Origin of the sequence: Mesorhizobium sp. M0074 (assembly GCF_040322975.1) — a bacterium.
Taxonomy (GTDB): Bacteria; Pseudomonadota; Alphaproteobacteria; order Rhizobiales; family Rhizobiaceae; genus Mesorhizobium.
The window spans coordinates 226,924-282,688 of record NZ_JAMYUM010000004.1 but is presented as its reverse complement, the minus strand read 5'-3'; the positions used below and the strand labels follow the sequence as shown (position 1 = coordinate 282,688).

Annotated in this window: 55 protein-coding genes and 1 riboswitch (2 of these 56 running past the window's edge); of the genes, 25 read left to right on the top strand and 30 right to left on the bottom strand. The window is 63.3% G+C overall.

The features are described from left to right. On the top strand, positions 1-558 hold the end of the coding sequence (gene mgtE, locus NKJ73_RS08240; RefSeq protein WP_502894205.1) for a magnesium transporter. Its footprint begins 840 nt before the window's first position; only the last 558 of its 1,398 coding nucleotides appear in the window; the start codon falls outside the window, past its left edge; its stop codon occupies positions 556-558. A 136-nt stretch (positions 559-694) separates the two neighbouring features. Further along, positions 695-1,081: a MerR family transcriptional regulator gene (locus tag NKJ73_RS08235; protein ID WP_023676566.1), complete on the top strand. Its 387-nt coding sequence runs from the start codon at positions 695-697 to the stop codon at positions 1,079-1,081. Between the two features lie 18 nt (positions 1,082-1,099). Here the strand turns inward: NKJ73_RS08235 and NKJ73_RS08230 are convergent, their stop codons facing one another. The 3 genes from NKJ73_RS08230 to NKJ73_RS08220 form a co-directional block, all read right to left on the bottom strand. Then, a complete protein-coding gene (locus tag NKJ73_RS08230; protein WP_352568978.1) occupies positions 1,100-1,606 on the bottom strand; it encodes a methyltransferase family protein in 507 nt (168 codons plus the stop codon). Positions 1,607-1,622: 16 nt separating this feature from the next. Then, a complete protein-coding gene (locus NKJ73_RS08225) occupies positions 1,623-2,621 on the bottom strand; it encodes a heparan-alpha-glucosaminide N-acetyltransferase (protein ID WP_352568977.1) in 999 nt (332 codons plus the stop codon). Between the two features lie 217 nt (positions 2,622-2,838). Then, a complete protein-coding gene (locus NKJ73_RS08220) occupies positions 2,839-3,006 on the bottom strand; it encodes an SRPBCC family protein (RefSeq protein ID WP_352569001.1) in 168 nt (55 codons plus the stop codon). Between the two features lie 350 nt (positions 3,007-3,356). Next, a riboswitch (cobalamin riboswitch) is annotated at positions 3,357-3,553 on the top strand. A 36-nt stretch (positions 3,554-3,589) separates the two neighbouring features. Between NKJ73_RS08220 and NKJ73_RS08215 the strand changes: the two genes are divergently transcribed. The 4 genes from NKJ73_RS08215 to cobO are packed head-to-tail and all read left to right on the top strand — an operon-like array spanning position 3,590 to position 5,700. Continuing rightward, on the top strand, positions 3,590-3,769 hold the full coding sequence (locus tag NKJ73_RS08215; RefSeq protein ID WP_023676561.1) for a CbtB domain-containing protein: 180 nt from the start codon (positions 3,590-3,592) through the stop codon (positions 3,767-3,769). Between the two features lie 15 nt (positions 3,770-3,784). Further along, positions 3,785-4,567 (top strand): CbtA family protein, encoded by a 783-nt coding sequence (locus tag NKJ73_RS08210; RefSeq protein ID WP_352568976.1) that lies wholly within the window; start codon positions 3,785-3,787, stop codon positions 4,565-4,567. Continuing rightward, a complete protein-coding gene (gene cobU, locus NKJ73_RS08205; protein ID WP_352568975.1) occupies positions 4,560-5,081 on the top strand; it encodes a bifunctional adenosylcobinamide kinase/adenosylcobinamide-phosphate guanylyltransferase in 522 nt (173 codons plus the stop codon). The genes NKJ73_RS08210 and cobU overlap by 8 nt, the downstream gene beginning before the upstream one ends. A gap of 1 nt (position 5,082) precedes the next feature. Then, positions 5,083-5,700: a cob(I)yrinic acid a,c-diamide adenosyltransferase gene (cobO, locus tag NKJ73_RS08200; protein ID WP_352568974.1), complete on the top strand. Its 618-nt coding sequence runs from the start codon at positions 5,083-5,085 to the stop codon at positions 5,698-5,700. Between the two features lie 367 nt (positions 5,701-6,067). Here cobO and cbiB read toward each other — a convergent pair whose 3' ends face one another. Further along, entirely contained in the window at positions 6,068-7,039 is a 972-nt protein-coding gene (gene cbiB / locus NKJ73_RS08195) for an adenosylcobinamide-phosphate synthase CbiB (RefSeq protein WP_352568972.1), read from the bottom strand. On the opposite strand from cbiB, the gene cobD reads away from it, so the two are divergent. From cobD to NKJ73_RS08180, 3 genes are all read left to right on the top strand, one after another. Next, positions 7,038-8,093: a threonine-phosphate decarboxylase CobD gene (gene cobD / locus NKJ73_RS08190; RefSeq protein WP_352568971.1), complete on the top strand. Its 1,056-nt coding sequence runs from the start codon at positions 7,038-7,040 to the stop codon at positions 8,091-8,093. The genes cbiB and cobD overlap by 2 nt on opposite strands. Further along, positions 8,090-8,593: a tyrosine phosphatase family protein gene (locus tag NKJ73_RS08185; RefSeq protein ID WP_352568970.1), complete on the top strand. Its 504-nt coding sequence runs from the start codon at positions 8,090-8,092 to the stop codon at positions 8,591-8,593. The genes cobD and NKJ73_RS08185 overlap by 4 nt, the downstream gene beginning before the upstream one ends. Before the next feature lie 119 nt (positions 8,594-8,712). Further along, positions 8,713-9,867 carry a serine hydrolase domain-containing protein gene (locus tag NKJ73_RS08180; RefSeq protein ID WP_352568969.1) on the top strand — a complete coding sequence of 385 codons (1,155 nt, stop codon included), beginning with the start codon at positions 8,713-8,715 and terminating at the stop codon, positions 9,865-9,867. A gap of 64 nt (positions 9,868-9,931) precedes the next feature. Here NKJ73_RS08180 and NKJ73_RS08175 read toward each other — a convergent pair whose 3' ends face one another. Both NKJ73_RS08175 and NKJ73_RS08170 read right to left on the bottom strand, forming a co-directional pair. Beyond that, complete coding sequence (locus NKJ73_RS08175) at positions 9,932-10,735, bottom strand: creatininase family protein (protein ID WP_352454642.1); 804 nt, start codon at positions 10,733-10,735, stop codon at positions 9,932-9,934. A 57-nt stretch (positions 10,736-10,792) separates the two neighbouring features. Then, complete coding sequence (locus tag NKJ73_RS08170) at positions 10,793-11,176, bottom strand: RidA family protein (RefSeq protein WP_352568968.1); 384 nt, start codon at positions 11,174-11,176, stop codon at positions 10,793-10,795. 276 nt (positions 11,177-11,452) lie between these two features. Between NKJ73_RS08170 and NKJ73_RS08165 the strand changes: the two genes are divergently transcribed. The 6 genes from NKJ73_RS08165 (at position 11,453) to NKJ73_RS08140 (ending at position 17,837) form a co-directional block, all read left to right on the top strand. Beyond that, positions 11,453-12,457 carry an ABC transporter substrate-binding protein gene (locus NKJ73_RS08165; protein ID WP_352568967.1) on the top strand — a complete coding sequence of 335 codons (1,005 nt, stop codon included), beginning with the start codon at positions 11,453-11,455 and terminating at the stop codon, positions 12,455-12,457. Positions 12,458-12,460: 3 nt separating this feature from the next. Next, positions 12,461-13,303, top strand: a complete 843-nt coding sequence (locus NKJ73_RS08160) for an ABC transporter ATP-binding protein (RefSeq protein ID WP_352568966.1) — start codon at positions 12,461-12,463, stop codon at positions 13,301-13,303. Beyond that, positions 13,290-14,141: an ABC transporter permease gene (locus NKJ73_RS08155; protein WP_352454637.1), complete on the top strand. Its 852-nt coding sequence runs from the start codon at positions 13,290-13,292 to the stop codon at positions 14,139-14,141. Before NKJ73_RS08160 ends, NKJ73_RS08155 begins: the two co-directional genes overlap by 14 nt. Before the next feature lie 193 nt (positions 14,142-14,334). Next, positions 14,335-15,633, top strand: coding sequence for a cytosine deaminase (locus tag NKJ73_RS08150; protein WP_352568965.1), 1,299 nt, complete (start codon positions 14,335-14,337; stop codon positions 15,631-15,633). Beyond that, positions 15,630-17,030: an FAD-binding oxidoreductase gene (locus tag NKJ73_RS08145; protein ID WP_502905367.1), complete on the top strand. Its 1,401-nt coding sequence runs from the start codon at positions 15,630-15,632 to the stop codon at positions 17,028-17,030. The genes NKJ73_RS08150 and NKJ73_RS08145 overlap by 4 nt, the downstream gene beginning before the upstream one ends. Positions 17,031-17,255: 225 nt before the next feature. Next, positions 17,256-17,837 (top strand): NAD(P)H-dependent oxidoreductase, encoded by a 582-nt coding sequence (locus NKJ73_RS08140; protein ID WP_352568964.1) that lies wholly within the window; start codon positions 17,256-17,258, stop codon positions 17,835-17,837. 214 nt (positions 17,838-18,051) lie between these two features. On the opposite strand, the gene NKJ73_RS08135 is transcribed toward NKJ73_RS08140, so the two are convergent. The 5 genes from NKJ73_RS08135 to NKJ73_RS08115 all read right to left on the bottom strand — a co-directional run bounded on the left by NKJ73_RS08135 (position 18,052) and on the right by NKJ73_RS08115 (position 25,724). Further along, positions 18,052-20,526: a GcvT family protein gene (locus tag NKJ73_RS08135; protein WP_352568963.1), complete on the bottom strand. Its 2,475-nt coding sequence runs from the start codon at positions 20,524-20,526 to the stop codon at positions 18,052-18,054. Further along, positions 20,523-21,704, bottom strand: a complete 1,182-nt coding sequence (locus tag NKJ73_RS08130; protein WP_352568962.1) for a pyridoxal phosphate-dependent aminotransferase — start codon at positions 21,702-21,704, stop codon at positions 20,523-20,525. Before NKJ73_RS08130 ends, NKJ73_RS08135 begins: the two co-directional genes overlap by 4 nt. After that, positions 21,704-22,603: a homocysteine S-methyltransferase family protein gene (locus NKJ73_RS08125; protein WP_352568961.1), complete on the bottom strand. Its 900-nt coding sequence runs from the start codon at positions 22,601-22,603 to the stop codon at positions 21,704-21,706. Before NKJ73_RS08125 ends, NKJ73_RS08130 begins: the two co-directional genes overlap by 1 nt. Continuing rightward, on the bottom strand, positions 22,600-25,053 hold the full coding sequence (locus NKJ73_RS08120; protein ID WP_352568960.1) for a GcvT family protein: 2,454 nt from the start codon (positions 25,051-25,053) through the stop codon (positions 22,600-22,602). Before NKJ73_RS08120 ends, NKJ73_RS08125 begins: the two co-directional genes overlap by 4 nt. A gap of 77 nt (positions 25,054-25,130) precedes the next feature. After that, entirely contained in the window at positions 25,131-25,724 is a 594-nt protein-coding gene (locus tag NKJ73_RS08115) for a helix-turn-helix domain-containing protein (protein ID WP_031211731.1), read from the bottom strand. A 269-nt stretch (positions 25,725-25,993) separates the two neighbouring features. On the opposite strand from NKJ73_RS08115, the gene NKJ73_RS08110 reads away from it, so the two are divergent. Then, on the top strand, positions 25,994-26,692 hold the full coding sequence (locus NKJ73_RS08110) for a nitroreductase (RefSeq protein WP_352568959.1): 699 nt from the start codon (positions 25,994-25,996) through the stop codon (positions 26,690-26,692). A gap of 19 nt (positions 26,693-26,711) precedes the next feature. Here NKJ73_RS08110 and NKJ73_RS08105 read toward each other — a convergent pair whose 3' ends face one another. Genes NKJ73_RS08105 through NKJ73_RS08090 form a run of 4 tightly spaced genes read right to left on the bottom strand, consistent with a single transcriptional unit; the run spans position 26,712 to position 31,852 of the window. Beyond that, positions 26,712-27,299: a sarcosine oxidase subunit gamma gene (locus NKJ73_RS08105; protein WP_023676538.1), complete on the bottom strand. Its 588-nt coding sequence runs from the start codon at positions 27,297-27,299 to the stop codon at positions 26,712-26,714. Continuing rightward, the gene (locus tag NKJ73_RS08100; RefSeq protein WP_352568958.1) at positions 27,292-30,288 is read right to left on the bottom strand and encodes a sarcosine oxidase subunit alpha; all 2,997 of its coding nucleotides are present in this window, start codon (positions 30,286-30,288) and stop codon (positions 27,292-27,294) included. Before NKJ73_RS08100 ends, NKJ73_RS08105 begins: the two co-directional genes overlap by 8 nt. Then, entirely contained in the window at positions 30,285-30,581 is a 297-nt protein-coding gene (locus NKJ73_RS08095; RefSeq protein WP_023676536.1) for a sarcosine oxidase subunit delta, read from the bottom strand. Before NKJ73_RS08095 ends, NKJ73_RS08100 begins: the two co-directional genes overlap by 4 nt. Positions 30,582-30,592: 11 nt before the next feature. Then, a complete protein-coding gene (locus NKJ73_RS08090; protein WP_352568999.1) occupies positions 30,593-31,852 on the bottom strand; it encodes a sarcosine oxidase subunit beta in 1,260 nt (419 codons plus the stop codon). 250 nt (positions 31,853-32,102) lie between these two features. Between NKJ73_RS08090 and NKJ73_RS08085 the strand changes: the two genes are divergently transcribed. The 8 genes from NKJ73_RS08085 (at position 32,103) to NKJ73_RS08050 (ending at position 42,453) form a co-directional block, all read left to right on the top strand. Continuing rightward, positions 32,103-34,592: a mechanosensitive ion channel family protein gene (locus tag NKJ73_RS08085; RefSeq protein WP_352568957.1), complete on the top strand. Its 2,490-nt coding sequence runs from the start codon at positions 32,103-32,105 to the stop codon at positions 34,590-34,592. Positions 34,593-34,748: 156 nt separating this feature from the next. Then, positions 34,749-35,012 carry a hypothetical protein gene (locus tag NKJ73_RS08080; protein ID WP_023676533.1) on the top strand — a complete coding sequence of 88 codons (264 nt, stop codon included), beginning with the start codon at positions 34,749-34,751 and terminating at the stop codon, positions 35,010-35,012. Positions 35,013-35,280: 268 nt separating this feature from the next. Next, entirely contained in the window at positions 35,281-37,842 is a 2,562-nt protein-coding gene (locus NKJ73_RS08075) for a GcvT family protein (RefSeq protein WP_352568956.1), read from the top strand. A gap of 7 nt (positions 37,843-37,849) precedes the next feature. After that, on the top strand, positions 37,850-38,812 hold the full coding sequence (locus NKJ73_RS08070; protein WP_352568955.1) for a site-2 protease family protein: 963 nt from the start codon (positions 37,850-37,852) through the stop codon (positions 38,810-38,812). A gap of 100 nt (positions 38,813-38,912) precedes the next feature. Next, complete coding sequence (locus tag NKJ73_RS08065) at positions 38,913-39,761, top strand: DUF1194 domain-containing protein (RefSeq protein WP_352568954.1); 849 nt, start codon at positions 38,913-38,915, stop codon at positions 39,759-39,761. A gap of 114 nt (positions 39,762-39,875) precedes the next feature. Further along, the gene (locus tag NKJ73_RS08060; RefSeq protein WP_352452114.1) at positions 39,876-40,826 is read left to right on the top strand and encodes an ABC transporter substrate-binding protein; all 951 of its coding nucleotides are present in this window, start codon (positions 39,876-39,878) and stop codon (positions 40,824-40,826) included. A 71-nt stretch (positions 40,827-40,897) separates the two neighbouring features. Continuing rightward, a complete protein-coding gene (locus NKJ73_RS08055; RefSeq protein ID WP_023676527.1) occupies positions 40,898-41,674 on the top strand; it encodes an ABC transporter permease in 777 nt (258 codons plus the stop codon). Beyond that, positions 41,671-42,453, top strand: a complete 783-nt coding sequence (locus NKJ73_RS08050; protein ID WP_352452112.1) for an ABC transporter ATP-binding protein — start codon at positions 41,671-41,673, stop codon at positions 42,451-42,453. The genes NKJ73_RS08055 and NKJ73_RS08050 overlap by 4 nt, the downstream gene beginning before the upstream one ends. A 26-nt stretch (positions 42,454-42,479) precedes the next feature. Here the strand turns inward: NKJ73_RS08050 and NKJ73_RS08045 are convergent, their stop codons facing one another. From NKJ73_RS08045 to NKJ73_RS08025, 5 genes are all read right to left on the bottom strand, one after another. Next, positions 42,480-42,971, bottom strand: a complete 492-nt coding sequence (locus tag NKJ73_RS08045; protein ID WP_352568952.1) for a GNAT family N-acetyltransferase — start codon at positions 42,969-42,971, stop codon at positions 42,480-42,482. Continuing rightward, positions 42,968-43,258 carry a type II toxin-antitoxin system TacA family antitoxin gene (locus NKJ73_RS08040; RefSeq protein ID WP_352477597.1) on the bottom strand — a complete coding sequence of 97 codons (291 nt, stop codon included), beginning with the start codon at positions 43,256-43,258 and terminating at the stop codon, positions 42,968-42,970. Before NKJ73_RS08040 ends, NKJ73_RS08045 begins: the two co-directional genes overlap by 4 nt. 81 nt (positions 43,259-43,339) lie before the next feature. Next, the gene (locus NKJ73_RS08035; protein ID WP_348625928.1) at positions 43,340-44,278 is read right to left on the bottom strand and encodes a GlxA family transcriptional regulator; all 939 of its coding nucleotides are present in this window, start codon (positions 44,276-44,278) and stop codon (positions 43,340-43,342) included. A gap of 350 nt (positions 44,279-44,628) precedes the next feature. Then, positions 44,629-44,763 (bottom strand): hypothetical protein, encoded by a 135-nt coding sequence (locus NKJ73_RS08030; RefSeq protein ID WP_013894968.1) that lies wholly within the window; start codon positions 44,761-44,763, stop codon positions 44,629-44,631. 335 nt (positions 44,764-45,098) lie between these two features. Then, complete coding sequence (locus NKJ73_RS08025; protein ID WP_352452109.1) at positions 45,099-45,284, bottom strand: hypothetical protein; 186 nt, start codon at positions 45,282-45,284, stop codon at positions 45,099-45,101. Positions 45,285-45,513: 229 nt separating this feature from the next. Between NKJ73_RS08025 and NKJ73_RS08020 the strand changes: the two genes are divergently transcribed. Then, a complete protein-coding gene (locus tag NKJ73_RS08020; protein ID WP_023676521.1) occupies positions 45,514-46,413 on the top strand; it encodes a LysR substrate-binding domain-containing protein in 900 nt (299 codons plus the stop codon). Positions 46,414-46,419: 6 nt separating this feature from the next. Here NKJ73_RS08020 and NKJ73_RS08015 read toward each other — a convergent pair whose 3' ends face one another. The 10 genes from NKJ73_RS08015 to NKJ73_RS07970 all read right to left on the bottom strand — a co-directional run. Then, positions 46,420-47,403 (bottom strand): alpha/beta hydrolase, encoded by a 984-nt coding sequence (locus tag NKJ73_RS08015; RefSeq protein WP_352454619.1) that lies wholly within the window; start codon positions 47,401-47,403, stop codon positions 46,420-46,422. 268 nt (positions 47,404-47,671) lie between these two features. Beyond that, a complete protein-coding gene (locus tag NKJ73_RS08010) occupies positions 47,672-47,854 on the bottom strand; it encodes a hypothetical protein (protein WP_352454618.1) in 183 nt (60 codons plus the stop codon). Positions 47,855-48,040: 186 nt separating this feature from the next. Then, positions 48,041-50,110, bottom strand: a complete 2,070-nt coding sequence (locus NKJ73_RS08005) for an ASKHA domain-containing protein (protein ID WP_352452107.1) — start codon at positions 50,108-50,110, stop codon at positions 48,041-48,043. A 113-nt stretch (positions 50,111-50,223) separates the two neighbouring features. Next, entirely contained in the window at positions 50,224-51,198 is a 975-nt protein-coding gene (locus NKJ73_RS08000) for a methyltetrahydrofolate cobalamin methyltransferase (protein ID WP_352568951.1), read from the bottom strand. An 80-nt stretch (positions 51,199-51,278) separates the two neighbouring features. Continuing rightward, a complete protein-coding gene (locus NKJ73_RS07995; protein ID WP_023676515.1) occupies positions 51,279-52,370 on the bottom strand; it encodes a methylenetetrahydrofolate reductase in 1,092 nt (363 codons plus the stop codon). Further along, positions 52,367-52,990: a methylenetetrahydrofolate reductase C-terminal domain-containing protein gene (locus tag NKJ73_RS07990; RefSeq protein WP_352568950.1), complete on the bottom strand. Its 624-nt coding sequence runs from the start codon at positions 52,988-52,990 to the stop codon at positions 52,367-52,369. The genes NKJ73_RS07995 and NKJ73_RS07990 overlap by 4 nt, the downstream gene beginning before the upstream one ends. Continuing rightward, the gene (locus NKJ73_RS07985) at positions 52,983-53,285 is read right to left on the bottom strand and encodes a virulence factor (RefSeq protein WP_352452105.1); all 303 of its coding nucleotides are present in this window, start codon (positions 53,283-53,285) and stop codon (positions 52,983-52,985) included. Before NKJ73_RS07985 ends, NKJ73_RS07990 begins: the two co-directional genes overlap by 8 nt. A 235-nt stretch (positions 53,286-53,520) precedes the next feature. Then, a complete protein-coding gene (locus tag NKJ73_RS07980) occupies positions 53,521-54,432 on the bottom strand; it encodes a fatty acid desaturase family protein (protein WP_352568949.1) in 912 nt (303 codons plus the stop codon). Between the two features lie 43 nt (positions 54,433-54,475). Beyond that, positions 54,476-55,258, bottom strand: coding sequence for a formyl transferase (locus tag NKJ73_RS07975; RefSeq protein ID WP_352568948.1), 783 nt, complete (start codon positions 55,256-55,258; stop codon positions 54,476-54,478). Positions 55,259-55,337: 79 nt separating this feature from the next. Continuing rightward, positions 55,338-55,765: the 3' portion of a DUF4893 domain-containing protein gene (locus NKJ73_RS07970; protein ID WP_352568947.1), read on the bottom strand. It continues 148 nt past the right edge of the window; the window shows 428 of its 576 coding nt (coding positions 149-576); its start codon lies beyond the right edge, outside the window; it ends in the stop codon at positions 55,338-55,340.

The following is a 55,765-nucleotide window of genomic DNA, read 5'->3' as shown; positions in this document are numbered from 1 at the left end:
GGCGGCGTCGGCGACGAAGAACTCTCGGACAGCATCTTTTCGACCTCGCGCTCGCGCGTGCCCTGGCTGCTGGTCAATCTTTTGACGGCTTTCCTGGCGGCCTCGGTGATCGGCCTGTTCGACCGCACCATCGAGCATATCGTGGCGCTGGCGGTGCTGATGCCGATCGTCGCCGGCATGGGCGGCAATGCCGGCTCGCAGACCATGACGGTCACGGTGCGGGCGCTGGCGACCAGGGACCTCGACATCTACAATGCCGGCCGCATCATCCGCCGCGAAATCGGGGTGGGCTTCATCAACGGCATCATCTTTGCCATCCTGATCGGCCTCGTCGCTGCTGCCTGGTTCCACGATCGCAATCTCGGCGGCATCATTGCGGCTGCGATGATCATCAATATGTTCGTGGCGGCTCTGGCGGGCATCCTTATCCCGCTGCTGCTCGACCGCTTCAAGATCGATCCGGCTGTGGCTTCGGCGGTTTTCGTCACCACGGTCACCGATGTCGTCGGTTTCTTTGCTTTTCTCGGGCTCGCCACATGGTGGTTCGGCGTGCGCTGAACGTCACCTCAATTGACTTTTACGTAAATGCCATGCGAGGCTTTGAAAGGTGCCTTGTCCGCCGATTCTGGTACGCGCCTGGGCGCCGGCGGCGGCCAGTTGGAACTCGCGGCGTGGCCGGGGCATTGGAGTGACGATGCGGGAATATTATTCGATCACGGAGCTGACCCGCGAATTCGACGTGTCGACGCGGACGTTGCGCTTCTATGAGGACGAAGGGCTGGTGCAGCCAGTAAGACGCGGCCGCACTCGGCTGTTCCGTCCGTCGGACCGGCATCTCATCCGCCAGATCATGCGCGGCAAGAGGCTCGGCTTCTCGATCAACGAGATCCGCGAAATCATCCAGATGTACAGGGAGCCGCCCGGCGAGGTCGGCCAGCTCAAGCTGATGATCAAGCGCATCGAGGAAAAGCGCGAGGATTTGCGCCAGAAACGCCGCGACCTCGAAGAGACCTTGGCCGAGCTCGACCAGGCCGAGGAATCCTGCGTCGAGCGGCTGGTGGAGCTCGGCGTCACCACGTAAGCCGGTGTCAGCCTCGCCTCAAATCCAGCGCCGCACCCTTTTGGCGTAGTCCCGGTATTTCTTGCCGAATTTGGCCGTCAGCACCTGCTCCTCGCTCTCGATCGTCAGCTTCTGCGTCAGGAACGCCGCGATGACCGCCAGCGGCAGGAACCAGGCGATCCCAGTGACAAAGGCGAGGCTGACCAGCAGCAGCGTGTTGGCGAGGTAGATCGGGTTGCGGCTGACGGCGAAGGGTCCGGTAGTCACCAGATGGTCAGGCACGCCGTTCGGGTTGAGCGTCGTCTTGGCGCGGATCATGGTGCGGATTGCCGTGAACCAGAGCGCGGCAACCGCCACCAACCCCACAAGGCCGGCGGCGAACAGGATGTCGCCGAGAAGATCGCCGATCCACGGCAGCGGATAGAACAGCCCTAGCGCGACGCTGACGATGATGGCGGCGATATAGATCAGCGGCGGCCATGGGATGTGCCCCAGCTTCGGCTGCCCAGGATTTTGCTGCACGGGTTTCGGGTGACTGTCGCTCATTATTGTCCTCCCTCGATTAGCGCGTTCCCGGTTCCGCCGCCTCGGTTTGGGCGGTGCAGGTGCCGGCGAGCTCGCCAATATGCGCCTTCCACTCCGGGGACTGATCGTTGCTGTAGAGCCGGTCAAGCGAGGCTTCGCCCTGGAGAGTGTCCAGCATGCAGGCACAATAGCTGGAGCAGAACTCGGTGTCGCGTGCCTGCTCGCAGGATATCTGGCAGGATTTCAGAAAACGCACCTCCCTGGTTTCGGCCTGCGCCGGCATGAATTGCGAAAACAGCCAGACCGAGCCGATCAGCACCGGCTGATGGATCAGATAGAAGGCAAGGCTGTGCCGGCCGATGAAGACCAGCGGATTTGCCCAGCGGCCGGGCGCCAAGGCCGACTGCCGCGTCAGCGCGCCGGAGGTGGCGGCGAGCTTGGTAACCGCGATGCCGGCAAGTACGGCGCCGAACCAGGGCAGCAGTGGAACGTAGTCGTTGGAGCGCGGGTTGGTCGCCGACAGGCCGACCCACCACAAAGCCGGATGATCGAAAGTTTCGGATCGCAGGTAGAAAGGCGCAGCGACGACGAATACGGCGACAAGCAGCGTCAGCAGCGCCGGGAGGCGCAGGAACGCCAGGCCGAGCAGGCTGGCGAGCGCGATCTCGTGCAATATGCCGAAGAAGATGAAGCCGTCGGGCGTGGCGATGCGGGTGACCAGCGATATTGCGAGCGCTGCCCCGGCAACCATGGCGAAGCGCTTCCAGAAGCCGGTCCAGCGGATTTTCTTGCCATGGGCGAGATAGAGGCTGATGCCGACCAGGAACAGGAAGCTCGAGGCGATGCAGCGCGCGTAGATTTTCCACCAGCCGAAGGCGGTGAGGCCGGGATCGGTGTAGCCGAAGAATTCGAGGTCCCAGGTGAAATGATAGCTCGCCATGGCAAGCAAAGCGATGCCGCGTGCAATGTCGATAACGGCGATGCGCTTCGACTTCGGTTGATCCTGAACGGCTGCGCTCGGCGTGTCGATGCTCATGGTCTCGCTGTCTTGGTTCAGCCCGGCAAGACGACTATCACGGTTGCCACCGTCAAAAGAAGCAGGGCCTTGCGTCGCGTTGGTACCGGTCGGCATCAGAACTGCTTTAGGCCAGAGCCGGAAAGCCTTTGGCCGGCGTGCTGGCGTTTTTCGGACTGGGCGCGGTTTTCGCGACACTCGGGCTGCTGGCGGCGGCCTGCGGCTTCGTCGCCTGGCGCTATCTGCCCAAATCGCTTTGATGTGCGAGCGCCGCATGGCGCTCGCGCACCCAGTTGTGGAAGCGGTGCAAGTCGTATTCCTCGGGCATCAGTACGCCGGCCTTGTGGCGCATCGAGCGCAGGCCCATCTGGTTGACCTCGCAGATATCAGCATCCTCCTCCAGCACCTTGGTACCGAAGGCGACGATGTTGTCGATATCCGCGGCCGGATCGGCGAGCGCTTCGCCTCGCGGCAGACGAGCAGCCAGTTGCGATACCAGATGGCCTCGAGATCGCGCTGATAGGCCGCGATGTCCCAATAGGCTGATGACGGCAGCGTCGGCTCGGCCCGCGTCAGGCCGTTGTAGGGACCGCGCTCATTCGGGCTGGGTTGCATGCCGGCTTCCTCCCCATCCGCCAGCCGACACCCGGCTGCGAAAATTGTCAATCGCGGCGCCGGCCGACCGGGCTTGGCGAGGCGGCGCATTCGCCACACGATCCGGCGGAATTTGGTTTGCCGGGCGCGGCGATTCTGCCTATAGTCGCTGATGTCGTCGGTTCCGTTTGGAACCAAGAGGGAATGCGGTGAGGGCAAGTTGTTTGCCCAATGCCGTGGCTGCCCCCGCAACTGTGTGCGGTAGTCCTCTCCATATGCCACTGAAGGTTCGCCTTCGGGAAGGTGGGGAAGGGCGCTGATCCGCGAGCCAGGAGACCTGCCGGCGACAGGAAACTGACTTCTATGCCCTCGGGTGGAGGGCGAAAGGACAAGACATGAATACCGCTTCCGTTTCGCTCGGCGCTTCCGCCTCCTCGCAGTCGCGTCTCATGCAGCTGGCGCTTGCTGCATTCCTCGGCATTTTCGTCATGGGCTTTGTCGGCTTCTCGCATATCGATGCGGTCCACAATGCCGCGCACGACTATCGCCATTCGATGGGCTTTCCCTGCCACTAACAAGGGGCTGACATCATGACACTGTTTCGCAACGTCGTGTTCATCGCGGCGATCGCAGGGCTTGTGGCCGGCGTGGCTCTCGCCTGCATGCAAGCCTATGCCACGGTGCCGCTCATCCTGAAGGCGGAAGTCTACGAACAGGCCGGCGGCGGCCATGACCATGCCGCGGCACCTGCGACACCGGCTGAAAACGCTGCGGGCACGACGGCTATGAGCAGCGCCGCGCCGGCACCGGCTGAAGCAATGGCTCCGGCTGAGGACGAAGGCTGGGCGCCGGCGGACGGTTTCGAGCGCTTCGGCTTCAGCGTCGTTGCCAATATCGTCACCGGCATCGGCTTTGCGCTGGTCCTGGTTGCGGTTTCGGAATTCGCCGGCGGCATCGGCAATTGGCGCCAGGGCCTGTTCTGGGGGCTGGCCGGCTTTGCCGCGTTCACGCTGGCGCCGGGCCTCGGCCTGCCGCCGGAACTGCCGGCGATGCCGGCGGCCGACCTTGTCCAACGCCAGATATGGTGGTGGGCAACAGTGGTGGCGACAGCGGCCGGTCTCGGCCTTATCGTCTTCCGCAGATCGCTGCCGCTGGTGGCTCTTGCCGTGGCGTTGATCGTTGCGCCGCATATCGTCGGCGCGCCGCAGCCCGATAGCTTCGAGACGGCGATCCCGGAAGACCTGCACCACCAGTTCGTGGTGGCGGTGACGCTGACCAATCTGGTGTTCTGGCTGGTGCTCGGCGCGGTCGTCGGCGTGGTGCGTGGACGCTTCACGGGCACGGCGACCAGCCTGCGCGACAGCTTTGCCTGACCGCGCTGCCGGGGCACTGACCCTGGTCATCGGCGGTGCGCGGGCCGGAAAGAGCGCGCATGCCGAGAGCCTGGTAACGGCCTGTCCGCCGCCTTGGAGCTATATCGCCACGGCGCAAGCCTATGACGACGAGATGCGCCAGCGCATCGCGCTGCACCGCTCGCGCCGCGGCGCCGGCTGGACGACCATCGATGCGCCGCTCGACCTTGCCGGCGCGATCGGAGCGCTGCCTGACGGCCAGCCGGTGCTGATCGACTGCCTGACGCTGTGGCTGACCAACCATATGCTGGCCGACCATGATGTCGAGGCCGAATGCCGGAGGCTGGCCGATGTGCTGTCGCGGCCGCGTGGGCCGTGGTTCGTGGTGTCCAACGAGGTCGGCCAGGGCATCGTGCCGGACAATGCGCTGGCAAGACGGTTTCGCGACGCCGCCGGCCGGCTGAACCAGGACGTCGCGGCTGTTGCCGGCACCGTGCTTTTGATGGTGGCGGGGCTGCCGCTCAAGGTGAAATGACATGGCTGATACTATCGATCCCAAGGACGAGGAACGCCACCGCGCCAAGATGGCCAAGCGCAAGGCGGTGCAGGACGCCGAGGTCGCGGCCAAGACGGTCGAGAAGGGGCTGCTGATCGTCAACACCGGACCGGGCAAGGGCAAGACCACGGCCGCCTTTGGGCTGGCGCTCAGGATGCTCGGCTATGGCAAGCGCGTCGGCGTCGTTCAGTTCATCAAGGGCAAATGGCACACCGGCGAGAAAGACGCCTTTGCCGCCTTCGGCGACCGTGTCGTCTGGCACGCCATGGGCGAAGGCTTTACCTGGGAGACACAGGACCTGAAGCGCGACATCGCGGCGGCCGAGGCTGCCTGGGCGAAAGCGCTGGAGCTGATGGCCGAGCCGTCGATCAGCCTCGTGGTGCTCGACGAGCTGAACATCGCGCTGCGCTACGACTACCTCGATCTCGAAAAGGTGGTCGCGGCGCTGAAGGCGCGTCGCGAAGGCCTGCATGTCGTCGTCACCGGCCGCAACGCCAAACCGGTATTGGTCGAGGCGGCCGATCTGGTCACCGAGATGGGCGTGACCAAGCACCACTTCTCCGCCGGCGTGAAGGCGCAGCAAGGGATTGAGTTCTGAGGGCTGGTGCTGGCGCCTCTTCTTCCTTCTCCCCTTGTGGGAGAAGGTGGATTGGCGCGCAGCGCCAAGACGGTTGAGGGGTGCTGGCCGGAGCGCTGTTGGTGCCAAGCTGGAACACCCCTCATCCGGCCGCTTCGCGGCCACCTTCTCCCACAAGGGGAGAAGGGAAAGCCGCACGAAGCGGCTCGCCCCTGGAATGGTAAGGGTGAGGGGCGGCGCCGACCTGACGCGATTATTTGAGGCGTAGCCTTATTTTGTTCTTGCTTTGTGCCGGCGGCTATGCTACTAATTTCGGTATGGTGCTAATTGGGCTCCAACGACCCGTCGCTTGGCGGGTTTTTTGTTTCCGCTCGATCTCGAGCGCAGATCACGCCAAGATAACAACCACCGCGACCACGCCGAACAGCGCGATCAGCAGTAAGTCGGCGACGCGGTAGAGTTTCAGCGCCCGTCGGATGTCGGTGCTCTCGACATCATCGTGCCGGCCGCCTTCGCCCATCAACGCGTCTTCGACCATGACGCCGTCGTAGGAACGGGGGCCGGCGAGCGCCAGGCCGAGCGCGCCGGCCATCGCTGCTTCCGGCCAGCCGGCATTGGGCGAGCGGTGTTTTTTCGCATCGCGCCGCACGGCGTGCCAGGCGCCCTTGGCGTCGGCGCCCTTGACCAGGAAAGCGGCGAGTACGATCAGAAGAGCCGTCAGCCGCGACGCCGGCAGATTGATCCAGTCGTCGAAGCGCGCAGCCGCCCAGCCGAAGGCTTCGTGGCGCGGAGTGCGGTGGCCGATCATCGAATCGGCGGTGTTGGCGGCCTTGTAGGCGACGCCGCCGGCGAGCCCGCCGATACCGAGCCAGAAGGCCGGCGCGACGACGCCGTCGGAGAAATTCTCGGCCAGGCTTTCGATCGCGGCGCGGCAGACAGCGGCCCTGTCGAGCTTTTCCGGGTCGCGACCGACGATCCGCGAGACGGCAATGCGGCCCATATCCAGTCCGCCGCTGTCGAGGGCGTCGGCGACCGCTTCGACATGCTCGGCCAGGCTCTTCTGCGACAGCAGCGACATCGCCAGGATTGCGGTGACCAACAAGCCGAGTGGAATGCTCCAAAGCAAGGTTTCGAGCCAGAGGGCGAGGGCGGCCGGCACCAGCACGATCACCAGCAGCGCGACGACGCCCCAGCAGCGACGGTCCGCGTCGGAATCAGTGGCGCGGTTGAGCCTGCGGTCGAGAAAGGATATCAGCCTGCCGAACCAGGTGACGGGATGGCCAATGGCATCGAAGAGCCGGGCCGGGTAGCCGAGTACAAGTTCGATGGCCAGCGACAGGAAAGTGATCAGGATCGGCATGAAGTCTCTTGATGGAGTGACGGCGGCAGTGGACCACGGCGGAAGCCTTGGCCGGGCGAGGGCGCTTTTCCCTCACGCGCCGCTGCCTTTCGTCGACCTCTCGACCGGGATCAATCCGCACTCCTACCCGCTTTTCGATTTGCCCGCCACCGCCCTGTCGCGATTGCCGGAAACAGCGCGCAGCCGCGACTTGGCTGAACGCGCGGCAAGCGCCTATGGCGCCCCGTCGGCGGCGAATGTCGCGGCGGCGCCCGGCACGCAGATTCTGTTGCCGCGCGTCGCTTCCCTGGTCAGCCCGGGCACGGCGCTGGTGCTCGGGCCGACTTATGCCGAGCATCGGCGGGCAGCGGCGATCGCCGGCCATGCGGCGGCTGAAGTCGATGATTTCGAAGCCCTGGCGGCGGCCGACCTTGCCGTCGTCGTCAATCCCAACAACCCGGACGGGCGCGTCGTCGAGCGCGAAAGATTGCTTCGACTTGCCGGGACATTACGCGCCAGAGGTGGGCTGCTGGTCGTCGACGAGGCCTTCATGGATGTCGGCCCGCGCAGCGAAAGCCTGGCCGGCGACGTCGACCAGGGCGGCATCGTCGTGCTGCGTTCGTTCGGCAAGTTCTTCGGCCTGGCCGGCCTGCGGCTCGGCTTTGCACTGGCCGATGCGCTGACGGTCGAGCGGCTGGAGGCGCAATTCGGGCCATGGGCGGTTGCCGGGCCGGCGCTCGAATATGGCATAAGGGCGCTTGCCGATACCGGCTGGCAGGCCGGGATGCGGCGCCGTCTGGCCGAGGATGCCGCACGGCTCGATACGCTGTTCGGCCGCTTCGGCGTGCCTGTCGTCGGTGGCACCGCGTTGTTCCGCTATATCAGGCTGGCGGGCGCCGCCGGCCTGTTTTCGGTGCTCGGCCAGCGCGGCATCCTGCTTCGGCATTTCGCCGATCGTCCGGCTGTGCTGCGCGCCGGCCTGCCGGGAGCCGACGAAGAATGGCGGCGGCTCGAATCGGCACTTGCCGGCTGGGCCTCGCGGCGCGACGATGGGGCCAAGGAGACTTCGCGATGATCCATGTTTGTTCCCTGGCAAAAATCGAGGAAACGGTGGCAAGGACCGGGGCCGAGCGGCTGCTTTCGCTGCTCGCCGCCGGAACGGAGGTGATGCGACCGGCCTCGATCACCAGGGAAAACCATCTGCATCTGGTCATGCACGACATTGCGGTGGCACAGGAGGGCATGACCATGCCGGGCGAGGAGCATGTCTTGAACCTGCTCGATTTCGCCCGCCAATGGGATCGCTCGCGGCCGCTGGTGGTGCATTGCTATGCCGGCATCAGCCGTTCGACCGCCTCGGCCTATATCATCGCGGCAGCGCTGGCGCCGAAGCGCGACGAGGCCGAGTTGGCCGAGACGCTGCGCGCGCTGTCGCCCACGGCGACACCCAATCCGCGGCTGATCGCAATTGCCGACGCACTGCTCGATCGCAGGGGCCGGATGATCGAAGCGATCCAGGCGATCGGGCGCGGCGCGGATGCTTTCGAAGGCACGCCGTTCGAATTGAAAATCTGAGCCTAAAAACAAATTCCAGGAAAAGTGCGCAGGAGTTCTAGGACACGGCCAAGGGGCGAATGATGATCGGGAGAATTTTGGCCATCGTTGTTGGCGTGGTCTGCGCGACAGGCAGCGCCATGGCCGCGTCCATGCCGGCTCTCAAGTCGATCGACCTGGCAGCGCTCCAAGCCACTGTCGAGGGTTTGGCCAAGGAACTTATGCTGCCCGGTGCCATGGTTTTGCTCAAGACTCCGCGGGGCAACCTCGTCTTCGGCTATGGTACGACTGAACTGGGTGCCACGAACCCGCCGCGCGCCGATACCCACTTCCGTGCGGCCTCGAACACCAAGACGATGACCGCCGCTGTCATCGTGCAACTGGTGCAGGAGGGGAAACTGAGCTTCGCCGATCTGATCTCGAAATACGTCCAGCGCGTTCCCAACGGCGACGAGATAACCATTCGGCAGCTCATAACAATGCGGAGCGGCCTCCCTAACTTCACCGATGCGCCGGAACTTGCCGAAAGCCTGGACAAGTATCCTTACAGGGTATGGACCGCTGATGAAGTACTCGGCATGGCGTTCAAACGGCCGCCGGACTTCGCGCCGGGTGCCGAATTCGAGTACAACAACACCAACTACTATCTGCTCGGCCTTGTTGCCGAGAAGATCGACGGCAAGCCGCTCTCGACCATCTTCCGGGACCGCCTGTTCGGGCCGCTCGGCATGAAGAACACCGCTTTGCCGCCGAGCACGTCGAACGCCATCCCCGAGCCATACTCAAACGGCTATCTCTACGGCAGTACTTCGTACGCCCTGGCTGATGCGCCCTATCCGGACGACCTCCAGGCTGCGGCCAGGGCGGGAACGCTCAAGCCCAACGACGACACATGGCAGAACCCGTCCGCCTACTTTGCGGCTGGCGGAGTCATCTCCACCGCGGATGACCTCGCGACCTGGATGCGCGCGCTGGTCGGGGGCAAGCTCTTCAATGCCGACTTCCAGCGGCAGTGGCTTGCAAGCCCTGAGGCGCCGGAGCCGGGCGAACCCGCCATGCAAAAATACGGCTATGGCATCCTAACGCTGACCTTCGGGCCTAACGAAATCTACTATCACGAAGGCGAGATGCCCGGTTACCAGTCCTTCATGGGCTACGATCCGGCCAATGATGTCACCCTGGTCATATGGACCAACCTGACTCTCGCGCTCGACGGCCAGGCGACCGCCAACACCTTGATGGTGAAGATACTCGACGAAATCTACACGGTGTCGCCGCTTCAAGAGGTGAAGTGAGGATCCTCGCGCGCGAATGGAATCGCCCCTCGTGAGCGAGGCCTGAGGTGGTGGGATCAAACACCTACGCCAACCAATCCGCCAGCTTTGCCTTGCCCACGTCCCTCAGCAGGCCGATGAAGCCGTCGGCCTGATGTTCGGCGGTCAGCCGGCCTTTTTCGGCGGTGGCAATGCTGGCGTCGCCGACCACGCCATTCGGGTTGAGATCGCTGGCGATCCAGGCGAAGGCGTGCGTTCCGGTGTGGCGCAGCAGCGAAAATTCCTTTTCGGCGCGGGCGACCTTGGACACGAAATTGTCGGCCTTCCCCATATCGACGAGGTCGGGCCGGAAGTGCAGCATCAGCGAGGTCTCGACGTCGCCGCCATGGATGCCGTGGCGGTCCTCGAGCTCGGTGTACATGCCGGCCGGCCGGCCAAAGCGTTGCCAGCTGGTCTTTACCGCCAGCATCTTTGCCCGCACACGCAATTCGCGGGTGACGATGCCCATGATCTCCTCATTGCCGCCATGCGAGTTGACGACAATCAGTTTTCGGACGCCGGCGCGCGCGACCGACAGGCCAAGTTCGGTCCACGCCTCGACCAAGGTCGTCGCCGGCAAAGTGAGGGTGCCCGGCGCATGCAAATGCTCGTTCGACTTGCCTACCGCCTGGACCGGCAGGATGCGGATGTCGAGATCGCCGGGCAGGCGCGCGATCACCGTTTCCAGCATGCCGTTCATGATCGAGGTGTCGGTCGAGACCGGCAGATGCGGGCCGTGCTGCTCAATCGCCGCCAGCGGCAGAACGGCAATGGTCGCCTCAGGATCGACGGTCGCGTATTCGGTGGTCCGGTAGTCACCCCACCATACGCGTTTTTTTGCAGCGGTCATGTCATGCCCTCTTGAACCGACAAGCCCAGACCTAACGCGGGAACGATCGGCTGTCGATCATCCCGCCGCGATGACCTCGATCTCGACCTTGAATTCCGGCCGGGCAAAACCGGACACGATCATCAGCGTCGAGGCCGGCGCCGGGCCGGCGAACAGCCGGTCGCGAACCTCCATATAGGGGCGCAGGAAGGCGCGGTCGGTGACGTAGGCGTTGATGCGGACGATGTCGGACAGGCCGAGCCCGGCCTCGCCGAGAATCGCCGATATGTTCCGGAAACAAAGCTCGGCCTGTGCGCCGGCCTCCTCGGGGATCTGGTCGTCCGGGGTGATTGCGACCTGGCCCGAACACAGCACCAGCCGCTTGCCGGGCGGCAGTTCGACGCCATGGCTGTAGCGGGCGAAGGGCGGCTTGATCGACTTCGGCGTGAGAAATTTGAACATGGCAATCTCCGTTCACGGCAGCCTAAAGCGGGATCGATGCGGGCATCAAGATGGCGGTGCATGTCACGAGGGCGATTGTGGACAGGCGATCAAAAAATAGGCACGATGCCTTTCGTACAGCATGACCCGTCCGGCCTTCGCGCCGCCATTGCTCAGGCGGGCATTGCACAAGCGGGCGGTCCCGGCGCAACGCGCCGGTGGCATGTGTCTTGCTTCTTGAAACAATGGTGTCGAGCCCGGCGCGTGACGCGCCGGAGCGAACAAAGGGTGGTGTGGATGTACGGAAAACTCAAGATTTCGGCGGGCGCGATCGTGCTGCTTGGCGCAGGCACGCTTGCCGCGGCAGCGAACGAAAAAGTCACCTTCGGCACCAACTGGCTGGCTGAGCCGGAGCATGGGGGTTACTACCAGGCCGTGGTGGACGGCACCTATGCCGCCTGCGGCATCGACGTGACGATCATGCAGGGCGGCCCACAGGTCAGCGGCCGGCCGCTGCTGCTGGCCGGCAAGATCGATTTTTACATGGGCGGCAATCTGCTGTCGGCCTTCGATGCCGTGCAGCAAGGCATACCGATGCGCGTCGTGGCGGCCGACTTCCAGAAGGACCCGCAGGTCATCATGTCCCATCCCGGGCAGGGGCTGGACAAATGGGAAGACCTGAAGAACGCCGAGCAGTACATCCTCGGCGACGAAGGTGCGCAGACCTTCTTCCAGTGGATGGTCACCGACCTCGGCTTCGATGCCGCCAAGCGCGCGCCCTACACCTTCAATCCGGCGCCGTTCATCGCCAACAAGAAGTCGATCCAGCAGGGTTACGTCACCTCGGAGCCATTCGCCGTCCAGAAGCAGGGCGGTTTCACGCCGAACCAGTTCCTGCTGGCCGACTATGGCTGGGACACATATGCAACGACGGTCGAGACCATGCAGGAGACGGTCGACAAGCGGCCCGAGGTGGTCCAGTGCTTCGTCGATGGCTCGGCCAAGGGCTGGTACAATTATCTCTACGGCGACAACAAGGCCGCCAACGAGATGATCAAGAAGGAAAATCCGGATATGACGGATGAGCAGATCGCTTTCTCGATCGAGCAGCTGAAGAAGTTCGGCGTGGTCGATTCCGGCGACAGCGAAAAGCTCGGCATCGGCGCCATGACCGATGCGCGCATCCAGAGTTTTTACGACAAGATGGTCAAGGCCAAGGTCACGCCGGCGGGCATCGACATCAAGAAGGCCTACACGCTGGCCTTCGTCAACAAGAGCGTCGGGCTCGACCTGAAGAAGTAGGCCGTGAAGCTGGAGAAAGTGGCGCAACAGCCAGGAAGCGTATCGGGGCCGACGCTGTTGGCGCTGCGTGGCGTCGGCAAGGTTTTTTCCAACGGCGTCACCGCGCTCAGCAATGTCGAGCTGACGATCCGGGAAGGCGATTTCCTCAGCCTGCTCGGACCGTCGGGCTGCGGCAAGTCGACGGCGCTGCGGCTGATTGCCGGCCTGTCGACGCCGACCTCGGGTGTGCTCGACTGGCGCGGCAGCGGCGCCCTCGAGCGTTCGAATATCGGCGACCGTTCAAATATCGGCTTCGTCTTCCAGGAGCCGACGCTGCTGCCCTGGGCCGACGTCTTCGACAATGTCTGGCTGCCGCTGCGGCTGAAGGGCGTGTCGCGTGCCAAGGCGGCGCCGGCGGTGATGGAGATGCTGGCGCGGGTTCACCTGACCGGCTTCGAGAAGGCGGTGCCGCGCGAACTGTCGGGCGGCATGAAGATGCGCGTCTCGATCGCCCGCGCCATGGTGACCAAGCCGCGCATTCTGTTGATGGACGAGCCGTTCGCGGCACTCGACGAGATCACCCGCTTCAAGCTCAACAACGATCTTCTGGAGCTATGGCAGGATGAGCGTTTTACCGTCGTTTTCGTCACCCACAGCGTCTTCGAAAGCGTATTCCTCTCCAACCGCATCGTCGTCATGGCGGCGCGGCCGGGCCGGGTGTTTGCCGACCTTGCCGTCGATGCATCCTATCCGCGCGACGAGGCGTTTCGCACCTCGCCCGACTATGCCGCGCTCTGCCGCCAGGCATCCGACGTGCTGATCGGCGCCATCAACTCAACTGCCGGACCGCATCATGACGGCCATTGAAGAACAGATCCCGGCGCTCGACCCGGAGGAGGCGCGCCGCGTCCGCCAGGAGCGCTTCGAGCGCATCGGCAGATGGCTGCTGCCGCTGGCGATCATGATCCTGGCGATCTGGCTGTGGGACCGCGTCTGCGTCTGGAACGACATCCCGAAATACATACTGCCGCGCCCCGGCGTGGTGCTGCAAACGCTGCACGACGATGCCGGGCTGCTGTTCTCCTCGCTGCTGGTGACACTCAGGATCACCTTCTTGAGCCTGCTTCTCGCCGTGGTCGGCGGTGTCGGGCTGGCAGTGCTGTTCGCTCAGTCGAAATGGGTGGAGATGTCGTTCTTTCCCTTCGCCATCGTGCTGCAGGTGACGCCGATCGTCGCGATCTTTCCGCTGATCAACATCTATGTCGACAACCAGACGACGAAGCTTTTGCTTTGTGCCTGGATCGTCGCCTTCTTCCCGATCCTCTCCAACACCACGCTCGGCCTCAACTCCGTCGACCGCAATTTGCGCGACATGTTCAAGCTCAACGGCGCCACCCGCTGGCAGCAATTGCGCTATCTGCGGCTGCCGGCGGCGATGCCTTATTTCCTCGGCGGGCTGAAGATCGCCGGCGGCCTGTCGCTGATCGGCGCGGTGGTGGCCGAGTTCGTCGCCGGCGCCACCGGCCAGTCGTCCGGCCTCGCCTCGCGCATCATCGAGGCCGGCTACCGGCTCAACGCACCAAGGCTGTTCGCGGCGCTGATCCTGATCTCGCTCACGGGCATCCTGATCTTCCTGGTGCTGTCGCTGGTATCGCATCTCCTTTTGCGGCGCTGGCACGAGAGCGCGCTGAGGCAGGAGCGGTGATGGTGGGCAGCGCCAGCACCCCCCTCTGTCCTGCCGGACATCTCCCCCTCAAGGGGGGAGATTGGATGCTATCCAGGATTTCGCTAATCGCCAACGTTGCAAGACGAGCGCCATGGGCGAGGCTGCCAATCTCCCCCCTTGAGGGGGAGATGCCAAGTAGTGGTAAAGAGGGCAGGACAGAGGGGGGTACGCCTTGATACCAGCTTCTGGTTCCTACTATCTCTCCAAGGTCCGGCTTCACGCCTCCCTGACGCCCGGCCTTGCCGCTCCTTCCGACGCCGACGGTTTTGCACTCGCAGATATCGCGGTCGCCGACGGCAGGATTTCCAGCATTGCGGCGCATCGATCCAACGCACCGGCGGACGCCGTCGACCTCGGCGGCCGCATCGTGCTGCCGTGCTTTGTCGACTGCCACACCCATATCGACAAGGGCCATATCTGGCCCCGAAAGCCCAACCCGGACGGCACCTTCATGGGCGCTTTGAGCGCCACCGGCGCCGACCGCGCGGCGCGCTGGAGCGCCGACGACGTTGCCCGCCGCATGGATTTTTCGCTGCGCTGCGCCTACGCGCACGGCACCAGGGCGCTGCGCACGCATCTCGACAGCGTTGCGCCGCAGGAAGAGATCTCCTGGCCGGTGTTCGAGACGATGCGGGAGAAATGGCGCGGCCGCATCGAGCTGCAGGCGGCCTGCCTGCTCGGCATCGAAGGCGTGCGCGACAGGAAATGGTTCGAGAGGCTGGCCAAGCGCGTGGCTGCCGCCAAGGGCGTGCTCGGCGTCGTCACCTATATGGTGCCGGACCTCGAAGAACTGCTCGACCAGGTGTTTGCGCAGGCGATCAAGCATGGCCTCGACCTCGATTTCCATGCCGACGAGACCGACGATGTCTCGGCGATCTCGCTGAAGAAAATCGCCGAAGCCGCCCTTTGGAACGGTTTTGACGGGAACATCCTGGTCGGCCATTGCTGCTCGCTGGCACGCCAGCCCGATCTCGACGTGCTCGACACGCTGGATAAGGTCGCCAAGGCCGGCTTGGCGGTGGTGTCGCTGCCGATGTGCAATCTCTATCTGCAGGACCGGCGAGGCGACAGGACAACGCCGCGCTGGCGCGGGGTGACGCTGCTGCACGAGATGAAGGCGCGCGGCATTGCCGTCGCCGTCGCCTCCGACAATACGCGCGACCCGTTCTACGCCTATGGCGATCTCGACATGCTGGAGGTCTATCGCATGGCGACGCGCATCCTGCATCTAGACCATCCCGTCGCGGACTGGCCGCAAGCTGTCACCGCAACGCCGGCCAAGGTGATGCGGCTCGATGGTTTCGGCCCGCTTGCCGCCGGAGCGCCGGCCGATTTCGTCGTCTTCAAGGGGCGGAGCTGGACGGAATTGCTGTCACGGCCCGAATCGGATCGCATCGTTGTACGCGACGGCCGGGCGATCGAGCGCCAGCTGCCCGATTATGCCGAACTCGATGATCTGATGGTGGAATGATGGATATTGCGGCGCTCAAGCGCGACCTGGACGGTTTGAAGATCGACGACCATCCGGCGATCGTCCAGCAGAAGAGCCGCGATTTCTACTGGTACAGCCCGGTGCTGAAGCAGCAGCTCGAGCACGTCACCGGCGACCTGATCGTGACGCCGAAAACCGAAGACGAGGTCGTCCGCATTCTCGCCGCCTGTCACCGGCATGGCGTGCCGGTGACGCCGCGCGGCAGTGGCACCGGCAATTACGGGCAGGCGATGCCGCTGTCCGGCGGCGTGGTGCTCAATCTCGCCGAAATGAACGCGGTCAAGACGATCGCCCCCGGCCGTGTCGTCACCGGCCCCGGCGCCGTGCTCGCCGACATCGACAGAGCGACGCGGGCGCATTCCGGCCAGGAGCTCCGCATGTCGCCGTCGACCTACAACACCGCATCGATCGGCGGCTTCGTCGCCGGCGGCTCCGGCGGTATCGGCTCGATCCGCTGGGGCGGACTGCGCGACCTCGGCAACGTCATCCGGCTGAGGACCGTGACGATGGAGGCACAGCCGCGGGTCATGGAGCTCACCGGCGAGGACGTGCTGAAGGTGATGCACGCCTACGGCACCAACGGCATCATCACCGAAGTCGAGATGCCGCTGACCGCCAGCTATGACTGGATCGACGTCATCGTCGGCTTCGACGATTTCATGGATGCGGCCGGCTTCGGCAACGATCTCGCCATCCAGGACGGCATCCTGGCGAAACTGATCACACCGATCGCAGCACCCATCCCCTACGATTACTTCAAGCGCCACCAGCGGTTTTTCCGGCGCGGCCAAAGCATCGTCGTCCTGATGATCGCGCCGCATGCGATGGATGCTTTCCTTGCCTTCACGTCGCGCAGCAAGGGCGAGATCGTCTTTCGTGCCGACAAGGAGGCCGATCTCAAAGGGCTGCCGCCGGCCTATGAGCTGACCTGGAACCACACGACGCTGCGTGCCATCCGGGTCGATCCGACGATCACCTATCTGCAGACCCGCTATCCGTCGCCGGACCACCTCGGCCACGTCAAGGCGATGGTCGACCGCTTCGGCGACGAGGTGCCGGCGCATCTCGAGTTCATCCGCTTCGACGGCGCCATCGGCATCGCCGGGCTGCCGCTGGTCCGCTTCACCACGGCGGAGCGGCTGGACGAGATCATCCGCATCCACGAGGATAATGGCTGCTGGATCTTCAACCCGCACCGCTACACGCTGGAAGAAGGCGGCATGAAGCGGACCGACGAGGTGCAGCTTGCGTTCAAACGCGAGACCGACCCGCAAGGGCTGCTCAATCCCGGCAAGATGATCGCCTGGGAAAACCCGGACTATGATTATCGCTCAGGCAAGTCGTTTCTGTTCAAGGGACTGGAGAAGGCGGGTTGAGACGATGACGGGCGTGTGGCGCTGTACCACCCTCTGGCCTGCCCTCTTTGCCACCACTTGGCATCTCCCCCTCAAGGGGGGAGATTGGCAGTTCCATCGTCTCGACCATCTTCCAACGTCGTCAACTGGCGAAAGCGATACTGACAGCCGATCTCCCCACTTGAGGGGAAGATGCCCGGCAGGGCAGAGGGGGGTGCTTGGCGCCGACTTGCGAGATGTTCTCCTGTGAACGTCCTCCTCCTCTACGCTCATCCGGTCGAGACCAGCTTCAACGCCGATCTGCACCGGACCATCGTCGAGCGGCTGAAGGCCGCCGGCCATGTCGTCGACGACTGCGATCTCTATGCCGAGGGTTTCGATCCCAGGCTGACGCGGGCCGAGCGGCTGTCCTACCACGACGAACGCAGCGACGGCGATCCGGTGGCGGCTTATGTCGAGCGCCTATTGCGGGCCGAGGCGCTGGTGCTGTCGTTTCCGGTGTGGAACTTCGGCTATCCGGCCATTTTGAAAGGCTTTTTCGATCGCGTCTTCCTGCCCGGCGTGTCGTTCAAGCTGGTCGACGGCAAGGTGCAGCCGTCGCTGCACAATATTCGCAAGATGGCGGCGGTCACCACCTATGGCGGCAGCCGATTCCGCGCCATGCTGATGGGTGACCCGCCGCGCAAGCTGGTCAATCGGGTGCTGCGCGCCACCATCAAGCCTGGCGGGTCGGTCTCCTATCTCGCGCATTACTCGATGAACCTGTCGACGAACGAGACGCGGACGAAATTCATCGCGAAGGTCGCTGCCAAGATGGACGCGTTCTGACGCGGGAGGGGACTTTTCCTTCTCCCCTTGTGGGAGAAGGTGGATCGGCGCGTAGCGCCGAGCCGGATGAGGGGTGCTGGAAGAAACGCGGCGTGGGAAGATTGGGACGGGAGCGCTAAACGCTAATTCCGTTGAGGTAGCGATCCTTCCAACACCCCTCATCCGACCGAGCTTCGCTCGGCCACCTTCTCCCACAAGGGGAGAAAGAAAAGAGTTACATCCGCACCCGTTCCGATTTCGGATCGTACATCGGCTTGAGCGAGGCCTCGGCGGCAAAGCGCTCGCCGGCGATCTCGATCTCGTAGGACGACGACAGCACATCCGCATCGCTCTCGCCCTTGCAAGGCACGTAACCAAGCCCGATTGCGCCGCCGAGATGATGGCCGTAATTGCCCGAGGTGATCGGACCGACGATCTTGCCGTCGCGCAGGATCGCCTCATTGTGGAAGAGCAAGGGTTGCGTGTCTTTCAGACGGAACTGCACCAGCCGCCGGTTCAATCCGCTTTCTTTCTTCCTCAGCACCGCATCGCGGCCGATGAAGTTGCCCTTGGCGGTCTTCACCGCAAAGCCCAGCCCGGCCTCCAGCACATTGTCCTCGTCGGTGATGTCGTGGCCGAAATGCCTGAAGGCCTTTTCGATGCGGCAGGAATCCAGCGTGTGCAGGCCGCATAGCTTCAGGGCGGCGTCAGTGCCGGCTTCCGCGATCGCCTCGAAGACATGGGCAGCCTGATCGGTCGAGACATAAAACTCCCAGCCGAGCTCGCCGACATAGGTGACGCGGTGGGCGCGGGCCAGGCCCATGCCGATCTCGATCTCCTGAAACGTTCCGAACGGATTGTTCCCGTTTGAGAAATCGTTTGGGCTGACCTTTTGAATCAGCTTCCTCGAATCCGGGCCCATCAGGCAAAGCACGGCTTCGGCAGCGGTCACATCGGTGATGACGACGAACTCGTCGGCAAGATGTTTTCTCAGCCAGGCCAGGTCGCGCTGCAGCGTGGCGCCGGGCACGACGAGCAAGAAGGCGGTTTCGGACAGCCGCGAGACGGTGAGGTCGCTCTCGATGCCGCCGCGCTGGTTGAGCATCTGGGTGTAGACGATCTTGCCCGGCGCCACGTCCATGTCGTTGGCGCAGAGCCTTTGCAGGAAGGCGCAGGCGTCGCGGCCCTCGACGCGGATCTTGCCGAACGAAGTCATGTCGAACAGGCCGACGCCGTTTCGGACCGCCAGATGCTCCTCGCGCTGGTTATCGAACCAGTTCTGCCGTTTCCAGGAATAGCGGTATTCGCGCTCCTGGCCCTCCCGCGCAAACCAGTTGGCGCGCTCCCAGCCGGCGACCTCGCCGAACACGGCGCCGCGCGCCTTCAGATGTTCGTGCAGCGGCGAGCGCCTTATGTTCCGCGAGGTCGCCATCTGGCGGTAGGGGAAATGATCGGCGTAGAGCAGGCCGAGCGTTTCGGAGACGCGCTCTTTGAGATAGCGGCGGTTCTTCTGGAACGGCTGGGCGCGGCGGATGTCGACCTCCCAGAGGTCGAAAGGCGCCTCGCCGTCATTGATCCATTGCGCCAGCGCCATGCCGGCGCCGCCGGAGGAGACGATGCCGATCGAATTGTAGCCGGTCGCCATCCAGTAGCCGGAAAGCTCCGGCGCCTCGCCGAGATAATAGCGATCGTCGGGGGTAAAACTCTCGGGGCCGTTGAAGAAGGTGTGGATGCCGGCGGTGGCCAGCATCGGCATGCGGTTGACGCCCATTTCCAGGATCGGCTCGAAATGATCCATATCCTGCGGCAACTGGTCGAAGCAGAACTCCTCGCTTATGCCGTTCATGCCCCAGGGCTTGGCCACCGGCTCGAAAGCGCCGAGCATCATTTTGCCGGCATCTTCCTTGTAGTAGGCGCACTCGTCCGGCACGCGCAGCACCGGCAAGCGGGAAAGCCCGGGGATCGGTTCGGTAACGAGATAGAAATGTTCGCAGGCGTGCAGCGGGATGGTGACGCCGTTCCGGGCGCCAAGCTCGCGTGCCCACATGCCGGCGCAGTTGACGACGATATCGGCTTCGATCGCGCCTTGCTCGTCGCCCTGCGCCCAGGAGACGCCGGTGACCCGGCCATTTTTGGTATGAACCTTGGTGACCTTCACGTTCTCGACGATCGTTGCACCGCGCTGGCGCGCGCCCTTGGCCAACGCCATGGCGATATTGGCCGGGTCGCACTGACCGTCGAGCGGCAGATGCACGGCGCCGACCACATCGGAAACATTGAGATGCGGGTACATCTGCTTGACTTCGTTGGGCGAAATCTCGCGCACATCGACATCGAAGGCGCGGGCGAGAGATGCCTGCCGATAGATCTCGTGCTTGCGCTCCTCGGTCAGCGCCACCGTGATCGAGCCGACCTGGCGCATGCCGGTGCCGACATCGGTCTCGGCCTCCAGCTTGACGTAGAGGTCGGCCGAGTACTTCGCCAGCCGCGTCATGTTCTGCGAGCCGCGCAATTGGCCGATCAGGCCGGCGGCGTGCCATGTCGTGCCCGAGGTCAGCTGCTTGCGCTCGAGCAGGACGATGTCGGTCCAGCCGAGCTTGGCCAGATGATAGGCGACCGAGCAGCCGGAGACGCCGCCGCCGATGATGACCGCCCTCGCTTTGGGAGGAATGGCCTTGGTCGGAATGGTTTTGGTGGGTGAGGCGCTCATGCGGCCTCACGGCGATAGAAGGAGGCGAAGCGGCGCAGGCGTGTGGCGGCCTCCATCAGCACCGGCTCAGGCTGGCAGAGGCTGAAGCGGATGTGGCCGGCTGCAGCCTCGCCGAAGCTCGAGCCGGGCATGACGCCGACCTTCTCCTGGTCGAGGAAGGCCCAGGCGAATTTTTCGTCGTCCGGCTCGATCGCCGATATGTCGAGCATGACGTACATGCCGCCTTCGGAGCCGCGCACAGTGATGTTGTTCATACCGCGCATGGCATCGAGGACGACGGTGCGCCTCGCGGCGTAGCGCTCGGCGATCTCCTTGACGCCGTAGCCATTTTCGAGCGCCTCGGCGCAGGCGAGGCTGATGAAGGCCGGCAGGCCGTAGGTCATCACCAGATTGAGGTCGGTCAACAGCGAGACCATTGATTCCGGCCCGGTCAGCCAGCCCATGCGCCAGCCGGTCATGCCGTGGCTCTTCGACATCGAATTGATGACCAGCGTGCGTTCCGCCATGCCGGGCAGCGAGCGTGGTGAGACGTGCTCGCCGCCGCCCAGCGTCCAGTAGACCTCGTCCGACAGCAGCCATAGGTCATGCTCGCGGCAGATCTGCGCCAGACCTTCCAGGCGCTCTCGCGAATAGACGGCGCCCGTGGGGTTGTTCGGCGTGTTGATCAGGATGGCGCGGGTGTTCGGCCGAAGGGCGGCGCGAATGTCGGCGGCGCGCGGCTGAAAGCCGTCCTCGGCGGGGGTCTCGACGACGCTGAACTCGGCGCCCGCCGCACTGAAGGTGTTGGGATAGGTGGCGTAATAGGGCGCGACGACGATGGCATGGTCGCCTTGGTCGAGAACCGCTTGAATGGCCGCGTAAAGCGCGGCCTGCCCGCCCGGCGTGGCGATGACCTGGTCGGGATTTGTCGCAACGCCGGTGCACAGCGTCGAAGCCGCCGCCATCGCCTTGCGCAGGCGCGGAACGCCGGCAAGCGGCGTGTAGTGGTGATTGCTGGCGCGAACCGCCGTCACGCAGGCTTCGATCGTCTCGCTCGGCGTGTCGAAATCGTGGTCGCCGACCGACAGCATGATGATGTCCTCGCCTGCCTGCTTGCGCGCCCAGGCAGCGGAATGAACCTCCCAGCCATCCTTGCCCGAAGGCACGATGCCGGAAATGCGCGATGATGGCCTGGGCATTATGCTGCTCCCGAAATTTCATAACCGGCCTGTTCGAGCCGGTCACGCAGCGCGGCGATGTGGGCCGGTCCGACTTCGCAGCAGCCGCCGACGATGCCGGCGCCGGCCTCGACCCAGCCGACCGCCTGGCCGGCATAGGCATCCGGATCAAGGTCGTGGCGGGCGTGCAGCACTTCCACGGTACCGCCATGCTTGAGCGCCTCAATCGAGGTGAAGCCGTTGGCATAAGCGCCGACCGGACCGCCGAGAGCGATCAGTTCGGGCAGCGCTGCAGCGATCGCTTCGGGCCGGCAGCAATTGATCAGCCGGGCCGCGACGGGCAGGCCGGCAAGAGCGCCCGACGCCGCCGCAATGGCTTCGCCGCTGCGCAGGCGCGGCGCGCCGTGGTCGGCAAGCGTCCACGACACCCATACGGGCTTGCCGCTTTCCGACGCCGCGGTGACGGCGGCGCGCGCCTCTTCGGCCGACGCCATGGTTTCGCACAGAAACAGATCGACGCCGTCCGCCTGCTCGGCAACGATACGGCGATAGATGTCGAGCGTATCCTGGAAGGATATCGTCAGCGCCGGCGCATAGCTGCCGAACAGCGGCGACAGGCAGCCGGCGATCGCCGCGTCGCCGGCCTGGTCGCGGGCTTGCCTTGCCAGTTCGATGCCGCGCTTCTGCAGCGGCTTGAACAGCTCTTCCGCGCCTTCGCGTGCCAGCCGCTCCGGCGTGGCTGAATAGGTGTTGATGGTGATGACGCGGGCGCCGGCGCGGATGAATTCCGCATGCAGGTCGCGCACCAGATCCGGTTCGTCGATCAGCACCCTGGCCGACCACAGCGGCGTCGGCTCGGAACTGCTACGGCGGACCAGCTCCTGGCCCATGCCGCCATCGGTGAGGATCACTTTCTTCATGCTCTGAGCCTCTCGTTCTTTGGATCCCATAACGGCTCATCCTTCTGCACGACCGCCCGAAAACGTTCGCCGAAGATCTCGATCTCGACCGCGGTTCCCGGCTCGGTGAGGTCGGCGCGCAGCATGCCGAGCGCGATCGACCTGTCGATGCGATGACCCCAGCCGCCGGATGTCGTCTCGCCGACGATCCGGCCGTCATGCCACAGCGTCGACATGGTGGGCGCATCGCAGTCGCCGGGGTTTTCGACAACCAGCGTGACGAAGCGCTTCTTGATGCCCTGCTGCTTCTCGTTTTGCAGCGCCGTCTTGCCGCGGAAGTCGGGCTTATCCCATCTGACGAATCGCTCCAGCCCGCCCTGCAGGATCGAGTAGTCGGTCGACAGGTCGCCCTTCCAGGTACGGTAGCCTTTTTCGAGCCGCAGCGAATCCAGCGCGTACATGCCGAACGGTTTTAGTCTATGCCTCTTCCCGGCCGCCCAGACGGCGTCGAAGATGGCTGCGGTATCGTCGACCTTGCTGTGGATTTCCCAGCCGAGCTCGCCGGCGAAGGACACGCGCACCAGCTTTGCCCAACGTCCGGCGATACTGGTTTCCTGATGCGTCAGCCAGGGCAGGGTGAGGTCGGCTGCGCAGAGTTCGGCGAGGATTTTTCGCGAGTTGGGGCCGGCGAGGATCTGGGTGGAGTATTCCTCCGTCCTGTCGATCAGCTTGAATGTGGCGTCCTTCGGGATGCGCGACTTCAGCCATTCGAAATCATGCCACTGAGCCACAGCGGCGGTGATCAGCGTCATCAGGTTCTCGTCGTGGCGGACCACCGACATTTCGGTGACGATGCGGCCCTTGTCGTCGGCAAAATAGACGAGGCCGATGCGGCCGGGTTTCGGCACCAGGCCGGTCACCTGGAGGCTCAGCCATTCGGCGGCACCCGGACCGTCGAGATTGAAACGGGAGAACCCCGGCAGGTCCAGAATGCCGGCGGCATCGCGGACGGCGAGGCATTCCTCGCGCACACGATGCTGCCACGGCCCGTCGCGGCGGAAGGTCAGCGTGGATTCTTCGGAGATGTCGTCGCCTGCGTTCGTATACCAGGTGGCGCGTTCCCAGCCATTATAAGCATCGAACCGGGCGCCGAGTGCCTTGATGCGGTCGTGGAGCGGCGACAGCTTGCGGTCGCGCCCGGCCGGCCAGGCATGGCGCGGGAACTGGATGGCATATTCGTTGCCGTAGATCTCCATGCCCTTGGCGACGCAATAATCCGGGGCCGAGGCAAAGGCGGTGAAACGGCGTGGATCGCAGGACCACATGTCCCATTCGGTCTGGCCTTCGGTCACCCACTCGGCCAGCACCTTGCCGGCGCCGCCGCCCTGGGCGATGCCGAAGGTGAAGACGCAGGCCTCGAAGGCGTTGGGCACGCCGGGCATCGGCCCGATCAGAGGGTTGCCGTCCGGCGCATAGGGGATCGGCCCGTTGATGACCTTTGAAAGGCCGGCGGTGCCGAGGATCGGCACGCGGGCGACAGCATCGGCCAGGTAATGTTCCAGCCGATCGAGATCGTCGGGAAACAGCTGGAAGGAAAAGTCGTCGGGCATCGGGTCGTTGTGGCCGACCCAGTGGGCGCGGCAATTGCGCTCATAGGGGCCGAGATTCATGCCGTTCTTTTCCTGGCGCAGATAATAGGACGTATCGACGTCGCGCAGCAGCGGCAGCTTCTTGCCCTGTTCCTTCGACCACGCCGCCAGTTCGGGGATTTCCTCGAACAGGATATATTGATGGCTCATCACCATCATCGGCACCTCGCGGCCGAACATCCTGCCGACTTCGGCGGCGCGGTAGCCGGCGGCGTTGACGACGATCTCGCAGCGGATCTCGCCTTGCGCCGTCTCGACCACCCACTCGTGATTGTCTCGGCTCACGCCGGTGACCGGACAGAAGCGGATGATCTTCGCGCCCATGTCGCGCGCGCCCTTGGCCAGTGCCTGGGTCAGCTGCGCGGGGTCGATATCGCCATCATTCGGATCGTAGAGCGCGCCTTTCAGCTCATGCGTCTCGATGAAGGGGTAACGGCGCTTAATCTCGTCGAGCCCGACCACGTCGATATCCATGCCCTGGTAGCGGCCCATGCCCTTGGCGCGCTGGAATTCCTGCATGCGCTCCGCGCTATGGGCCAGCCTGAGCGAGCCGGTGACGTGGTAGTTCATGGGATAGCGGACCTCGTCGGCCAGCCGGCGATAGAGCTCGGTCGAATAACGCTGCATGTTCATCAGCGACCATGACGAGGAGAAAGTCGGCACGTTGCCGGCGGCATGCCAGGTCGAGCCGGAGGTCAGCTCGTTCTTCTCCAGAAGCACGCAGTCGGTCCAGCCCGCCTTGGCGAGATGGTAGAGCGAGGAGGCGCCGACGGCACCACCTCCGATGATCACAACGCGTGCCGTGGTCGGCAAACCGGCCATGTTCTTCTCCGACTATTTGTTTTGATGCATGTCGTTGTCCCAAAACCGCCACGCACTTTTGGGCGACATGCATTCGTTCAATAGACAGGCGGCGAAACCACCCAGATGACGACAGCCGGCTCGGCTCCAGGATTGCGCCATCGGAACGGCTTGCCGTCGAAGCGGAAGGAGTCGCCTTCGCCAAGCCGGTGCCAGATGCCAGCAATTTCGATGTCGAAACTGCCCGAAGCGACGTAGCCGGCTTCCTCGGTCGGCCGGCGCGCCTCGGCCTTCATCTCGGCACCCGGAGCGAAGACCGAACGCAGCATCTCGAAGCTACCGCCGAGATCGGGCGACAGAAGCTCCTCCACCAGGCCGGAATCGCTTGTGCCAAGCGTGCGCCGGTTGCCGGCGCGCACGACCACGCCGCGCTCGGTCTCGACAGGCACGTCATGGCTGAAGAACAGGCTGACCGGCACGCCGAACAATTCGGCGAAGGCCCTGAGATCGCCGAGCGACGGGACCGACAGACCGCGCTCGACCTGGCTGACCCAGCCGACGGAACGGCCGAGCTTCAGTGCGATTTCAGCAAGCGTCAAGCCGCGCGCCTTGCGCAACGCGCGAATGTCGCCGGCCAGCAGCCGTTCGCCGCTGTCCTGTTCCGATCTGGCGGCGGTTGAGGGCAAAGCCATCCCTGTCTTGGTGAAAAATTCTCAGCAAATTTCATTTGATGGCGGGTTCATGAAAAAATCAAGAGGATTTTCACGCAACCACAAGATTTACTTGCGCCATTTTGACGGTTCGGGCAAAGGCTCGGCGCACGAGCGGCGAGTGGGGCGTCCGGTCGAGGCGGGTAGGCTATCGGGCGTTCAAAAAGACGCGCAAGGATGCTCCATCACTTCTAGTCGGCGCATGATCCTTCCGGAAAATCGGTTCGGGATCATACGCAAAAGGACGGCCCATGCTGGAAAACAACTCCCGGATTGCGGCGGCGATCGTCGATGACGCGATCACCTCGCGGCGGTCGGTACGCGCCTTCTTGCCCGATATGGTCGACGACGAGATCATCCGCGATATTCTCGCCGTTGCCGCGCGCGCGCCCTCAGGCACCAATATGCAACCCTGGAAAGTCTATGTGACCAAGGGCGAGGTCAAGCAGCGCATCACCGACGCCATCCTCAGCTCGGGCATCCGCGCCGAAAAGGCCGAGTGGGACGAGTATCGCTACTATCCCGACCAGTTCTTCGAACCCTATCTGACGCGACGGCGGGCCAACGGTTTCGGCCTCTACGGCGTGCTCGGCATCGGCCGGCGCGAGGTCGACAGGATGCGTGCGCAGCACGACCGCAACTTCGTCTTCTTCGACGCGCCGGTCGGCATGATCTTCACCGTCGACCGGCGGCTGAACAAGGGGTCGTGGATCGACTACGGCATGTTCCTGCAAAACATCATGGTCGCCGCGCGGGGCAGGAGCCTGCACACCTGTCCGCAAGCCGCCTTCGCGCCCTATCACCGGCAGATCAGGCCGGTGCTCAACATTCCCGACGAGGAGATCATCGTCTGCGGCATGGCGCTCGGCCATGAGGATACGTCCAAGCCCGAAAATGCCTTCCGCACCGACCGCGCGCCGCTGGAAGAGTGGGTGACGTTCGTGGAGTGACGTGAAGCGCCGTCCGGCTCTACTGCACTTCGTAGCCGACTTCCTCGCTCGCATGGCAGAGCGCTTTCCAGAACGAGCGGGCAAACGAGCGGAACACATAGATGTCGAACTGATCGGCGCCGGTGCGCTGGATCTGCGCGAAGATGTCGTGATGCATGGTCGAGCGGCCGGCGCCGATCGGGAAGGCCGGCAGCGCGAAGTCGATGGCGAAGAATTTCGCCAGCACCCACTCGGCCTTCGGCCCGGCGATACGGATCGCGGTGCGGCCGTGCGAAAGGTCGGTCACCGTACCGATGGCCGAAGTGACGACACTGGCAAAGGCCGGCGCCAATCCCTCGGCTTCATCGACCACAGTGAACTTTCCCGGCGCAAAGCCGAACACCGACCTGGCGCCGTTCGTCACACCGCCACCGGCGCCGTCGGGCAAAGCCAGGCCGGTGACCGCATGGATGCCGGCCATCAACTTCTTCTCCTCGCCGGGCCAGGCGGCGAGCTGCAGGATCGAACCCGGCCTGGTTTCGGAGAGGATGATTTCGACACCATGCTCGAAATTGCCATGCGAGCCCGGATGCAGCACCGGCTCAAGCGGCGATTGGCGTTCAACCATGCATGCGGCTCCCGTCCGGATCGAAGAAATGGTTGGAGACGATCTCGACCGGCCCGAACCGGTTGCGCAGCGGGTCGGAGACATAAGCGCGCGTGCCGCGCCGCGCCTTGCCGCCCTTGACCAGCGCAAGCGCGATATATTTACCCAGCGCCGGCGAATAGCAGCAAGCGGTGATGTGGCCAAGCGAGCCGTGCGGATTGGCTTCGTCAAGCTCCTCGACGATGTGTGCGCCGCCATTGAGCGGCTGGTTGTCGAGCGAAACAATACCGACGAGTTCCAGGCGGTCGGGCGCGATCAGCCCCTCGCGGTCCATCATCGCCGAACCGATGAACGGCTTCTTCTTCGACAGCATCCAGTCGAGATGCAGGTCGCGTGCCGTGGTACGGCCGTCGATCTCGGCACCGGTGACGTGGCCTTTCTCGATGCGCATGGTGCCCAGCGCCTCCAGCCCGTAGGTCACCAGCCCGAACGGCTTGCCGGCTTCGATCAGCGCCTCCCAGACATGGGTGCCGTAGCCGGCGCCGGAATAGACCTCGAAGGCCATTTCGCCGGAGAAGGACAGCCGGCAGATCATCACCGGCACGCCGGCGATTTCGCCGTGGACGATGCCCATGAAGGGCAGGGCGGCATTGTCGACGGCAGTGCCGCTGACGCAAGCAGCCAGTATCTGCCTTGCCTTCGGCCCGCCGATGGCGGCACCGGCCCATTGGTCGGTCACCGAGGTGACGTGGACCTTCAGCGCCGGCCAGATCACGTCGAGGAAATATTCCAGATGCTGCATCACCTTGCCGGCATTGGCGGTGGTGGTGGTCATCAGGAAATCCTGCTCGCCGAGGCGCCACGTGGTGCCGTCGTCAAAGGCGAGACCGTCCTCGCGCAGCATCAGCCCGTAGCGCGCCTTGCCGACGGCCAGCGTCGAAAACATGTTGGTGTATAGGCGGTCGAGGAATTCCGCCGCGTCGGGGCCTTGCACCGCGATCTTGCCCAGTGTCGAGACATCGACGATGCCGGCGCTCTCGCGCGTGCCTCTCGCTTCGCGGACATAGGCCTGCTCGATCGTCTCGCCGGGATGGCCGTAGATCATCGGCCGATACCACAGGCCGGCGGAATACATGGTGGCGCCGTTGGCGACGTGCCAGTCATGCATCGGCGTCAGCCGCTCGGGCTTCAGATCGCCGAAGCGTTCGGCGGCTAGCGAGCCGATCGACACCGCCGAAAAGGGCGGGCGAAAGCGCGTCGTGCCGACCTGCGGGATCGGCTTGCCCAGCGCCTCGGCCATTATGGCCAGGCCGGGTATGTTGGAGCTCTTGCCCTGGTCGGTTGCCATGCCGAGCGTGGTGTAGCGCTTCAGATGCTCGACCGAGACGAAGCCTTCGCGATGCGCCAGCCGCACGTCATCCGCCGTCACGTCATGCTGGAAGTCGACGAAGCTTTTTCCTTCGGCCTTGATCTCGAACACCGGCGCCGGATCGGGATCGCCAGGTGCTGCTTCGACGGCAGGCAAGGCCGCCGGCGTGGCGGTTGCGCCCGCAGCGGAAAGACCGGCGGCGCGACCTTCGGCGATCGCCTCGGCGGTGGAGAAACTGCCGGTGAAGGCGCCGGCGCCGATCCATTGCTGTGTCGTCGGCTTGGGCGGCAGGAACGCTTGCAATGCTTCGTTCCATTCCGCTTTGGCTCCGGCCTGGCTGGCCAGATGAATGGTCGGCGACCAGCCGCCCGACATCAATAGGCAATCGGCGTGGATGCTGCGCGCATCGCCGGAAAGCGCGCCGTTGACCATGTCGAAGCGCTGCACCTTGAAGCCGGAAAGCGCCTTGCCGCCCTCGGTGGCGATCACCGCGTGGCCAGAAAGGATCTCGGCCTCGGTCTCGCCGGCCAGCTTGCGCATTTCGCTCGAAAGCTCAGGGCGCACGTCGATGATGGCGACGACCACGGCGCCGGCCTTCTTCAGCGCCAGGGCCGCGCGATAGGCGCTGTCATTGTTGGTGAACAGCCCGATCCTGTCGCCGGGCAGCACGCCATATTCAATGGCATAACGCTCGGCAGCATGCGCCAGCATTACGCCTGGCCGATCATTGCCTGGAAAGACCAGCGGACGCTCCAGGGATCCGGTGGCCAGCACCACCGACCTGGCGCGGATCGTCCAGTAGCGATGGCGCGATTCGCCCTTGCCGGGCGTTTCCTTGTGGTCGGTGACACGTTCGAGCGCGGCAAGCGTGTTGCCGTCATAATAGCCCCAGACGGTGGTGCGCGGCAGCAGGCGGATATTGTCACGGCCTTCGAGCTGGCCAGCGGCGCGCGCTGCCCAGTCGGCGGCCGGCATGCCATCGATCGTCTCGCCCGACCAATTGGCCGAGCCGCCGAAATGCGGCTCGAGCTCGGCCAGGATGACGCGTGCACCCTGATCGGCAGCCGCCCTGGCGGCCATCAGCCCCGCCGGGCCGGAGCCGACTACCAGCACATCGCAAAACGCGTTCATGCGTTCGTAGCGCGCCGTATCGGGAGCCGTGCCTGCCTTGCCCAGGCCGGCGGCACGGCGGATGAAATGCTCACAGAACATCCAGAAGCGAGTGCCCTTCAGCGGACCGATCACCGGTCCCATGAAGGTCTTGTAGTAGAAGCCGGCCGACAAAAGCTTGCCGCCGAGCTGGTTCACGGCACTGACGTCCCAGGCAAGCGAAGGGAAGCGGTTCTGGCTGATCGCGGCCAGCCCGTCATAAATCTCGACCATTGTGGCGGGGATGTTCGGCTCGCGAACCTCGCCCCTCAACACTGTGACCAGCGCGTTCGGTTCCTCGACGCTGGCGGTCAGCACGCCGCGCGGGCGGTGATATTTGAACGAACGCCCAAACAGGGTGATGCCGTTGGCCAGCAGCGCCGAAGCCAGCGTGTCGCCGGCATGGCCGGTATAAGGCGCGTCGTCGAAGGTGAAACGGATGGTCCGCAGCCGGTCGATGCGGCCCCCGGCCTCTGTACGGCGCGGGCTCATGGCTTGTCCTCGGCCCGGTGCCGCGCAACCGAGTTGTGGTCGCCGCGCGCGAACGCGGTGCTGGAGATCTCGTGCGTCAGCGTGTTGCGCACGACCCTGAGATGGGCGCGGCAGCCGCCGGAATGCTGCCAGATCTCATTGTGGTCGCCGGCTGGATTAAGCCGGTCGTAGACATAGGCGTTCCAGGCGTCGAGGTTCTGCGAGGCGGGCTGTGGGCGCTGGCGATTGCCGTCGCCCTGATAGGTGAATTCGATCACGTCGCGCGGGCCGCAATAGGGGCAGGTGATGAGCATGGATCTCTAACCTAATGCAGCCGGGGCGTGGCGCCCTGGCCCTTGTCGTCGATCACCAGGCCACGGTAGAAGCGGTCGAGCGTGAAGGCCGAGTTGAGACCGTGCGGCTCGTCCTTGGCAATGGTCCAGGCAAAGCACCAGCCGGAAGCCGGCGTCGCCTTGAAGCCGCCATAGCACCAGCCGCAGTTGAGATACATGCCCGGCAGCGGACCGGTGGTGATGATTGGCGAGCCGTCCATCGACATGTCGCAGACGCCGCCCCATGAGCGCAGCATGCGGACACGGGCCAGCCCAGGGAACAGCGCCAGCATCTCGCTCATCACCTCATCGACGATCGGCAGGCTGCCGCGTTGGGCGTAGCTGTTGTAGCCGTCGAGATCGCCGCCATAGACAAGGCCGCCCTTGTCCGATTGCGACATGTAGAAATGGCCCATGCCGAAGGTCAGGACCGTATCGATGAACGGTTTTAGCGATTCCGTGACGAAGGCCTGCAGCACGTGGCTCTCGATCGGCATCGTCTCGATGCCGGCAAGCCGCATGACCCGCCCGGTGCTGCCGGCAACCGCGACCGCTACCTTTTTTGCGCGGATTTCGCCGCGCGTTGTCGTGACGCCGGTGATGCGGTCGCCGTCGCGCAGGAAGCCGGTGACCTCGCAATTTTCGATGATGTCGACGCCGCGGCGATCTGCGCCGCGCGCATAGCCCCAGGCGACGGCGTCGTGGCGGGCGGTGCCGGCGCGCCGCTGCATCAGGCCGCCGACGATCGGGAAACGCGCGGTGGCTGAGACGTCGAGCGCCGGCACCAGGCGCGCGATTTCGGCCGTGGTCATCAGTTCGGCGTCAACGCCGAGATGGCGCATGGCGTTGCCGCGCCGGGCATAGTCGTCGAGCTGAGCAGGTGTGTGGGCGAGGTTCAGGCAGCCGCGCTGCGAGAACATGACGTTGTAGTTGAGGTCATGGGCCAGGTTCTCCCACAGCTTCATCGAATGCTCGTAAAAGCGCGTGTTGGCCGGCAGGAGATAGTTGGAACGGACCGCCGTGGTGTTGCGGCCGACATTGCCGGAACCGAGCCAGCCCTTCTCCAGCACCGCGACATTGGTGATGCCGTGCTCCTTGGCTAGGTAGTAGGCGGTCGACAGGCCATGGCCGCCGCCGCCGATGACGATCACGTCGTAGGACGCCTTCGGGTCGGGCTTGCGCCAGGCCGGCCTCCAGTCCTTGTTTCCGGTCAGCGCGTTCTTGAGAAGCGAAAAGGCCGAATATTCCGCCATTCTTATTGTCATCCATTTCAGGCTTTGCGGCAGACTATAGAGCAGGCCGCCAACGCAAAGCCAAGATTGCGCCATCGCTTTTCGACTCCCCGACTTCGACTGGATTGGCCGACTTCGATTGGATTGGCCGACTTCGATTGGCGGACTTCGAAAACGAGCCGCCTGGCATGACTTGCCCCGTGATATGAGCGTCTTTATCAAGGACGTGCTTCAAAACTGCCGCTGCCGTCCGCGAGTCGCCAGAAAAATCATGTTCTTTCGTTTACTCCGCCTGGTCCTGATCGTTGCGCTTGTTGTCTTGGCGCCGCCGTCGTTCGACGCGATGGCGCAGGCGCTCGGGCAGGGTGCCGCCGGGCTGGTTACAGACCAGCAGAAGGTCATCCAGAGCCTGACGGCCAAAACCGACGATCTCGAGAAGAAGATACAGCAGGACGGCCAAGACGATGCCACCCTGGTGGAAATCCGCCTGCAATTGGAGGATCTGTCGCGGGCGGCGCTCACCAGCGCGCTGGCGTTCCGCTCGCGTCTCGGCGATATCAACGATCGGATCGAGACGCTGGGACCTCCGCCGGCCGCGGGCCAGCCGGCCGAGCCCGACATCGTGACCGGTGAACGCCAGGCGCTGGCTTCCGAAAAAGCCGAGATTAACGCCGTCATTGCCAGCGCGCAGAACCTGTCGATCCGTGTCAGCGGGCTGATCGAGAAGATCGGCAACATGCGCAGCGAGCTGTTCCGCAATCAGCTCACCAAGCGCTACGTGCTGTCCGATGCATTGAGCCCGGAGGTCATTTCCAACGCCAATGACGAATTTACCAGTTTCTACAAAGCGGTGTCGTCCTGGCTGAGCTTCGCCTTCAAGTTCAAGTTCCAGGCAATTCTTGCCGCGACGTTGATGGCGCTTGCGCTGGCCGCCGTGCTTTTTGTCGGCGGGCGGCGCCTGTTCGGCCGCGTCTTCGAAGCCGATCCTTCCGTCGAGGATCCATCCTATCTCAGCCGCCTGTCGGTGGCGTTCTGGTCGACATTGCTGCCGTCGCTGGCGGTTGGCGCCTTCCTTATCTCGACGGTCTTCTTCTTCAATTATTACAATGTCTTGCGCGGCGACATCGGCATCTTCCTGAATTCGCTGGTTGCCGTTATCGCGGTGGTGTTCTGCGTCAACCGGCTGACCAATGCGGCGCTGGAACCGCGGTTGCCGAACTGGCGTCTGATCCCTGTCGAAACCGGCCCGGCGCGCTGGCTGGTGCGGCTGACGACTGCCATGGCCGTCGCCATCGGCATCAATTATTTCCTGTCGGTCGTCAACGACAAGATGGGCTCGCCGCTATCGCTGACCATCGCCAGAAGCTTTGTCGCCACCATCAGCGTCGGCGTCATCCTGATCCTGATGGGGCTGCTGAAGCCGTTCAAGGCTGCCGACGGGAGCTGGCGCCCGTGGCCGGCATGGCTGCGCTACACCGCCGTCGCGCTAGGGCTATTCACCATAGCGTCGGCGCTGCTCGGCTTTATCGGCCTTGCTATTTTCGTCTCGGTGCAGGTCGTGGTTACCGGCACTATCCTGGTCACCGCCTATATCGGCTTCCTGTCGGCGCGGGCGATCGGCGAGGAAGGTGGTTTCGCCAACACTTCGATCGGGCGCTGGCTAGCGGCCAATTCAAGCTACGAAGAGACCGCGCTCGACCAGCTCGGGCTTGTCGTCAGCGCCGCCATAAACATCATGATCGTGCTGGTGTTCCTGCCGCTGATCCTGTTGATGTGGGGCTTCCAGCCCGGCGACATCCAGGCCTGGGCCTACAAGCTGGCGACGGGCCTCACCATAGGCTCGGTGACGATCTCGGTCACCGGCATCCTCACTGGCGTCGTCGTCTTCATCATCGGCTATTTCCTGACGCGCTGGTTCCAGGGCTGGCTCGACGGTTCGGTGATGGCGCGCGGCCGGGTCGACACCGGTGTGCGCAATTCGATCCGGCTGGCGGTCGGCTATGCCGGCGTCGCGGTCGCGGCACTGGTCGGCATCTCGGCGGCCGGTATCGACCTCTCCAATCTCGCGTTGGTCGCCGGCGCCCTGTCTCTCGGCATCGGCTTTGGCCTGCAGAATGTCGTCTCCAACTTCGTCTCGGGCCTGATCCTTTTGGCCGAGCGGCCGTTCAAGGTCGGCGACTGGATCGTTGCCGGTGACATCAGCGGCACGGTCAAGAAGATCAGCGTGCGCGCCACCGAGATCGAAACGTTCCAGCGGCAGTCGGTGATCCTGCCCAATTCAAACCTGATCAACAATGCGGTCGGGAACTGGACGCACCGCAACAAGCTCGGCCGCATCGATATCAAGGTCGGCGTCGCCTATGGCAGCGACATCAAGCACGTGCATGGCGTCCTGTTGGAGATCGCGCGCAGTCATCCGCTGGTGCTGAAAAACCCCGAACCCTTTGTGCTGTTTTCCAATTTCGGCCCGGCCGCGCTCGAATTCGAGATCCGCGTATTCCTGGCAGACGTTCTTAGTGGCAATATCGTCCAGAACGACATCCGCTTTGCCATCTTCGATGTGTTCGCCGACCAGCATATCGAAATTCCGTCGACACCGCGCGCCGTCGTCGAGACCAAAAAGCACGAGGCGTGGCCGATCGACGACGACAAGATCGAAGTCGAATTCGCCGAGCGGGAACAAGCAAAAGCCCTAGCGGCGGTCGAGGCGAAACGTCTCGCCAAGTCGGGACGCAAGGTACGGAAGCCCGATCCTGACTAGCTGATTGGAGCTTGCCTTCAAGCCTTCGGAAACCAATTGCGGCATGAATGCGGCATTCAGTTGCCGTTCAGCTTGCATTGCATATAAGCTCACCTGCAAACGGCGAGAATGCCTTGCGAAATGCAACAGAGGCGGTGGCAACACCGATACTGCAAAATGTGGAAGTCTCTCGTCGCCGCCATCGCTTTTCTGGCCGTGGGCGGTTCGGCCCATGCCGCCAGCGCGGTCAACAAGGACGCCGAGACCCGCACGCTGATCGTGACGGAAGGCGGCGGCAAGACCGAGCTGGCGCTGGCCGCTGGCGAAACCGTGGAATTTTGCCCGAGCGGCTGTTTTGTTACCTTGCCGAATGGCGACCTCGAGGCGCTGACCGGTTCGGAGACGATTGAGATCTCGGGCGGCGTCGCGCGCATCAAATAAAGTCGACGCCATGATTTTTGAAGGCCGGGCAAACGCCCGGCCTTTTGTTTGCTTCCGGTAATCGGCGATGAAGGTATGCACTTTTCTTCGAAGCTGCGCAGGGCGGGCTCTAGCAGCGCCTTCGTACCGAGCAGGGCGAAGGCGTAGGTCTAACTGCATTCGACGGGCTGGTGGCGCGGGCTTTTTTGGCGATGTCGCAAACAGGCTGCAAGCGCGGCGCCGCGCCGCCCTATAGTCTGCTCGCAATAGCATCTTGGAGTCGCGGGCAATGGCAGGGTTTCCGGAAAAGGCGAAGGTCGTCATCGTCGGGCTGGGCGGCATCGTCGGCGCATCGGTCGCCCATCACCTGATCGAGCGCGGATGGGACGATATTGTCGGCATCGACAAATCGGGCATCCCGACGGATATCGGCTCGACGGCGCATGCCTCCGACTTCTGCTACACGACCAGCCATGATTTCCTGTCGTGCTGGACGACGCTCTATTCCATCGATTTCTACGAAAAGATGGGTCACTACGCGCGCATCGGCGGCCTCGAGGTCGCCCGCGTCGGCGACGACGCTCGCATGGCGGAGATCAAGCGCAAGATCGCCTCGGCGAAGGCCTTCGGCACACGCGCCCGCCTGATCGATCCCGCCGAGATCAAGGAAAAATTCCCGCTGATCGAAGAACAGATGGTACAGGGCGGCCTGTGGGATCCCGACGCCGGCCTCGTCATCCCGCGCTCGCAGACCGTCGCCGGCAAGCTTGTCGACCAGGCGGAAGCTTCCGGCAAACTCAGGGCGTTTGCCAATACGTCGGCCAGGTCGCTCGTCATCGAGAACGGCCGCATCAAGGGCGTGGTGACCGACCGCGGCACCATCGAGGCCGACTATGTCGTGGTCTGCACCGGCATCTGGGGACGGCTGATCGCGGAAATGGCGGGCGAGGACCTGCCGGTCATGCCGATTGACCATCCGCTTACCTTCTTCGGGCCGTACACTGAGTTCGCCGGCACCGGCAAGGAGATCGGCTGGCCGCTGCTGCGCGATCAGGGCAACTCGGCTTACATGCGCGATACCGGCGACCCCAAGACCGCCGAAGGCGGGCAGATCGAATGGGGTTATTACGAAGAGACCAATCCGCGCCTTTGCCATCCGCGCGATATTCTCGAGAAAAACCAGGCGCGGCTTTCGCCGTCGCAACGCGATCTCGACATGGAACAAATCCTGGCGCCGCTCGAGCGCGCCATGGAACTGACGCCGATCCTGGGCGAGCTGGGCTACAATGAGAGCCATTCCTTCAACGGCCTGCTGCAGGTGACGGCGGACGGCGGCCCCTCGATGGGCGAAAGCCAGAAGGTCAGGGGCCTATGGTATGCCGTTGCGATCTGGGTCAAGGACGGCCCCGGCATGGGCAAGCTCATCGCCGACTGGATGACGGACGGCCGCACGGCGATCGACCACCACGCCATCGACTATTCGCGCTTCTATCCGCACCAGACGAAAGAGCAGTTCATCTGGGACCGCTGCACCGAAACGGCGATGAAGGTCTACAACCCGGCTGTCCATCCGCGCGAACCCTTCTCCAAGGCCCGCAATGTCCGCCGCTCGCCCTTCTGGGAGCGCGAAAAGGAACTCGGCGGCTATTTCATGGAGCTCGGCGGCTGGGAGCGCGCCCACGGCTACGCCGCCAACGAGCATCTGCTCGAGAAATACGGCAACCGGGTGCCGGTGCGCCAAAACGAATGGGATAACCGCCACTTCTGGCGCGTCTCGAACGCCGAGCATCTCGCGATGAGCGAGGATTGCGGCATCGTCAACCTGTCGCATTTCGCCATGTACGACGTGGAAGGCCCGGACCATGTCGCGCTGATGGAATGGCTGTGCGCGGCAAAGATCGGCGGTGACGGCAATATCGGCAAGGGCATCTATACCCATTTCCTCGACGAGGAAGGCATGGTGCGCGCCGACCTGACCGTCATCCGCATGGCCGACCGCTGCCGCGTCATCGACGGCGCTGATGCCGGGCCGCGCGACTTCCAGTACATGCGCCGGACGGCAGAGGACAAAGGCTTCGACGTTACCGTCACCGATGTGACCGAGAGATATGTGACCGTCGGCATCTGGGGTCCGAACGCGCGGGCAACATTGGGCAAGGTCGTGGAAAACCCCGACGGACTGACGCCTGAGAATTTTCCCTTTGCCGCGATCAAGCCCGTCAGGATCGCCGGCAAGGACGTGACCGCCTTCCGCATCTCCTATGTCGGCGAGCAAGGCTGGGAACTGCATATGCGCTACGAGGACGGCCTGGCTGTCTGGGACGCGCTGCGGTCGACCGGCGTGATGGCCTTTGGCGTCGAGACCTATGCCAACAGCCGCCGCATGGAGAAGAGCCTGCGCCTGCAAAACGCGGACCTCTTGACCGAATACAATCTGCTGGAAGCCGACCTTGCCCGTCCGAAAGTCAAGGAGGCCGATTTCTGCGGCAAGGCAAAGCATCTGCAATATCGCGCCCGGGTGCATCAGCCGGCCATGCTTTGCACGCTTATCATGACGGACAATACAGATTCGAATGGTGTTCCCCGCTATCCGGTTGGCACGATGCCGGTGATGGACCCGCAAACCGGTGAGACGCTCGTCGACGAGCTCGGCCGCCGCTCCTTCACGACCTCGGTGGCCTATGGTCCGACCCTCGGCAAGAACATCGCGCTCGCCCACCTGCCCTGGGCGTATTGCCAGGAGGGCCGCAAGCTGAGCGTCGAATATTTCGGCGAGAAGTACCCGGTCGAAGTGGCCGCCGTCGGCTACAGGCCGCTCTACGACCCGGAGAACCTCAATCCGCGCAGCTAAGCGTTGCTTGCCTGCCGATTCTCCACACAGGCAAGCCGAGCAGTGCCAGCAGGACCTGAATGCAGAAGCCCGATTCATCGTCGGGCTTTTCGCTTTGTGGAGCGATGATTCTCGCTTACCGTCGCGCTGCGATTGGGGGGTGCCTTTGCGGCGGATCGGCTGGGACAGAAAAAACGATGCGCTTGTGTTTCAGCTGAACCGGAATATCCCGGTTCGCGTCAGCTGGACCTTCGCAATTCCCATTGTGCTGCCCTTCCTGAACGAGTGGGCGAGCCGACCCAAGGATGCACTGATCCATACCTCTATCTTTGCAGCGCTTCTGTTTGCGTCGATATTTCTGCACGAACTGGCACACGCCTGGATCGGACGCCGACAAGGCGTCGCCACCGACAGGATAGAATTATATCTCTTCGGCGGGCTCACGCGTTTCAAACGCGCCGCAGCGCCATCGCCTGCCTGGGCGCGGATTGCGATAGCGGGTCCCCTGGCGAACGTCGCGCTCGCCGCGTTTTTCGATGCGGCCTATTATCTGGTTTTTGGAGAACTCATCCCAGTTGCGCCCGAAAGGCCATTCGGGTGGCTGCCGTCAAGGTCGGCCGGTCCTCTGGAATGGACGCTTTGGATTGGCGCATTGTTGAACGTGTCACTTATCATTCTCAACATCCTGCCCGCCTACGATCTGGATGGCGGCGTGATTGCAAGACATTTGTTCCTGAGACGCTTCGGCGTCCGCCGGGCCGCGCAGATCGTCGGCATCTGCGGCATCGTACTTTCAATTCTGCGTTTTGCGATCATCTTGCCTGCCGCGGTTGCAGGTATTCTGTTGTGGCTTCCGCCGTCATTCAAGCCGAACTGGAGGGCAGCGCGCGGAGTCGGTGCTAGAAAACCGAAGCCGGACCCATCCTCCGAGACGGATGTCGAGAAGGCCGTGGAGTGGCGGGGACGGGGCGGGCACCGCATCCACAAATGAAATTCGTTTTCCGGCGGTTCGCAAAAATGTGACCGAATGAGCCCGGCTCTCCACCGGGCTTTTCTCTTTGTCGATCGGCGATTTTCGCTTACCGTGCGGCATGTCTGGTTTTGCCCGTGCAAGACATCTCGTCTCGGGTGCCGCCGCGCTGGCGTCGGTGCTATGGCTGACTGCAAACTCCCGCGCCGCCGAGCCGGTCGACGTCGAACTGGTGCTGGCAGTCGACGTTTCGCTGTCCATGTCGCCGGACGAGCTCGAAATCCAGCGTCATGGCTATGCGGCGGCGCTGACGCATGACGATGTCCTGCAGGCAATCGGCGAAGGCGCTCATGGCAAGATTGCCGTCACCTATGTCGAATGGGCTGGCGCGACCTGGCAGCAGGTCGTCGTGCCGTGGACGGTGATCGCCAATCGTGCCGACGCCGAGCGGCTGGCAGCGCAGCTTTCCGCTCATCCGCCGGCCAGTGCCAGGCGCACCTCGATCTCCGGCGCGCTGGAATTCGCCAGCGATCTCTTTGCTGAAAGCGGCTTCCAGGGCGTCAAGCGGGTGATCGACATTTCGGGTGACGGCCCCAACAACCAGGGCGCACCTGTCGATATCACCCGCGACGCCGTGATCAAGCAAGGCATCACCGTCAACGGCCTGCCGCTGATGACCAGGGGCGGGTTCAGCAGCGCTTACGATGTCAACAATCTCGACCGCTACTACAGCGACTGCGTCATCGGCGGGCCGGGCTCCTTCATGATCCCGGTCAATGACTGGACGCAGTTTCCGGAGGCCATCCGCCGCAAGCTGGTGCTGGAGCTTGCCGGTCCGGCCTCGCCGCAGCGAGCGGCGGAACAGGCGGCGCATCCGCCATTGGTGCTGGCACAGGACATCCCCGTCACCGACTGCCTGGTCGGCGAAAAAATGTGGCGCGACCGCAGCTGGATGTACAACAGCCGCTGATGGCGGAGTTTGCTGTCGATGGTGACATACCGCAGTGCAGCATCTGCTTCATTGACAAGCCTGCGGGCGTCTGTGACACAATTCCCCATCCGAACACATAAAAGGGGAACCGACATGAACAGGATCGGAATTCTTGCCGCAAGCTTGACGCTTGCCGTCGGATTGTCCGCGCCGGCGATGGCCGCCACATCGGTCAGTATCGGCATCAGTGGATGGACCGGCTTTGCGCCACTGACGCTCGCCAAGCAGGCCGGCATCTTCGAAAAGCACGGCCTCGACGTCACCTTGAAGAAGGTGCCGCAAGCCAGCCGGCCGCTCGCCATCGCCAGCGGCGACCTGCAATGCGCCGCCACCACGGTCGAGACCTGGCTGGTCTGGAACGCCAATGGCGTGACAACCAAGCAAATATTCCAGCTCGACAAATCCTACGGCGCCGACGGCATCGTCGCCCGCAACGACATCAAGACCGTCGCCGATCTCAAAGGTAAGTCGGTCGCGTCTTCGGCGCCGGGCACCTCGCCCTATTTCATGCTGGCCTGGGTGCTCAACAAGAACGGCATGTCGACCAAGGACGTGACGGTCGTCAACCTGGAGCCGGATGCGGCGGCGCAGGCGTTTCTCGCCGGCCAGAACGATGCGGCGGTCACCTATGAGCCGTTCATCTCGGCGGTGCGCGAAAAGTCCGACCAGGGCCATATCCTTGTGACCACTCTCGACTATCCGATGGTGCTCGATACGGTCGGCTGCACGCCGGAGTTCCTTAAGGCCAATCCGGATGCGGGCAAGGCGCTTGCCGACAGCTATTTCGAGGCACTCGACCTGATCAAGAGCGATCCGGCGAAATCCTATGAGACGATGGGTGCCGACGTGAAGCAGTCGGCCAAGGAATTCGAAGAGTCGGCCAAATACCTGAAATGGGCCGACAAGGCTGAAAACAAGCAGTTCTTCACCAAGGAATTCCAGGACTTTTCCAAGACCGCCGGCGAGCTTCTGCTGCAGATGGGTTTGATCAAGGAAGCGCCTGACGTCTCGACATTGGCCGACACCAGCGCCGTCGCCGACTAACCGGCAGGATTGTCGCCCGGCGGCGGCGCGTGCGCCGCCGCTTTTTCATTCAGATCAGAGGACGGTCGAAGATGCCGCGCCCCTTGCATCCGGTCTCGCCGGGCATTCGAACCGTGCTCGGCATTTCGTTCTTCGTGCTGTTCGTGGCGTTCTGGGCGTGGATCACGCTTGGCGGCCACGTCAATCGCATTTTCCTTGCCGATCCGCTGTCGATGGTGAGAGACGGTTGGCGGCTGCTGGTCGAGGACCGCTTCTGGCTCGACATCCTTATCACCATCTGGCGCGTCTTCGGCGGGTTCCTGATGGCGGCCATCGTTGCCGTGCCGCTCGGCATCGTGATGGGTGCCTGGAAGCCCGTGGAGGCGTTCCTGGAGCCGTTCGTCTCCTTCGCCCGCTATCTGCCGGCATCGGCCTTCATCCCGCTGCTCATCCTGTGGGCGGGCGTTGGCGAGCTCGAAAAACTGCTGGTGATCTTCGTCGGCTCGGTGTTCCAGATCATCCTGATCATCGCGGTCAAGGTCGGCGGCACACGGCGCGACCTGGTCGAGGCGGCCTACACGCTTGGCTCGTCCGACAACGGCATCGTGCGGCGCGTGATCATGCCGGCCAATGCGCCGGAGATTGCCGAGACCCTGCGGCTGGTGCTCGGCTGGGCCTGGACCTATGTCATCGTCGCCGAGCTGATCGGCTCGTCGTCGGGCATCGGCTACATGATCATCAACAGCCAGTCGCGGCTGGCGACAGGGCAGATCATCTTCGGCATCATCGTCATCGGCCTGATCGGGCTGTTGTCCGATTTCGCCTTCAAGGCGCTTAACCGTTGGCTGTTTCCATGGAGCCTGGCGTGAGCAAGCTGCTCATCGAAGGCGTCTCGCGCACCTTCGCCGGTGTCGGCGGTGGGCAGCCGGTCAAGGCGCTGATGCCGATCGATCTGGCGGTCGCCGCCAACGACTTCATCACCATCCTGGGGCCATCCGGCTGTGGAAAGTCGACGCTGCTCAGGATCGTCGCCGGCCTCGAAGCGCCGAGTGGGGGACGTGTTCTGCTCGACGGCAGGGTGGTGGACCGGCCCGGTCCAGACCGCGGCATGGTTTTCCAGTCCTATACGCTGTTTCCGTGGCTGACGGTCGCCGAGAACATCGCCTTCGGCCTGCGCGAACGTGGAATGGCCGAGCACGAGCGCAGCGAAATCGTCGCTTCTTACGTCGATCTCGTCGGGCTGAGAGGTTTTGAAAACCATTGGCCGAAGCAGCTTTCCGGCGGCATGCAGCAGCGCACCGCGATTGCCCGGGCACTGGCCAACGATCCGGAGATTCTGCTGCTCGACGAGCCGTTCGGCGCACTCGACAACCAGACCCGCGGGCTGATGCAGGAACTGCTTCTCGGCATCTGGGAGCGCCGGCAAAAAACGGTGCTGTTCGTCACCCACGACATCGAGGAGGCGATCTTCATGGCGTCGCGCGTGGTCGTGATGACGGCACGGCCGGGCCGCATCAAATCGGACGTTGCCGTCGACCTGCCGCATCCGCGCCACTACACGCTGAAGACCAGCCCGGAGTTTTCGGCACTGAAGGCGCGGCTGACGGAAGATATCCGCGTCGAGGCGATGCGCACGGCGCAGATATAGTCGGGTCAGCAAGGCGCCTGAACGGCTCAGAGACTTCGTAAGTCCTTGATAAGCACGTAAAGATGCAGCGGGTCCGTCGGCGATTGCGCGAATCCGTAGCGCTCGTAAAACGTGCGGGCGCCGTCGTTCTTGGCGTGGACGACGACCGCGCGGATACCTGCAATATCGGCCGCCTGCAAACTGCGCAGGACGGCATCGCGCAACAGTCCGCCGCCGACGCCTTTGCCTTGCCAGTCCAGACTGACCGCAAGACGCGCCAGCAGCATTACAGGCACCGGATGGCGTGCGAGACCTTTCGTCAATCGCTCGGGCGCACCCTCATATTTAACTTCACCAACGACCAGGGTATAAAAGCCGATCACATCTTCGCCAGAGAGACCAATGTAGGTCTGCGAAGCATTGGCTTGCTGGTTTTGGAATGCATAGCGTACGAGAAAGCGATTGAGCGGTTCTTCACCGCAGTCGAACATGTCCACCAAATGCTTGCGGGCCAGTTTCTCGATCTGGAATTCGCTCACGCTGGATCGCGACCGGAAAAGATGCTTGGTTCGTTCAATAGGCGCTTGAGGCGGGGGAGATCACGCGTTGGCGCGTCGAGCGCTGCCATGAACGCGACCCATTTTTCGGCGTCGAGATGGAAGCTGCGCCGGTCGGCTAATGTTTCTTCGGCTCGTGCAAGCGCGCTTTCAAGCACGAAATCGCTGAGCGAACGGCGTTCAGTCGCGGCGGCGGTTGCGAGTGTACGCTTTGCCTGGGGGGTAAGGCGCAAGTCCAGTTTTTCCGATCTGGTGGTTCTGGTCGTCATTGGTACCTCTCGATTGAGGGATACCACATTTCGCCAGACAATGTCATGACAATTTCGGCCGCGCCCGCGAAACGTGCTGGATCAAGCCGCCAGAAGCTGCTTGCGGTCGACGCGTTCCTGTTGCGGCGAGCGGGCGTACAACTCGCGATAGCATTTGGAGAAATGCGAGGCGGAAACAAAGCCGCAGGCGACCGCCACTTCGACCACCGGCAACGACGACTGGATCAGCAGGTGCCGGGCGCGGTCGAGGCGGATCTCCAGATAGTAACGGGCAGGGGAGCGCCCCATCTCGGTGCGGAACAGGCGCTCAATCTGCCGGCGCGACAGGTCGACATGGTCGGCGACCTCGATCAGCGAGAGCGGCTCGGAGAGATTGGCTTCCATCAGCTCGATAATGGTCAGAACCTTGGAATTCTGCACGCCAAGGCGGGCGCGCAGCGGCAGGCGCTGGCGGTCGGTCGGGCTGCGCACGCGATCGGTCAGCACCTGCTCGCAGACGCGGTTGACGAGGCTTTCGTCGAAATCGTCGCCGATCAGCTTCAGCATCATGTCGAGCGCGGCGGTGCCGCCGGCGCAGGTGTAGATGTTCTGGTCGATCTCGAAGAGGTCGGCGAAGACATTGGCCTTGGGGAACGCCTCGGAAAAGCCCGGCAGGTTCTCCCAATGGATGGCGCAGCGCTTGTTGGACAGCAGGCCTGCGGCGGCCAGGATATGCGCGCCGGTGCACAGGCCGCCGACGGCAACGCCGCGATTGTACTCCTCGCGCAACCAGGCAAAGGCCGATTTGTTCTGGTAGCGCTCGACATTGATGCCGCTGCAGACGATGGCCATGTTCGGCCGGTCCGGTCCGGACATTTTCTTGCGCTCTTCCTCCAGCGAGGTGTTGACGGCGCATTCGACGCCGTTCGAGGCGCGCACCGGCTTGCCGTCGATGCTGGCGAGCCGCCAGCGATAGGCTTCATAGCCGAGCATGCGGTTGGCCGAACGCAATGGATCGAGCGCCGTCGCGAAGGCGATCATGGTGAAATCGGGGACCAGGAAGAATACGAACGATCGCCGGATCGGGTGCTTTACGACGTTCACGGGTAGATCCTCACGCTGCAATGGCGCGAACAGGATGTCGCGATTAGCATAGCGACATCAGGAAAGACGTTTCCTGTCAATTGGCTAGATGGCAACGGAGCGACTTTATTTGCGACACGGGTCGCAAATGGGCAATCGCTATGCGGCGAAGGACGCGACATGCCGCCGGATCGAGCAAACGAGCCTACGCAGTCTGCGCACACGAAAACGCCGCCTCGGCAAAACCGAAGCGGCGCTGGATCGACTTCGAAGCAGCGCTAGGCTGCTTCCGCCGGGATTGCCGCGTCTCAGGCGACGAAGCCGAGGCGCGCGGCAGCCATGGCACCGGTCTGGCCAGGCATGGTGTTGGCCAGGCGCTGGCGCTCGAGCGCGGTCGTCAGGTTCATTTCGCGACGGGCAAAGAGGCGGGCAAAAAGCTTCATGATCATCTCCATTCGGTTGCTCAGACGGGTCGCCTTCGCTTGATGGAGTGGGGCAGCTCGTTTGTTGATGATGATATAGGCTTACGTGAGGGGAAACTAAATCGCAAAAGCGAAGCACTTGATATGAAAAGCGACACGGAATGCGACAAATTTGGGCATTCTGCCCCGGATTTTCGATTATTTACAATGTGTTGATTGCCAGTGCGGGCTGCTATGCGACTTGCTCATATGCGGCATGCGACGGCGACATGGCTCGGGAAAATCATTGGAGTACAAACAAAAAGGCCTGCCGGGCTGATCTGCGCGGCAGGCCTTCAGCTGTTGATACACACGGTTTACTTTGCTCCAGCCCAGGATCCCACACCATGGCGAGTGCCGGCCTTAGCATCGGCAGCTTCGGGCCAGCCGATATCCTTCTGCAGTTCAATCGGCAGCGCGCGGATGGCGCGTTCCGTCTGGTAGCGGGCACGGGCCTCGCTGAACTCGGTCGCGATCCGACCGATGGATGACAGGATAGACATCTCATTCTCCTTCGCGTTGGGCCAGGTTGTCCCGGCGCTTGCAGCGTCAGGCGGTACACCGGGTTTGTTTCAGCTTCATTTCGTGTCGATTGCAGGTCCGTGTCATGGTTGTTTCGGGACCACTTCGATGCGTCCTGCCTTCGATGGAGTTGACTATCCTCCCAAACTGATGTTCAATCAAACGAAATGGAATGATGGTTTGCATCAGAAAAATTGAAGGTCGCTTGCCATGAACGCCCCACTCAATCATCCGCTGCCGCTGCTCGATCTGGATGTTCTGCGCACTTTCGTCGCGATCGCCGAGACCGGCAGCTTCACCACTGCGGCCAATGCGGTTTTCCGCACGCCGTCGGCCGTCTCCATGCAGATCAAGAAGCTGGAGGACATTCTCGGCCGCTCGGTGTTCGCGCGCGACGCCCGTTCGGTGACGCTGACCACCGATGGCGAGATGCTGCTCGGCTATGCGCGCCGGCTGCTGTCGATCAATCGCGAGGTGGTGTCGAAGTTCATCATTCCAGACATTGTCGGGGTGGTGCGGCTCGGCTCGCCGGACGATTACGGCGAACGTGTGCTGCCGCATGTGCTGAAGCGGTTCGCACAGTCGCATCCATCGATCGCGGTCGACGTCACCATCGACCAGAGCGTCAATCTGCGCCGGCGCATGGACGACCGGGCGCTCGACATCACGCTGCTCACCAACTCCTACAAGACCAGCGCGATCGGCGCCGAAGTGCTGCTCACAGAGCCGATCGTCTGGGCCGGTGCCAAGGGCGGTTGCGCGCATCTGCGCGAGCCGCTGCCGGTCTCATTGTGGGAAGAGGGCTGTGCCTGGCGGGCAGGGGCATTGGAGGCGCTTGGCCGCGAGGGCCGCAACTACCGTATCGCCTATATGAGCGCGCACACGGCCGGCCAGCGCGCCGCGATCATGGCGGATCTTGCGGTGGCGCCGCTGCCGAAATCCTTCCTCGGCAGCGACATGGTCGAGCTGTGCCCGAAGGACGGCATGCCTGACATCGGCACCTACAACCTCGCCATGGTGGTGACGCCGGACGCCAGCGCGCCGGTGAAGGCAGTCGCCGACCATATCCGCGCGACGTTTGAGATGTTCAGGGAAACTGGGAAGTTCTGAGCCAAACTACGACCTGAGCGGCGCAACCAGATCGCGAGGGGTTCCGTCGCGGTCTGTCCTCTGCAGCCACAACTCTCCTGCCTTGGCATGATAACTGTCAGTTTCGTTGGTCAAGAAGGCCACTATGCTGTCCCGCGCGCGTCGCGCCTCCGGCATGTCGATCAACGGCCAGACATGGAACATGCCTTGCTCGTGGACGACCTCAATTTCGACGCCGGCCGCGCGTGCCTTTTCCGCGAAGATCAGATTGTCGGGGGTGAGCAGATCGCGTGAACCGGTCAGCAGCAGCGTTTTGGGCAGCACCGACAGGTCGCCGTAAACCGGGCTGATGCGCCAGTCGGTGGGATCTATGCCGGCGCTGTAAAGCCGGATCGCCTCGCGGCCGCCGGCAATGCCCAGCCACGGATCGTTGCGTTCGGCCTCATACATTTCTGGGTTGGCGAGCGACACGTCGAGACCGGGCGAAATCAGCACGTGGCGTGATGGCAAGGGCAAGCCATTTTGCGCAGCCATCATCGTCAGCACGACGGCCATGTTTCCGCCGGCGGAATCGCCCATGAAGATGATATCAGTCGCCCTGGTTTCGCCGAACATCTGGCAGTAGACGGCGCCGACCATGCCGAACATGGCGTGAAAGTCGTGTTCGGGAGCAATGGGATAGATCGGCACGGTGATACCGAACCCGAGGCGGTCGGCCATGTCGGCGATCAGCCGCCAATGATAGGGTGTGATTTCAAAGACATAAGCGCCGCCGTGCAGGTAGAGAATCCGCCTCCGCTCACCAGCCTGGGGAGCGATCTCGTAGACGGGAAAGCCGTTGATCGTGCGGGTTGTGATCTCCAGGCGCGACCGCAGCGACGCAGGCGGCTGATGGTTTTCCGTCTTGCGCGCATAGGCGATCCAGCGCTGCAGGTTCTCGGGGCTGGAAAACGCCTTCTTGCGGCTGTACCTGAGGACGAACGACACGACGTGGCTTTTGAGACTGGGCATGCAGATACACGGACTTCGGCTGAGCCGACTAAGAGAACCCCCGACTATTTCGAAGATTGTGTCGCCACCAAAAAAGTCAAGATTGATGCAATCTCAACACGGTCGTTTGATCCCAGCTGTCGACAAAGCATCCGGCCATGAAGTCTCTGGCCTACCGGCGCAGCTCAACGCCGCGGCAGCAACGCGGCGCGCAGCCAATTGCTGGGTGCAGCCGGAGCCGCATTGCGGCTCCGGCGAATACCGAACAGCTTGCATTTGTCGATGAATTTCATCCGCGCTGCGTGCCCCATCCGACCGACGGCTGCCCTTCGCTCGAACGCGGCGACACCGGCCAGCCAATGTCCTTCTGGATCTCAGGCGGCAAGCTGTTGAGGATGCGCAGCGACTTGCGCGCTTCGCGTGTTTTCTTGAAGGCCGCACCATAGCGGCCGAAGCTTTCGAACATCGACATCTTGATCTCCTTGGAGCGTTGCGGTGGCCGAAAACTGTTTCCGCCTGCCGTTCGATGCCGGTTAAATGCTCCGCCTATGTATCTGGCGGATTTCACGAAAACGCGATTTCGTTTCCAGATCGGCGCGATCTGGAAACATTTGCATACAAATGAAAATGGAAGGTCTGACGGCCTATCGGAGGCGAGTCATCCCCGCCCGCGCCGCGCGGCGTGGCCTTCGCGCGAACGCCGCCGCGGGGCAGCGTCGCCGGCAATGCCGTCTTCGCTCACCGTCTTGCGCGGCGGCAGTTTCACCGCCGCCGACAGCTTGGGAAACGGGTCGATCTTGTTCGGGAGCGCCATGGCATAAACGAAATGTTCCTGGAATTTCGGCTCCAGCGCCGTCTCGATCTTCTCGATCTTGCTAACGGTTTCCTCGATCTCGCGGCGATAGCCACGGTTCAACAGCGCCATGCGGGCACCGGCACCGGCCGCATTGCCAACGGCCGAGACCTTGTCGAGGTCGCAATCCGGAATCAGGCCCAGCACCATTGCGTATTTCGGGTCGATGAACGAGCCGAATGCGCCGGCGAAGTGGATGCGGTCGACATGATCGGTGTGCTGCTTTTCCATCAAAAGCTTGGTGCCGGCATAAAGGGCGGCCTTGGCAAGCTGGATAGCGCGCACATCAGTCTGGGTGATGGTGATCTTGGGCTCGCCTTCCTTCAGCACATAGGAGAAGGTGCGGCCATTGGCGACGACGCGAGGCGAGTGGCCGCTCAGCGATCCATCGACGACGCCGTCCTCGGAGATGATGCCGGCGAGATACATCTCGGCGACCACCTCGATGATGCCGGAGCCGCAAATACCGGTGACGCCGGTCGCCTGCACGCTGTCGAGGAAGCCCGGCTCGTCGGACCAGAGTTCCGAGCCGATGACGCGGTATTTCGGTTCCAGCGTTTCAGGATCGATGCGGACGCGCTCGATGGCACCCGGTGCGGCGCGCTGGCCACCGGAGATTTCCGCACCTTCGAAGGCCGGGCCAGTTGGCGATGAGGCCGCCACGACCCGGTGGCGATTGCCGAGCACGATCTCGGCATTGGTGCCGACATCGACGATCAGCATCATCTCGTCCTGGCGGTGCGGCCCTTCCGACAGCGTCACTGCGGCAGCGTCCGCGCCGACATGGCCGGCAATGCAAGGAAGCATATAGAGCCTGGCGCCCTGGTTGAGCTTCAAACCGATATCCGATGCCTTGATGTGCACGGCGCCGGAGACGGCTAGCGCGAAGGGGGCGCCGCCGAGCTCGGTCGGATCGATGCCGAGGAACAGATGGTGCATGATCGGATTGCCGACGAACACGGAATCCAGGATGTCGTTGCGTTGGACGTTGCCTTCGGTGCAGACCTTGTCCACAAGCCCCGAAATGGCCTCGCGCACGGCGACCGTCATGCCTTCGCGGCCGTCCGGGTTCATCATCACGTACGAGACACGGCTCATCAGATCCTCGCCGAAGCGGATCTGCGGATTGGATGTGCCCGACGAGGCGGCGACGCGGCCCGACAGCAACGACACCAGATGCATGGCGATCGTGGTCGAGCCGATATCGCAGGCAAGTCCGTACGCCTCGTTCTTGAGGCCGGGCCACAAAGCGATGACCCGTGCGGTCTCGCTGTCGGTGTCCTTGTGGATGGCGGCGGTCGCGGTCCAGTTGCCTTTGCGCAAAATGCCTTGCACCTGCGGCAACAGATGGAAATCGAAATCGAGGCTCTTGAGGCCCCAGTCCTTCATCAGCGCGATCTTCAGACGGTCGAGGTCGCCGAGCGGCTTGTGCATGTCGGGTTCTTCGATCTCGACATAGCACATGCGGATTGCCGCATCGCGGGCGATGACCCTGGTGTCGGCGTCCTTGCGGATGGTCTGCGCGTTGATGACGGTGTCCTGCGGCACGTCGACGACGAGATCGCCGAGAATCTGCGCCGAGCAGGACAGCCGGCGGCGCTCGGGCAGGCCGCGTACGCGCTCGTAGCGCTCTTCCTTGGCGCCCTTGGGCGAGAGGTGATCGTTGGAGGAAACGATCTTGTGCTTGGCGAAATTGCCTTCCTGCACCTCGATCTGGCAACGCCCGCAAGTGGCACGCCCTCCGCACACGCTCTCGACATAGACACCGAGCTGGCGCGCGGCATCCAGAACCGGCGTGCCGACCGGAAACCGCCCGCGCTTGCCCGACGGCATGAACAGCACGAGCGGATCGGTGATGTTGACGGGAGAGTTCATACGTTCCAGACTTTACTTTCTACGCAGCTCGGGTCTTGGCCACGGCAGCGATGCCGCTGTGTCTCGGTTCCTCCTCAGTCCTAGGCCCCATATCGTGTCGGCCAAGACCTGGCTCAACCCCGGGCCATACGCGCTTCGCGGCCGCCGCGCCTGCGTCCGCCATTGCCATTGCCATCGCCCGGCGCGTTGACCTGCGTCCGGGCGGCAACGGCCTGGCCGCCTTCAGCAGGCTTGTAGTCCTTGTAGGTCCTGATCCAGTTGGTGCAGTTCTCGTCGGTGCCGTTCAGCACGTCGGCGCCGCGCACCGCTTCCATTTCCTGCGGCCGCACCGGGTTCATGATCGCCGAGGTCATGCCGGCGCCGATCACCATCGGGATGAAGGCGGCGTTGATGCCATGACGGTGCGGCAGGCCGAACGAGATGTTGGAGAGGCCGCAGGTGGTGTTGACCTTGAGCTCCTCGCGCAGCCGGCGTAGCAGGGCAAATACCTGGCGGCCGGCATCGCCCAGCGCGCCGATCGGCATGACCAGCGGGTCGACGACCACATCATGCGCCGGAATGCCGAAGTCGGCACAGCGCTGAACGATCTTCTTGGCGACGGCGAAGCGCACATCGGGGTCCATCGAAATACCGGTCTCGTCGTTGGAAATGGCGACGACGGGAACGTTGTATTTCTTGATCAACGGCAGGATGGCTTCGAGCTTTTCCTCCTCGCCGGTGACGGAATTGACCAGCGGCCGGCCCTTGGCGACCTTCAGCGCCGCTTCGATTGCCGCAGTCACGGAGGAGTCGATCGACAACGGCAGGTCGACCAGGCCCTGCACGATCTCCAGCGTCTGCACCAGCAGCGCCGGCTCGGTGGCGTTGGGGTCGACTGCGGTGACGCCGGCATTGACGTCGAGCATGGTCGCCCCGCAGGCGGCCTGCTCCAGCGCATCCTTGATGACGGTCTCAAAATTGCCGGCGATCATTTCGGCGGCCAGCTTTTTGCGGCCGGTCGGATTGATGCGCTCGCCGATCACGCAGAAGGGCTGATCGAAGCCGATGATGATTTCTCGTGTCGCCGAGGCGACGATGGTGCGGGTCATGAAATCTCTCCATCGTGATATAAAGAGTTCTTTATATCGTTATCTGTTTCTGATCAAGCGAATGCTGACGATTCGCGCTGTCAATGCGCGGTCTTGACCATGTCGACCTGGGTTTCAGTGAGGTCGTCATGCAGTATGTGGTCGAGCCGGTCGGCAACGAGCTGGTCGTCGCGGCGGATTTCGCGTTTCCACGGCCGGCGACCCTTCAGCACGCCGGATTCGTCGACGATCTCGGCGACGTATTCTTCCTGGCGGTAGGCCATCACATGGACGCCGGATACACCGGGAATTTCCTTCACCTCATTGATGATGTCGATGCAGAGCTGCTTGCCTTCCTTCTTCTGATCCTGGGCGCCTTCCAGGCGCTTGACGATCTGATCGGGAATGTGAATGCCCGGTACGTTGGAGCGGATCCATTTGGCCGTCTTGGCCGAGGCCAGCGGCCCGACGCCGCACAGGATGAAACATTTCTCGGTATAGCCGAGATCGCGGACCTTCTGCATGTAGGTGCGGAACATCGGTACGTCGAAGCAGTACTGGCTCTGCACGAACTGTGCCCCGGCGGCGATCTTCTTGCCCAGCCGATAGGGCCGGAAATCGATCGGCGGCGCGAACGGGTTGATGGCCGCGCCAAGGAAAAGCTGCGGCGGCGTCGTGAGTTTTCGGCCGGACAGGAATTTGCCGTTATCGCGCATAACGCGGCAGGTTTCGAGCAGCGACATGCAGTCGAGATCGAACACCGGCTTGGCGCCGGGCTGGTCGCCGGCCTGCACGCCGTCGCCGGTCAGGCACAGCATGTTGGCGACGCCCATCGCAGCACCCCCAAGCACGTCGCCCTGGATGGCGATGCGGTTCCGGTCGCGGCAGGCGATCTGCATGATCGGGGCATAGCCCATGCGGGTCAGCAGCGCGCAGATGCCGACCGACGACATGTGGCAGTTGGCGCCGGAAGCGTCGACGGCATTGATGGCGTCGACCCAACCGTCGAAAATCCTGGCGCGGTTGTAGACGTCTTCCGGATCGGCGCTGTCAGGCGGATTGAGCTCGGTCGTCACTGCGAACTCGCCGCGCCTGAGGACGCGTTCCAGCCGGCCACGCGAGGTGTGGCCGGGCAGGGGATCGAGCGGCAAATGGATGCCGGCCGGATTCTCGTCTGGCTGACGGCCGATCATGCCGACGCTCCGGTCTTCGTAGTATTCCGGGCCGCATTGCGGGCGGCCGCGGCCTGCGCGGTGACCCGCAGCCAGGCGGAGGTTTCGCGCAAGGACTGATCCACCGGCTTCTGCACTTCCAAAATCTTGTCGCCATGCACCATGTTCCGCGAGCCTTCCCAGGCTTTGACCCAGACGCAAGGCATGTCAGGCTCGACCTCGCAATTGCCGTTGGCGCGGACACCGCCGCAAGGGCCGTTGCGCAATTGCTTGGGGCAGTTCATTGGGCACGACATGCCGGTCGAGGAAAGGATGCACTGGCCGCACATGCGGCAGTCGAACATGAATCCCTTGACGCGCTTTTCGACGAATTTCACCGGCCCTTCGACCCGGCTGTAGCCGATGCCCTTCCATAGCGGGTGGAGAGCCAGGAATATGTCGGCGAACCTGGCGTAGAACCATTCGAGCAGCCGCGAATGCCGCACCGACCAAAGCCGCACCGCAAACGACCGCTGCACACGCCGCTGTGGCGACACGTCGGCCGGCTTGTAGTCGGATTTCGGCGCCGCCTTCTTGACGATGGTCGCCTGGGTCACGCCGGCTTGAGCCGTCGTCGCCGGCATTGATTGGGGATCAGACATTTTCTTTGCCCCCCGCCTTGACCAGAGCGACCAGCCGCTCACGGTCGTATTTCGCATCAAGTTCCTGAAGAGCCTTCTCGGCCTCGGCTTCAAGATCGTCACTGACCGGGAGGGGTTCTGCCTTGCGCCATTCGGCAAGATAGTCGTCGGTGCCGCCAGCGCCGGTGCGCATGGCGCACATGTCGATCGCCTCGGTGAAGCGCAGCGGCAGTTCGCGCTTGGCGTTCTGCCGGCCCTTCTTGACGATGACCTGGGCGGGGATGTCGCGCCAGTAGACGACGATCAGATCGGCCATAATTTCCTGCTCCTGCAGAGCGCCGTGCGTCCAATCGGACGCACAAACGATGCTCTACCATTTAACTCCGCTGCATCGTGCTCTCCGAAGATCGATTCCGATCTTTTGGCCAATGCAGTGGTTTCGAGCATTGCCGGAAGCGCTGTTGGGCTGCTTGTTATGGGACGACGCGGGGGCCTTCAAAAGCGACGCAATCGACGGCCGCGGTTGAAAGCGGAGTTTCTTCCAGCACTGGTCAGCCGGCGCGGCCATCGTAGCTGCCGACCAGCTTCCTGTGGAAGCGCACGTAACCTCGTTCGGTCGTGCGTAAATGCTCCGCGACGATGTCATGGAAGCGCGGCAGGCGGTGGAAGGGAACGGCCGGATAGGAATGGTGCTCGGAATGGTACGGCATGTTCCAAGCCACGAAGCGCACCAGCCTTGTGGTGAAGGTGGTGCGGGTGTTCTCGAGCATGTTGGCGACATGCGGGCACAACGCGTGCTCGGCCAGCAGGTAGGCACGCAAAAACGGCTGTCCGACCAGCACCGGCACGATCCAGACCCACAACAGCAGCGCCGACTGTATGGCGAGAGATGCGGCCAGCAACACCGCATAGCCGATCAGGAACAGCCGTGCTTCGGCAGCCACCTTGGCGCGGCCCTTTTCCGGCACAAAACCGTCGCGGTTGCGGCCAGCCGCGTTGGTTATGACCACGCGGGCCATGCCGCTCCAGTAGGGGCCGCCGGAGAGATAACGCAGGTACTGGCCGATGGTCTCCGGCTTCGGGGCCATGAGTTCGGGGTCGTTGTCCGGGTCGTGCGTGTGGCGGTGGTGGGCGAAATGGAAGTAGCGGAACCATGCCGGCGGCAGCAGGATCAGGAAGCCGGCCACGGTGGCGATGGTGCGATTGAGCAACGCCGTTCTGAACGCCGTTTCATGGATGGTCTCATGCAACAGCGTGAAGAAGAAGACGATCAGGATTCCCTGCGGCAAGATGAGAAGCGGCCAGAACGGGATGCGGGCGGCGATCAGCGCGCCCAGCACGACAACCAGCCCGCCATGGACGGCCAGCCGGATAATGCCGGGTCCGTCCAGCCTGGCGGTGAGGTCGCGACGGTCCTCGACCGAAAGGCCGGCAATGATGGTGCGGTGGTCGATGTCGCTCATGATGCAATGTTAGTGGCGGGTGGCTGTCCGGTAAATCGGCGCGTCACCAGACGCCGTTCCTTATCCCCGTCCAGAGATAAAACCATACCGTCGGATGATACCATTGTTTCGAAGGCAGGCCGGGATCCACCGTGCCGACCTTGCCGGCCAGCGCATCCCTGACGGCTTCGACGCAGATGTCGCGCGAGAAGGCCGCCTGCCGCAACGCGTAGCTTGAAATTGTGTCGCCCGGCTGCGGTTTGCCACGCGTCTGCCGCAGCACGCCGCCAGTGTCGACGCCGGCGTCGACCAGATGCACGGTGGTGCCGAAGTTCTCCGCATCGCCTGAAGCCAGCGCCCAGTAGCCGCCGTTCATGCCACGATATTTCGGGGCGATGCCGGCATGGTAGTTGAGGACCGGGCAAGGGATTTTCGCCAGCGTCTGCCGCGACAGCAAGCGGCAGCCGGCGAGCAGCACCACACCCGGCTGGATTTCCGCGATCGCCTGCAGGCACTCCGGCGCGTTGGCCGACGAGACATAAATGATCTTTTGCCCAGGCTTCGGTTCGGTTTGCAGCTTCTGCCCGGCGGCAAGCCGTGCTGCGTGGCCGGCGAAGAAGCGCTTGCCGAAGCGCGTCAGCACCATCGTGCCGAGTTGACCGATGGCCGAGGTCCAGCCTTGCCGCCGCGCCCGCGCGAGAAGCAATTGCTTTTTGGATTCAGGAGCTTCGAGGATGACGCTGACCGGGCCGAGTTGATCGGCGACGGCGTTGACGATCGCCCAGATATGCGGGCCGCCTTCGGTGACGACGACGATCGGCCGTTGGTTTGTTTTCGACAGTGCCATGCTCTGCGACCTCCCGCAAAGAACCTGTTCTTTGCGCGCGAATGCTAGGCTGACCGGGTTAACCCCTGGTGATCGGGGCTCAGCGCTTGAATTCGAGGATATCGAGCTTCGATTCATAATAGGGCGCCGGGAACTCGATGCGCCATTCACTGGCGCTGTTGCGGAAGGCATAGCCGACCTGATCGCTTTCCGGGCCGCTGCCGTAGGGCTTTGCCGGATCGTCGTTGACGTGGAAGGAACCGAGATAGATCGCGCGTTTCTCGCCATCGTCGAAGAAGCGGCCCTTGGTGCGCTGCGAGCCGGTGATCTTTTCCAGGCTCCAGCCGGAACCGTCGTCACTCACCTTGCATTTGAACCAGCCATAGATGACGAGCGGGCTCAATCCGCCGGCCTTGATGGTGCGGCATTGCCATTTGCCGGTCAGGTCCTTGTCAGAGAAGGGAACCAGCGGCTTTGCCAGCAAGGCGTCGAGCTGCTTGACCTCGGCGGGATCGCCGGCCTTCGCCT

Excerpts from the sequence above, each read along its gene's own strand:
- NKJ73_RS08125 (WP_352568961.1), bottom strand. The coding sequence starts at position 22,603 with ATGAAGAAAGTGATCCTCACCGATGGCGGCATGGGCCAGGAGCTGGTC.
- NKJ73_RS08105 (WP_023676538.1), bottom strand. The coding sequence starts at position 27,299 with ATGGTTGAACGCCAATCGCCGCTTGAGCCGGTGCTGCATCCGGGCTCG.
- NKJ73_RS08215 (WP_023676561.1), top strand. The coding sequence starts at position 3,590 with ATGAATACCGCTTCCGTTTCGCTCGGCGCTTCCGCCTCCTCGCAGTCG.
- NKJ73_RS08040 (WP_352477597.1), bottom strand. The coding sequence starts at position 43,258 with ATGACGACCAGAACCACCAGATCGGAAAAACTGGACTTGCGCCTTACC.
- NKJ73_RS08225 (WP_352568977.1), bottom strand. The coding sequence starts at position 2,621 with ATGAGCATCGACACGCCGAGCGCAGCCGTTCAGGATCAACCGAAGTCG.
- NKJ73_RS08155 (WP_352454637.1), top strand. The coding sequence starts at position 13,290 with ATGACGGCCATTGAAGAACAGATCCCGGCGCTCGACCCGGAGGAGGCG.
- NKJ73_RS07990 (WP_352568950.1), bottom strand. The coding sequence starts at position 52,990 with ATGTCTGATCCCCAATCAATGCCGGCGACGACGGCTCAAGCCGGCGTG.
- NKJ73_RS08115 (WP_031211731.1), bottom strand. The coding sequence starts at position 25,724 with ATGGCTTTGCCCTCAACCGCCGCCAGATCGGAACAGGACAGCGGCGAA.
- NKJ73_RS08015 (WP_352454619.1), bottom strand. The coding sequence starts at position 47,403 with ATGCCCAGTCTCAAAAGCCACGTCGTGTCGTTCGTCCTCAGGTACAGC.
- NKJ73_RS07980 (WP_352568949.1), bottom strand. The coding sequence starts at position 54,432 with ATGAGCGACATCGACCACCGCACCATCATTGCCGGCCTTTCGGTCGAG.
- cobO (WP_352568974.1), top strand. The coding sequence starts at position 5,083 with ATGGCTGATACTATCGATCCCAAGGACGAGGAACGCCACCGCGCCAAG.
- NKJ73_RS08165 (WP_352568967.1), top strand. The coding sequence starts at position 11,453 with ATGTACGGAAAACTCAAGATTTCGGCGGGCGCGATCGTGCTGCTTGGC.
- NKJ73_RS08085 (WP_352568957.1), top strand. The coding sequence starts at position 32,103 with ATGTTCTTTCGTTTACTCCGCCTGGTCCTGATCGTTGCGCTTGTTGTC.
- NKJ73_RS08230 (WP_352568978.1), bottom strand. The coding sequence starts at position 1,606 with ATGAGCGACAGTCACCCGAAACCCGTGCAGCAAAATCCTGGGCAGCCG.
- NKJ73_RS08020 (WP_023676521.1), top strand. The coding sequence starts at position 45,514 with ATGAACGCCCCACTCAATCATCCGCTGCCGCTGCTCGATCTGGATGTT.
- NKJ73_RS07985 (WP_352452105.1), bottom strand. The coding sequence starts at position 53,285 with ATGGCCGATCTGATCGTCGTCTACTGGCGCGACATCCCCGCCCAGGTC.
- NKJ73_RS08235 (WP_023676566.1), top strand. The coding sequence starts at position 695 with ATGCGGGAATATTATTCGATCACGGAGCTGACCCGCGAATTCGACGTG.
- NKJ73_RS08110 (WP_352568959.1), top strand. The coding sequence starts at position 25,994 with ATGCTGGAAAACAACTCCCGGATTGCGGCGGCGATCGTCGATGACGCG.
- NKJ73_RS07975 (WP_352568948.1), bottom strand. The coding sequence starts at position 55,258 with ATGGCACTGTCGAAAACAAACCAACGGCCGATCGTCGTCGTCACCGAA.
- NKJ73_RS08065 (WP_352568954.1), top strand. The coding sequence starts at position 38,913 with ATGTCTGGTTTTGCCCGTGCAAGACATCTCGTCTCGGGTGCCGCCGCG.
- NKJ73_RS08025 (WP_352452109.1), bottom strand. The coding sequence starts at position 45,284 with ATGTCTATCCTGTCATCCATCGGTCGGATCGCGACCGAGTTCAGCGAG.
- NKJ73_RS08060 (WP_352452114.1), top strand. The coding sequence starts at position 39,876 with ATGAACAGGATCGGAATTCTTGCCGCAAGCTTGACGCTTGCCGTCGGA.
- NKJ73_RS08030 (WP_013894968.1), bottom strand. The coding sequence starts at position 44,763 with ATGAAGCTTTTTGCCCGCCTCTTTGCCCGTCGCGAAATGAACCTGACG.
- NKJ73_RS08075 (WP_352568956.1), top strand. The coding sequence starts at position 35,281 with ATGGCAGGGTTTCCGGAAAAGGCGAAGGTCGTCATCGTCGGGCTGGGC.
- NKJ73_RS08035 (WP_348625928.1), bottom strand. The coding sequence starts at position 44,278 with ATGATCGCCTTCGCGACGGCGCTCGATCCATTGCGTTCGGCCAACCGC.
- NKJ73_RS08130 (WP_352568962.1), bottom strand. The coding sequence starts at position 21,704 with ATGCCCAGGCCATCATCGCGCATTTCCGGCATCGTGCCTTCGGGCAAG.
- NKJ73_RS08000 (WP_352568951.1), bottom strand. The coding sequence starts at position 51,198 with ATGACCCGCACCATCGTCGCCTCGGCGACACGAGAAATCATCATCGGC.
- cobD (WP_352568971.1), top strand. The coding sequence starts at position 7,038 with ATGAAGTCTCTTGATGGAGTGACGGCGGCAGTGGACCACGGCGGAAGC.
- NKJ73_RS08095 (WP_023676536.1), bottom strand. The coding sequence starts at position 30,581 with ATGCTCATCACCTGCCCCTATTGCGGCCCGCGCGACGTGATCGAATTC.
- NKJ73_RS08080 (WP_023676533.1), top strand. The coding sequence starts at position 34,749 with ATGTGGAAGTCTCTCGTCGCCGCCATCGCTTTTCTGGCCGTGGGCGGT.
- NKJ73_RS08090 (WP_352568999.1), bottom strand. The coding sequence starts at position 31,852 with ATGGCGGAATATTCGGCCTTTTCGCTTCTCAAGAACGCGCTGACCGGA.
- NKJ73_RS08145 (WP_502905367.1), top strand. The coding sequence starts at position 15,630 with ATGATGGATATTGCGGCGCTCAAGCGCGACCTGGACGGTTTGAAGATC.
- NKJ73_RS07995 (WP_023676515.1), bottom strand. The coding sequence starts at position 52,370 with ATGATCGGCCGTCAGCCAGACGAGAATCCGGCCGGCATCCATTTGCCG.
- NKJ73_RS08120 (WP_352568960.1), bottom strand. The coding sequence starts at position 25,053 with ATGGCCGGTTTGCCGACCACGGCACGCGTTGTGATCATCGGAGGTGGT.
- NKJ73_RS08100 (WP_352568958.1), bottom strand. The coding sequence starts at position 30,288 with ATGAGCCCGCGCCGTACAGAGGCCGGGGGCCGCATCGACCGGCTGCGG.
- NKJ73_RS08175 (WP_352454642.1), bottom strand. The coding sequence starts at position 10,735 with ATGACCGCTGCAAAAAAACGCGTATGGTGGGGTGACTACCGGACCACC.
- NKJ73_RS08055 (WP_023676527.1), top strand. The coding sequence starts at position 40,898 with ATGCCGCGCCCCTTGCATCCGGTCTCGCCGGGCATTCGAACCGTGCTC.
- NKJ73_RS08010 (WP_352454618.1), bottom strand. The coding sequence starts at position 47,854 with ATGTCGATGTTCGAAAGCTTCGGCCGCTATGGTGCGGCCTTCAAGAAA.
- NKJ73_RS08170 (WP_352568968.1), bottom strand. The coding sequence starts at position 11,176 with ATGTTCAAATTTCTCACGCCGAAGTCGATCAAGCCGCCCTTCGCCCGC.
- NKJ73_RS08185 (WP_352568970.1), top strand. The coding sequence starts at position 8,090 with ATGATCCATGTTTGTTCCCTGGCAAAAATCGAGGAAACGGTGGCAAGG.
- cbiB (WP_352568972.1), bottom strand. The coding sequence starts at position 7,039 with ATGCCGATCCTGATCACTTTCCTGTCGCTGGCCATCGAACTTGTACTC.
- NKJ73_RS08135 (WP_352568963.1), bottom strand. The coding sequence starts at position 20,526 with ATGAGCGCCTCACCCACCAAAACCATTCCGACCAAGGCCATTCCTCCC.
- NKJ73_RS08210 (WP_352568976.1), top strand. The coding sequence starts at position 3,785 with ATGACACTGTTTCGCAACGTCGTGTTCATCGCGGCGATCGCAGGGCTT.
- NKJ73_RS08180 (WP_352568969.1), top strand. The coding sequence starts at position 8,713 with ATGGCCGCGTCCATGCCGGCTCTCAAGTCGATCGACCTGGCAGCGCTC.
- NKJ73_RS08005 (WP_352452107.1), bottom strand. The coding sequence starts at position 50,110 with ATGAACTCTCCCGTCAACATCACCGATCCGCTCGTGCTGTTCATGCCG.